Here is a 57,671-nt window from a genome sequence, read left to right as displayed (position 1 = left end):
TCGGCGACAGCGGAAGGAGACGGTCCCGGGCCGGCGGTGCTGCTCGTCGACCAGTTCGAGGAGGTCTTCACGCAGTGCGCCGACCCGGAGGAACGCCATGCCTTCGCGGCTCGGCTCGTCGCTTTGGCCGCCGGCGGCGAGGGGATCCAACGGCCGACCCCGGTGGTGCTGGCGGTGCGCGCGGACTTCCTGCACCGCTGCATCGCCGTACCCGGACTGTCTGGGGCGATGAGCAAGGGCGGTCTCGTGCTCGGGCCGATGACGGAACCGGAACTGCGGCAGGCCATCGTCGGACCGGCTCGCACCGCGGGTCTGGAACTCGAACCCGGCCTCGTCGAGACGCTCCTGCGCGACCTCGGCGTCCAGGGTGGCCGTCATGATGCGGGAGCACTCCCCCTGCTGGCGCACACCTTGCAGGCCACCTGGGCGCAGGGCGACGGACGCCGTATGACGCTGGCGGGCTATCAGGCGTCCGGGGGGATCCGGGACGCGGTGGCCAACACCGCCCAGGGGGTGTACGACGCCCTCGACCCCGAGGAGCGGCAAGCCGCACGCCGGCTGCTGCTGAGACTGGTCACCGTGGACGAGGGCGGTGAGGCCGTCCGCCGCAGGGTGGGTGAGGACGAACTCGCCCACGAGGGCGGTCCCTCGCGAGTGGCGCTCCGGCGTCTGGTGGACCAACGGCTTGTCACCGCCGACGACGGGGTCGTCCAGATCACCCACGAAGCGCTCGTGCGCGCCTGGGACCTGTTACGCGCATGGCTGGTCGAGGACCGTGACTGGCTGCGCCTGCGCCGCGACCTCACGGCCGCCGCGGAGGCTTGGCAGGCACTTGGGCGCGATCCGGGCAGCCTGTACCGGGGACACCGGCTGGCCAGGGCCGTGGACATGGCGCAGGCTCGGCGGAGCGACCTCAACCCGCTGGAGTCCGAGTTCCTGGACCGGAGCGCGGCTGTGGCGGAGTCCGAGATCGAAGCGGCGGCGGCCGAAGCCGAGGCAGCGCGCCGGAGCAACCGTCGGCTGAGGCGTCTTTCGGCGGCTCTCGTCCTGCTGGTCGTCGTGTCCCTGGGCGCCACGCTGCTCGCGGGCCGGCAGTGGCAGACCGCGGAATCGGAACGCAAGGCGGCCGACGACAAGAGCCGCATCGCCATCGCCGACGGCCTCGCCGCTCAGTCGCGCGCACTGCTCGGCACCCGGCCAGGGCTGGCCGGTCTTCTCGCCCTGGCCGGACTGCGGTACGAGGCGAACGGCGCGACCACCGCCGGCGCCCAGGGCGCTCTGGCGGTCCCCATGTACCCGGTACGGCCGTTGGCCGGCAACGCAGGAACGCTCACGGCGGTGGCGTTCAGTCCCGACGGACGGACGCTGGCCACCGGCGGGACGGACACAAAGGTCCGGCTCTGGCGTGCCGACGGCGGCGGCACGCCTGTCGTCCTGTCGGGGCACACCGGTGCGGTCGCCGCCGTGGCGTTCGGCCCCGACGGCCGGACCCTCGCCTCGGGCTCCGCCGATGGTTCCGTCCGCGTCTGGGACGTACGCACCGGCACGGCGGCCGTCCGGCTCCCCGCTCAGGCGGGCGCGGTCACCGCGGTGGCGTTCAGCCCCGACGGCACGAAACTGGCCACCGGTTTGGAGGACGGCACCGCCCGGCTGTGGAACGGGCGGACGGGCCGCGCGCTCGCCACCTTCACCGGCCACACCGGGAGGGTGAGCGGGGTGGCGTTCAGCCCCGACGGCCGCACGCTGCTGACCGGCAGCTGGGACGACACCGCCCGGCTGTGGAACCTGCACACCCACCGTTCGACAGGCGTCCTGCGCGGTCACAGGGGTGAGGTCTACGCGGTGGCGTTCGGCCCCGACGGCACGACAGCCGCCACGGGTTCCGCCGATGGGACGGCGCGCCTGTGGGACGTGCGCACCCGGCGCGGTACGGCAACTCTGCGGGGTCATACGCGCGTCGTGGCCTCGGTAGCGTTCAGCCCCGACGGCCGCACGCTGCTGACCGGCAGCTGGGACGACACCGCCCGGCTGTGGAACCTGCACTCCCACCGTTCGACAGGCGTCCTGGACGGGCATGTGGGCCACGTCAACTCGGTGGCCTTCCGGCCGGACGGGAGGGCTGTGGCGACGGCTTCCTCGGACGGCACCGTACGGCTGTGGGGCACCACCGCTCAGAACGCTACCGAAGTATTGAGCGGTCATCGCGACTACGTCGACACCGTGGCCTTCGGATCCGACGGCCGCACGCTCGCCACTGGCAGCCGGGACGGCACCACCCGGCTGTGGGATCCCGGCACCGGCCGTACGACCGCCGTCCTCGACAACCGGGCGGTACCCGTGCTGGCCGTGGCCCTCGACTCCGGCGCGCACCTGCTCGCGGCAGGTGACCAGGAGGGGCAGACCCGTCTGTGGGACACCCGGACGCACCGTGCCCTCGTCACGCTGCGCGGACACGGCGGCGCGGTGGACGCGGTGGCGTTCAGCCCTGACGGCAGCAGGCTGGCCACCGCCTCCACCGACGGCACCGCACGCCTCTGGGACACCCGCACCCACCGCTGCGTCGGCACGCTCCGGGGGCACAGCGGCTGGGTGGACGCCGTCGCGTTCAGCCCCGACGGCAGAACACTGGCGACCGCCTCCACCGACGGCACCGCACGCCTGTGGGACACCCGCACCCTCAGCGGCACCGCACGGTTCAACAACGCAGACCTGCTGAACGCGGCGGCGTTCAGTCCCGACGGGAAGACGCTGGCGCTCGGCTCCAGCGACGGCACCGCACGCCTGTGGGACATCAAGGCCAAGACTGTCGTCCGCACCGTCACCGGCCACACCAAGGAGGTGACCGCCATCGCCTTCAGCCCCGACGGAAGGATCCTCGCGACGGCGAGCCGGGACCGTACGACAGTCCTCTTCGACCTCCGCGCAGGCCGCACCCTCGCGACGCTGGGCGACGCGGCAGGCTGGGTCACGTCGGTGGCGTTCAGTCCGGACGGCAAGACCCTGGCCACCGGCTCCTGGGACCGTTCTGCCCGGATCACCCCCGTCCCCCGGCAGTGGCCGCACGCCCTGTGCCAGCGAGCAGGCCGCAATCTGACCCACGAGGAGTGGACCACCTACGTCGGTGACACCCCGTATCGCCGCCTGTGCCCCGAGTTCCCGACGGCCCAGACCCGCCGCCCCGACCCCGACGAGCAATGAGGCGGGGTTGCACCGACCGGCGTCCGTGAGACACGACCGACCGGTGCGCGCGGCCCTCCTGCTGCGTCCCGGCGTGGTACCGGGTCAGTGCGACCACCGTCGCTCGAAGTCCGCGGACCGATCGGTGATGTAGGCAGGTGCGACGGGCCTGTTGTGCTGGCCGGTGGTGCCCGGGCGGCGCAGTCTGCCCGCGACCTCACCATCTGGTTGGCCTCCCGCGGGTTCCCCTGGACGGCCAACCAAGCAGGTCAACGAGTCCTAATACAGGATTTAGCCGCGACGCCGCTTCTGCTTCCTCGTGGTTGCCGGCTTCCTCATGCATCCTGACGAGCCGGCGCGCTGCGTCCGGGTCGCCTTCGGCGGCCGCCTCCTCGAACAGTTTCTCGGCCCCCACCATCGGTGCCCAGAGCGCAGACCTCATCAAAGACCTCACGTCTACGCCGGTATCGACGTCACCACCCCCCTGTTCACCGGAGTCCGCGGCGCCCAACTCGCCGGACGCGCCAGACTCATCGGCTGCGCCGCCTTCCCCGCCCGCCTCGGCGACCAAGAGCCCTTCCCCAACCTCGTCACGATGTCGTCCGCCTGCTGATCCTCGCCCCCGTCCAGGCCGGAGAAGTCGGGCTCATCTGATGTACCGGACACGGCAACCTCTTGAATGTTGATCACCTAGGGAAGGGGCCATTGTCCTTTGGGCCCACCGTCGCCCTCCGGCACCTGGGCCCCAGGCGCCACTGTTCGACAGGCCCGCGGCGCGTGCGACGCACCCCCTTCTACCCGCCAGAAGCGTCACCCATTGGGGCGAATCAGGGTGGCTGCAAGGAGTCGGGAGTGAGGGACTGAAGAGCACCCTTCCGTCTTCCCCGTCCTTTCCCCTGCCATGAAAGACCGAGGTGATTCCGGGTGACCTCCACACCCAGCACTCCCGTCAACGGCGACTACTACGACCCGAAGGACCTCACGGCCGCCACGACGTACCGGACCGACGGCTCCGAGATCCTCCACGGCATCTCCCTGCGATGGACCACCGGAGGCAACTCCGGCGGTGACACCATCCCGCCCGACTGGGACGACGGCCGGGCCGCGTACCCGCACGAGTACGAGGTGTGGCTCGACGGCCGCCTGACCCAGACCCTCCATCTGGACTGGCCCACATGGTGGGGCGGCTGGAAGCTCGCCGCCAACCACTGGGTCACTCTGGGAACCGACCCGGGCGACACCTACCAGGTCAAGATCCGGGCCCGGCGCGGCGACGGAAGCTGGAGCCCGTTCTCCGAGGAATGCACCGTGCCCGGCCGGGCCGATGACCCGTATCAGCCGATCCCCGTCGCGGTGCCCGACGACCGCACTGCGGACGTCGCCCAGCCCAGGCACGGCAACATGGCCGACCCGCCGGGCCGGTCCGTGCTCACCCTCAAGTCCGCGGTGGGCGGCGGAGGCCACGCCTGCACGAGCGCCTTCTGCGACCAGGTCCGTGCGGCCTGCGCCCCGGACGTCTGGTGGTCGGAGGTCGTCCCGGGCAAGGAACGGATGTGCGCCGACTACCCGTGGAACCGGCACGGCCACTACCTGGAGTACCGCAAGTTCAGCACCGGCGACGACGACGGCAAGGTGGCCTCCGCGGGCAACCCCCGATTCGCCGGCCTGGACCTCGTGGGCGACTGGCCCACCACAGCTCTCGACGCCGGCGCCAAGGAGCTCACCTTCTCCTACGAGCACACCGCCAACCACACCGGACCGACGTGGACGTACCAGTTCTTCGTCACCAGGGACGGCTGGAACGCGTCGGCCCCGTTGGCGTGGGCCGACCTGGAGCCGACCCCGTTCATGGTGGTCGTCCACGGCCGCAGCCCCGAACAGGCGTGGACCACGGCAGCGCTGGCGGGACGCAAGACGGGCCGCCACGCGATCGTGAATATCTGGGGCGGGCACGGCGGCGTCTGCACCACCGGCGCCACCGAGGAGTGCTGCAACCACATTGACCAGGAACAGGAGATGACGGGAGAGTTCTTCGTGTCCGTCTCGGACGTCGTCTTCGACTGACCAAGCAGGGACTCGACATAGTCGTGCCGGACGCCAGGGGCGATCTTGCGGAGGCGGGTGGTGAGGTAGCGCCTGCGGCCGCCCGTGCGGCGCCGGTGCTGTCCTCAGGCGGGGCCGGGCTATCTCTGGCGGCCGCGTGCCACGATCCGCCGTGCAGTGGATGGAACGACGACAGGATGGCGTGTCAGTACATGCCCTTACCGTTGAAGCATGGTCGAAGTGCCCTGGGAAGAGTTGGCGAAGAAGCCAAAGGCCTGTGAGTCCCTGGTGACTATGTTGCTCCTTCGCCTGTATCCACGTGCTCAGGCGGTCGACGGAACGGGTGGTGACGGTGGACGTGATCTGTTCGAGTACACCGCGGACAACCGTCTGATCAACTACGAGGTGAAGTCCTTCACCGGCCACATGACCAAGAGCCGCCGAGACCAGGTACAGCGATCGCTGGTGTCGACGGCTCGGTCGCAACCAGACCACTGGGATCTTGTGGTGCCCATCGACCCGAATCCCACGGAGCAGGTCTGGTTCGATGGCCTACGAGCTGAGTTCCCCTTTGTACGACAGTGGCGCGGCCGCTGCTGGCTGGATGCTCACTTCGCTGCTCACGGCGACCTCGTCCGGTACGCCTTGCACAACAGCGACACTCACATCCTGGATAGGATCGTGGAAGCCCGTGCCGAGCGTGACTGCATGCTACGGGGGATCCCTGACCTGATCGAGCGCTACGAGACGCTCTCCCGTCGTGCCCAGGACCTCTCACCGCACTACGGCGTTCGAGTCTCCGCCGGCGACCGGGGGGAGACAGCCATCGAACTGGTACGCAAGCCCGTTCCGGACAGTGCCGAGTCAGCAATCCAGTTCACCGGGCAGGTGACGTTCCTGCTTGACGATGCCGAGGACCAGGCGCGGCAGCAGCAGTTCGAGGAAGCCATGCGGTTCGGCGGCGAGGTCACGCTATCTGCGCCCAACCTGGGGTCTATGACAGTCAGCGCTCCGGCCGAGCTAGGTATCAACGGCACGTTCACGCCGCATTCAATACGCCTCGCCTCGCACCGGGAAGACATCGCGCCGCCGGTTCCGGGACAGCTGGTCGTTCTACATCCCGACTCCGGGCTACCGCTGATGTCACTCCCGGTACGGTTCGACAAGCGTGTGTACGGGACCGACGGAGGCACGCTCTTCGGTCAGGACATCCTCGGTTGCATCCAGGCGCACGTGCGATACGACATGCGTCAGCAGCTCTGGGGCATGCAGCTCACGATCAGACCGCCAGAGAACTTCCTCCCGCAGACGGTCGTACCCGCACTGCGCCTGATCGCAGCGGCCGCACCGGGGCGGATACTGGAGCTTGTGCTGTCCGGTTCGCAACAGCACCGGATGCATGCTGCCATCAGCACCGAGCTCGTGCCCGAGGGCTGGAGTGAAGGTGAGGCCGAAGCTTGGACGAACGCCTTTGCAGACCTCGCCACGCTTCAGCAGCGCACAGGCCAGTTCTTCCCAGTCCCCGACGACTTCAGCCTGCGCGACGCGCGGGACGTCAAAGAGGTACTGGCCCTGCTGCGCGGTGAGGAAGTCATCCTGCGCGGCACTACGGTCTCCGTGATCGCCATCCACCGTGACGTCCTCGACCGTGCAACGAGGGAGAGCCACTTCCGGCTGGCAGCCGCACATGAGTCGATGACCTTCACCATAGGCGATCACGCTTTTCCGCTCGGCCCCTGCATCGAGGTTGTGACGGTCGACAAGATCCTGAACCTCACCGAAGCCAGGCAACAGATGGAGCAAGAGGGCCAAGCCGAGATCCGTATGCGTATCGACCGCAACCACCCGCCGCGCCGCTACCTCGGCACCCAGCTCCCCGCCTGAACGACCTGACACGTAATGCCCATTACAGATGGGGACGGTCCCCCGCGACGGGACCTGCGCGGGGCTCCGTCGCCGCCGCGCTTCAGGACTCACCCATGTCGGCTGGAGTGCAGACGGGAGTGCAGACGACGGCAGTTCAGGGATGTGCAGTGCGACGCCCGGCACAGCGCACCCAAGCGTAACTACGCCCCCACCCGGACCGTGTCGGCTTGATCCTCTTCTCAACCAGCCTGCTCCGGCTCACCATGGAGATCGGGCTCGCCGGTGGCGAGGGACGTCTACAGGTCGAACTCGACGTGCTCGATGTCGGTCAAGCGCACCTCTTCCAGGCTGCCGGCGCGGCGGCCGCCGTCCTGGAAGTACACCTCCTTGAGTGCTTCGGCGGCGATCTGCTGGAGCTCCTGGTCGGTGGCACCCTGTTCCTGGGCATCGAAGAGACGGGCGGCGTAGCGGGGCGGCAGGGCGACCGTCAGGTGCCGGAGCCGGTCCTCGTCCGTCGTCCCGATCGGCGCCGTGTAGCCGATGCGGGCACGGGTATCGATGACGATGCCGTCGGTGGTCGCCGCCTTGTGCCGGGCCTTGGCCCGGATCTGCGGCTGCCAGCGGGCCTTCACCTCGCGCTCCAGGCGCGCGGCGAGGTCCGGGCGGGGCTTTTTGATCTGGTCCTTGACGTACCGCTCGACGGTGCGCTGGGAGATGCGCAGCATCTGGGCGACCGCTTTGGTGCCCTTGAGCTGCTTGACCAGGTAGCGCATCTGCGCTGGCGCGCTCTTGGGCACCGCGCGGGTGAACGCCTTCTGCACCGCGGTATTCAGGCCGTCGCCGAACAGGCTCATCGCCTACTCCTACTCTCCGTTGTCGGCGTCGGTGACGGTGCCGTCCTTGATGTACCGGGCAAGGTTGAGCTCCGGAGCGTTGAACTGCTCACGGACGCCTTCGCCCCACAGCACGCTCTGGGTGCCCTCCCACTTCACCAGGCCCGGGTTGATGCCGAGCTTGAAGCCGCCCGGCAGCGGCTTGCCGTCCCGGTAGGGCAGGAAGTCCAGCGGCGACGGCCCGTCGGACGCGTAGACGGCGCAGTCCGAGAGGACGGCCACCGGGTACTGCCCGGTGAACGCCGCGTGCTTGACGATCTTGCGGTGCATGTTGATCCGGGTGCGGGAGATGACCGCGGCGCGGATGTCCGGGCGCCACGTCGGTCGGGCAAGGGCCCGCCAGGGCTGCCCGGGCTTCCAGCCCTCCCCGCGCGGGCGCTCGCGCAGCTTGCCGATGCCGCCCTTCACGGTCGCCTTGATTGCGGACACCACGATCGCCAGCTGAGGGTCACGCCGGCGGTAGCCGTCCATCGCCGCGAGGAAGTCGGCCGGCGGCATGTCGGCGTGCACGCCGAGGTCGGCCATCGTGGCGAGGTAGGCGTCGCGCAGCCGGTTGTACCAGGCGTCCAGGTAACGGCCGTTGTCGTGGCGGACGTACGCCTCGATCGGCGTGACGTCGTAGCCGAGCTCCACCGCGTACGCCACGGTCGGCGTCGCGTACCAGGCCGGCCCCTCCGGGCGCTCGCCCTTCGGCGTGAACGGACCGGGCAGCAGGCTCGCGTCCAGGTCCGCCCACTTGTCCTTGCCGACCTTCACGCGGGACAGGTCGACGTGGGAGAGGTCGACGAGCCAGGAACCGGGCAGTTTCGCGTCGAAGACGGGGTTCTTGACGTGCGTCGGCGCGCCCAGGCCGACCGTGAGACCGTTCGCGCCGGCCGCGAAGGCCATGTTCACATCGATGCCCACCAGATGAGGGCGCAGGCATTCGGCGTCGGTGAGCGGGCGCGCCCAGTCATACGCCTCCTCCACCAGGACCTCAGCCGGGGTGCGGGGATGGAAACGCGGCAGATCGGCGAGGAGCGGGTGCCCGTCGGGGGCCTCGCACGGCGCGCAGTCCACCGGATCCTTGCCCAGCGAGCCGGGGTTGTGCTCGGAATGCCGCCTGCCGTCCGCGTCCGGTTCGGAGGCGCGGGTCGGCGGGTGCAGGGCGGTCATCAGCTCCAGACCCGTGACAGCGGTGGAGCCGCGCGGCGTCATCACCCGGGCCGCATAGGTGCCCAGGAGCCGCGCGAGTTCGGCCGGCGGAAGCTGGGCAGCGTCGGCCCAGTGCCGGGCATCGAGCGCATCCCACGACGGGATGCACAACTGCACACAGGATCGCTCCGATCCCTGCGCGGGGCGGTAGATCCTCGCCCACGGCCCGAACCCGCGCTTGGTCAGCTGCCAGTTGGCGCGCGTCAGCTGCTTGATGACCTTGTGGCCCTCCGGGATCCGGCCGGCCAGGCGCTCCTCTTTGGTGAGCGTGATGGGCAGGCCGTAACGCTCGCACGCGGCCCCGGTCAGCACGATCAGCGGGTCGGCATCCTTGCCCGGCCCCGACAACTTCGGCTGACCGAGCCGCCCTTCGCGCAATGTCCACTCCACCAGCGCGGGAAGCGACTTCGCGGTTACGTCCAGGACCAGGCCGCCGACGCAGTACGCCCGCACCTGACCATCTGCGTCGACATCGACGACCGCAAGCGGGCCGTTCTCGAAACGCGGATCGGTGCCGGCCTCCGTCATACCTGCGGGGGCAGCCTTCCGCACGGCCGGACGGCGCGACGTCGGCCGGGTCGTGGCCGCCGGACGCGATACAGCGGCAGGGGCAGCGGGGCAAAGTGCAGTATTCGCGGGCTCCGCAGCCGGGCCTGTGGGTGCGGAGCGGGCTTGGGCCGGTTCAACTGCCGATGGCGCAGGAGCGGCCGCAACGGCAGGCGTCTCAGGGATCGCCGTGTCCTCAGGGGGCACCGGAGCGCCTGCGGGGTAGAGCTGGGCGAGCTGCTTGAGCATGCGGGCGTAGGCGTCGCGCTCCGGCGGCCGCGGCTCGGTCTTACCGGCCTCCCAGCCGCTGACCGTCGCCCGCCGCACCTGCAAAGCGGCGGCCACCTCGTCCAGCGTCAGGCCGTGCGCCTGACGCAGCCGCTTGCGTTCCGCCGGGGGCGGCAACGGGGAGCGGGACGCGATGAGCGCGTCGACCGCGTCGAACAGCTCGGACATGCAGCACCTCCAGTCCCGCAACCCTAGCGTGAAGCGCACATTTCGCGTACCAAGAACGTACGGATAGCGTTCACTTCTTGATCTCGTGTAACCGGGCGGCGGCTAGAACTGGCAACAGCCGGCAAGAGCCCGGCGGTCGTTGTTGCTTGGTAAGCCCCTGGCTCGGCAGCGGCGTAGAAAACGGAGTGGGCGAGGCTCACGACGCCGGCCAGCACGCTTCGATGCTGGTGGATGTACGTCGTACCGCGTCCGCAGTAGCACCTCCCCCAGCTGACGTCGCACCAACCGCGGACTGGGTTGGTGTCCCGTATGCAGGGGCGAGTGCTCGATCCAGTCATGACTGGCGGAAGGACTCCGTGAATCGGCTACGGAGCTTTGGGGTAACGCAGTGGCGGCCGACCCCCACGCGGGTGGGGATCGGCCGCCACTTCAACGAGTCGTCCGGCCTTCTCACGTGAAGGCTTCATGGAGGCTGGTCTACAAAGACTCTCCCATCTGTGGGCGCGCGGCGCGCTGTCGTGTCAGCACCGCGGCCCGCCGGTGGTGTGGTCCAAGTGCGCCAGGAAGTCCTCAATCTCACGCACGAGAGCTTGCGTTGCTTCAGACAGCCCGACTCCGGCTTCCCCCAAAGCCCAATCGACCCTGTCTGCGGCTACGCGAATACCGGCCGACCGGCATGCAAAGCCACTCACGAATGATCTGAAAGCTTCCTCAGCGTGTTCTTTCCCGCGCCCACAGCATGCGGATAGTTCTTCTTCGCTCTCAACATCGAGGATACGAAGATAGTCCCGCGCATCCTCGTCACCCTTGAGAGCCGCCCTTTCCCACCAGCTTCGCGCCAAATTATCCCTGTCTAGGAACTCAAGGATTTCTGCTACGCGCCGTGTTTCCTGTGGCGTCGCGGAATCATCGATTTCCCTTTTCAGGAGAGTGCGTAGTTCACGGACCGCGCCGATTCGATGATTTCCGTTTCCCTGGTCTTCCAGGCAGGGGGCGGGGGCCGGGGGCCAGCCCGAAGGCTGGCCCCCCTCCGCCTGGACAGGGTCCTCGCTGATCCGAGAACCCTTGGAAAATGCCTGCTCAGATCCTTCGAGCAGGAGCCAGAGGGCGAGGAGCCGGACGGTTCCCCGCTCCTCGGGCTGGTGCGTCCAAGCGGACAGGTATGTCATGCGGTGGCCTCCTCGCTGTGCTCGTTGATGGACTTCTTCAGGTTGTTGGCGGCGGCTTTGATGTAGCGCTTCACCGACTCCTCCTTTATCTGGAGGCGCTGCGCAACCACTGCAGGGCTGAGGTCCTGCAGAACACACAGAGTGATGACCTCGCACTGCCGTTCAGGAAGACTGGCGACGAGTTCGCCGATTCCTTCCTTAATCATTTCGTAGGCGGCCTCGGGGATGCCGATGCCGGATTCAGTCTCGGGCAGTTCATGAACCGGCACCGTGACCATCCGCTTGTTCCGACGGAACTGGTCGATGACCGCCCGTTTCACTGCGGTGCGGCCGTAGGCGGTGAGCGACCCCTCCTGTGCAGAGATCGTCGCCCACCGCCGGTACATGTTCAGGTAGACGTCCTGCACAGCGTCTTCCGCGCTGTGCAGGTCGCCCGCCTCGACCCGGGCCAGTCGGGAGAACGCCTCGATGGTCTCGAGAACGAAGGACTCGAAGTCCGCTCCCGGTGCGGCCTCACTCACGCAGCCTCCCGCGTGGCGATGGCCCGGTGCCCGGCCGGGTCGGCCAGGTCCTTGCGGAACAGCCAGGCCGGCCGGCCCTGCTCGAAACGGGCGGCGGCGCCGCCGTCGGGCAGGGCCTGCGCCATCGCGACCATGGTGGCGCGCTGCTCGCGCTCCGTCCGGGTCTCGATATGCGCCTTTACAAGCATCTCCGTGACGCCCCGGGTGCGGCGCATCACGGAGAACAGCAGAAGCAGCAGGGGAACCCCGCCCGCTCCTGCCCAGTACGACCAAGTCGTCGACCAGGCCTCCCAGTAGAGACGAACTCGTTGGTGAAGGCCGAGGCCCTCACCCCTTACACGCCACTGGGGCCCGGATCCGGATGCCGGAGGCGAAGTTTTTTCTCAACTCCCCCTCCTCGCAGCCCTGCCACATCGTTTCCGCAGTTCACAGCGGTACGGCGGGCGAAATCGGTTCCGCATCGGCTGCGTGCCGTACCGGCCCGCGCCCTGGGGAGAGACGCTCGTCTTCGGGCGCAGATACGTCCGGCATACGCGAAACGGCCGAAAAGTGCGGCGTCAGTTCACAGATGGACGGAAAGGGATGTCCCGGTCATCGCGAAGGGAGAGCGCGTGGCACGACGGGACATCGAGAAGATCATCGGTGAGCTCGGCGAGATCCGCCGGATGCTCGCCGATCCTCATACCGGGATCACGGCGCTGCACCAGGTGCAGGAGAGCCGGCACAGCAAGGTCCTGGAGCACGTCACCTACAGCACGACCGGGGTGCGGGAGGAGAACCGCGAACTGCGCCGCCGGCAGGAACGCATGCTCAGCGACCTCGGCCAGGTCCGCACCGCTGTCGACGACCTGCGCCGCGAGATCGCCCAGGCCTGGGCCCACACCCTGGGCCTACCCCACATTCCCAGCCCGCCGGGAGGGGCCGAGGAGGTTCTCCCCATCCGGCAGGCGCCCGCCTTGGAGGCCGGGGCCGACCTCGACGACGAGCGGAAGGACGACACACCCGTGCCCGACCAGCACGCACCGGATGCCGCCGACACCCCGCCCACCGATACCGATACCGATACCGACGAGCGCATCTTCCGCGATCCGCCCGAGCCCATCGACCAGGCCTCACGAGTGGACGGGCCTAGCGCGCAGCGCGCACCGAGCGGCCTCGACGGCATATCGTCCGCTCCCGCCGCTGCTACCGAAGTAACGGGCGAAGCAGAGGGCTTGGCATCCGTGCCTGCTAACCGAGGAGAGGAGCCGGAGCCTGCGGTGCTGGGCCCCGACCCGGCCACGGTGCCGCCCTCAGCAGCTGCCGGACCTGTCGGCACGCCGAGCAGCGACACCTCGGGCCCCGGTGAGCAGCAGGCGGAGTACCGGCGGGGGCTGCTGGCGGCGGCCGCCGTCTCCTCCGCCCGGCTGATATGCCACAAGGACACCTGGGCGTTCCTGGTGGAAAAGTCCCTCACCCACGCCCACTTCCGGCTGCCGGACCGGATCGGCGACACCGACGACGGACAGATCGACACCCACCTCTCCGGCCGCTCCCTGCTCGCCGTGCTGGTCACCACCCAGCACATCCTCGACCAGCCCCCCGACGACGACCTCGCCAGCTGGGCCCTCGCCCACGCCATCCACACCCGCACCCACCAGGCCGTCACCACCGCCCGCACCGAGCGCTCCCCCAACGGCGACGTGACGACCATCGTCCTCGACGACCGACCCCCAACCACCGACTGACCGCCTCACCTTCCCGCCGGCGCCTCACCGGCGGGAACCATCCCCGCGGGGGCGGGGAGCAGTCGTTGCCAGCGGTGAGCCATGCGCCGTACACCGGACCATCCCTGTGGGTGCGGGAAGCAGCCCAGGGAGCTGCTGATCTGCGACTTGGCCTTGGGACCATCCCGCGGGTGCGAGGGCGTTCGGCCAGGGCGGTCTTGAGCAGGCGGTCGAACTCTCTGGGGTGACGCGGGGGCTGGCCGGGCAGGCCCAGCGCGGTGAAAAGCTCGTAGCGCACTGCGCGACCGGCCGGCCGGGCCCGGACGGCTGCTGCGAAACCGCTCGCCCGGATCGGCGAACGCGAGACTGTGGTGGCGTGACACATCATCCCGGCCTCCTGCGGACAGTTCCCCTGCAGGGGGAGACGACCTCGTCGCTGATCTGCCGTATCGCGAGCCGTTACGGGATGGAGGCGAAGGTGTTGCGGTCGTGCTGGCAGTGGCGCAACTATCCGCCGGGGCACGATGGCGGGGCGCGCGGGCCGACGCCGAGGTGCTGCTGAACGCAGCCGGACGGCAGCTCCTGACAGGCCTGTGCGGCGTCGAAGAAGACGTGCTGGCGCGGGCGTTGCCGTCCTGGGGACAGGAGGACGCCAAGCTGTCGGCCGGACAGAACGGGGTGCCAGCGGCGGCGTGGCGGACCGGAGGCACGGTCGCCTTCGGCTGCCGCCTGTGCACGGCCCGCCGCACCGGGCAGGAGCTGCGGACAGTGCGGTACGCGCCACGGTGGGAGCGGGCGTGTGTCCGGCACGGGCGGTGGCTCCTGGACGCGGACGCCCACCAGCCGCTGGAGCACCTCAACCTGCGTGGGCTGCCGGAGGTAGTGGCGGCGCAGCGACGATGGGCCAAGGTGGCGCGGCGGGCGGTGCGGGCCGGAGTAAAGCCGGAGCGGGTGTTCGCGCTGGCGTGAGCGGTGGTGGTCCGGTGGTGGGAGCAGGCCCTGCAGTGGGAGCGGGAGACGATCTGGCCGCGGCGTCTGCACCAGGTGGCGGGCGGGGATGCAGGTGGTGATCTGGAGCGGTGGCGGATCGTGGGGCGGGACGCGGCCGTCTTCCCGGAGGTGGTGGCGGTGGCCGAGGCGCTGCTGGACCCGGCCATGGCCGAGCTGGTGTGGGCCGACAGTGGTGCTGGGCGGCCGCGGGCGCTGCCCGCCGACGGGTGGTTCTGCCGCAGGCTCGGTGAGCGGCTGGGTCGGGAATGGCTGGGGCCCCTGGCCGCGACCGACCACGGGGGGCCGCTGATCTCCTGGATGGGCAGCGTCATCCGCCTTCGCCGCGGCGCTGGCGGGCCTCCTGGGTACGACAACGACCCGTGGCGGCTGCGCCAGGAACACCAGGCCACCACCATGGCCGGCCAGCTGCGGGTGCTGGGCAAGGAGAAGAAGGCGCCCGGCTCGGGGACGATGTGGCGGGCTGCGGTGCCCGCCGAGCAGCGCAGGCTGATCACCAGCGCTATCGACAGCGCCGAGGAGCAGCTGCTGCAGCTGCGCGGGGTGCAGACCGGGCCGACCGCCGAGGTCGCCCGGCGGCTGCTGCGCGGGCTCGGTCACAGTGCCGGTCTGATCGAGAACGCCTGGAAACGGACCGCGGTGGCGGCGGTGAACGGCGGGGTGCCGCTTGAGGAGGTGGCCCGGTGGGTGGACATGCCCGTTGAGATGCTCAGCCAGATGCTGACGGCGGGCAGGCAGGACGGCGGCTGACAGCCGATGCGCCGACGGACGGGTCGGCTGTTAGCTGATACGGCACTCGTTCGTGGCAGAAACAATGAAAACGAAGGCCTGGACCGACGGGAGCAACTTGGCTGGCGCGGGTGACCAGCACAGAAGCGGCCCGGCCCAGGAGCCGGGCAAGGCGAGCGGCCGTGGACCAGGGCGGCGGGTTCGAGGCGGTGTTCCTCGACCCGGTGGGGCAGGTTGTGCAGCAGCGGTGGGCGGATGCCGCCATGACCGTGGCGTTCGAGGAACTGCCACCGGTGTCGGCGTTCCCGGTCGTCCCGGGGCGCCGCTGGGGGCCAGGCCTGTGGTGGTCGGCGACCACCGGGCGGCACGTGACCGCGGGGTCGAACGCGATGCGCGCCCAACTGATGGTCCTGGACCGCGACCCGGACGTGACAGGCCTGGCGGGGCGGCCCGTGCCGCTGCTGTGGCGTAACCCCCGCGGGCAGGTGCGTTCCTGGGTGCCGCAGCTCTTCGCCCGCCGTGCCGACGGCACCGCCCTGCTTGCCGACTGCCTCAGCCACCCGGACTCGGGCGGGGAAACTCGCGAGGAAGGCCGCCGAGGCGGTGGCGCAGGCGTGCGCGCACATCGGCTGGACCTACCGGCGCCTGACACCGCTCGACGACGTCCTGGCCGCCAACCTGAAATGGCTGGCCGGCTCCCGCCACCCCCGCAACGCCGGCCGCCTGGGCCTGATGGCGGCGGTCGTCGAGGCGTTCACGCGGACGCGGCCGCTGATCGAGGGCGCAGAAGCAATCGGCGACCCGATCGAGGTCCTCCCCTGTGTCTTCCACGCCCTGTGGCACGGACAGCTGACGGCCGGCCTCGACACGCCCCTGCACGAACGCGTCCCCGTCGGCCCGCAGGGCTGGAGCGGCCCCGAGACGGGAGATGCCAGGTGACCGCGCGGCGCAATGCCCGGCCGGCCGTGAAGGTCGGTGCTCACGTCCGCTTCCGTGGCGTGAAGTGGCAAGTGGTCGCCCTTTCCGGGCAGGACATCCACCTCGTCGGCCCGGACGGCGGCGGTGAAGCCGTGCTCGCCGGGCACCTGTTCGCCGACCCCGGCTTCACCGTCATCGGGGCCGACGTACCCCAGGCCGCCCCGCAGTGGGGCCTGTTCGAGACCGCCCCCGCCGCGGCGCGTGAGAAAGCGCTGGCCTGGCAGCGGAATGTAAGGGAAGTCGAATGCGGCCTGCCCGGCGGGCCAGGCAGCGACGAGGCGGTACGGCCGCAGTACGACCCCGAACAGCACACGCTGGCCCAGCGGGACCAGGCCAAGGCTAAGGAGCTGACCGCGCTCGGGTTCGGCCGCGTCTCGCGCACCACGGTGCAGCGCATGCGCCTGGCCTACCGCAAGCAAGGCCTGTGGGGGCTCCTCGACCACCGCACCACCCGCGCCTCCAGCCCCACCGGCCGGGCCGACGAACGCGTCGTCGCCGCTGTCCGCGAAGCGCTGCGCCGCCGGCGCGGCCGCTCCAAGGGCACCATCAACGGCCTGTTCCCGCTGATCAACCAGATCCTCGAGGACCGACACGGCCCGGGCACGGTGCCCGCGCCGTCCCAGGCCACGCTGTACCGGCTCGTCACCAATCTCGCCCGGCCCGGCGAACTGCCCTCCGGGCCCGTGAGGCAGGTGCCCGCGAGCGTGGACGGGCGGGCCTTCACCCCCGCCACGGCGCTGCGGCCCGGCGAGCAGGTCCAGGTCGACACCACCCGCCTGGACGTCCTGGCCCTCTTCGACGACGGGCGTCTGGCCCGGCCCGAACTCACCATCGCCGTCGACGTCGCCACCCGCGCCATCCTCGCCGCCGTGCTGTGCCCGAGCGCGACCAAGGCCGTCGACGCGGCCCTGCTGCTGGCGGAGATGGCCGTCCCCCACCCCGCCCGGCCGACCTGGCCGGACATCCTGCGCATGGACCACGCCCCCGCACTCCCCCACCAGCGTCTGGCCGCACTCGACGAGCGGCTGGCCGGCGCGGCGGCCAGGCCCGTCGCCCTGCCCGAGACGATCGTCGTCGACCGCGGCAAAGTCTTCGTCTCCGCCGCGTTCACCGCCGCCTGCGAACACCTCGGCATCAGCGTCCAGCCCGCCCCTCCCCGCGCCCCCACCGCCAAAGGCATCGTGGAGCGGACCTTCGGCACCATCAACGCGCTGTTCTGCCAGCACCTGCCCGGCTACACCGGATCCGACGTCACCCGCCGCGGCCCCGACACCGAGAAAGACGCCTGCTACAGCGTCGCCCAGCTCCAGGACCTCCTCGATGAGTGGCTGGTGCACTACCACCACCGGCCCCACGAAGGCCTGCGCCACCCGATGATGCCGAGAAAGGCCCTCACGCCGAACCAGATGTGGGCCGCGCTCGTCGCCGTCGCCGGGTACGTGCCCGTCCCGCTGACCTGCAGCGACTACCTCGAACTGCTGCCCGTGCGCTGGCAGGCCATCACCCCCGCCGGCATCACAATCCACCACCGCACCTACGACCACGATCTCCTCGCCCCGTACCGCTGCCAGGCCTCCCCCGTCGCCGGCCGCGGCGGGAAATGGGAAATCCACTACAACCCCCACGACGTCCGCCAGATCTGGATCCGCCTGCCCGACGGCGACCTCACCGAAATCCCCTGGATCCACCGCGACCACGTCCACCAGCCGTTCAACGACCACACCTGGCAGCACATCCGCACCCACGCCCACCACAACAACCACGACGACAGCCAGCAGCATGAGGCCGGCCTGGCCGACGCCCTCGACCAGCTCATGCGCCGTGTCCACAGCGGCCACGCCACCACCGCCGAACAAGCCCTCCTCGCCCGCGCCACCACGCTGCCGGTTCCCGCCGCACGGCACCCCCGGTACGGCACCGGCCCCATCACCGGCGAGTCGGCGCAGCACGGCGAGGACGACAGCATCGACGACCTCGACGACCTCCCCGACGACGACACCTGCCCCGCCGCGGCCGCCGGATTCGGGCTCTACGACGCACACGAGGAAGCCGACACATGGTGAACCCGAACCCGCAGAGTGCGGGCAGCACACCAGTCGGCGCCGGCGACAGTGAGGCGGCCGAGCCGTCCTGGCCCCTGACCACCTGGCAAGGCTGGCAGCGCTTCGCCACCACCGACCCGCCCGCCCCGCCCCAGCCCGACGACCCGCCCCGCACCACCGAGGAACGCCTCGCCTACCACTCCGCGTTCGTCACCATCCGCACCCCCGCCATCAGCCAACTCGCCACCCAGGTCCGCACCCTGATGATCCTCGGCCGCCACCAGCAGACCACCGCACGGCCCTCCCTCATCGTCACCGGACCCGCCGCAGCCGGGAAAACCACCGCCCTGCTGAACGTCGGCCGTACCTGCCACCTCGCCCACCTGCGCAAAAACCCAGCAGCGCCCGGATCAGCCCACACCGCGGCCCCTGTCGCTTACGTCCTCGTCCCGCCCGGGGCCACCGCGAAAACCCTCATCACCGAATTCGCCCGCTACCTCGGCATCCCCGTAACCGCCCGCATGACCCAGACCCAGATCACCGACGCCGTCTGCCACACCTACACCACCGCCGGCGTCCAACTCGTCCTCATCGACGAAATCCACCGCCTCAACCCCCGCACCACCACCGGCGCCCAGACCGCCGACCTACTCAAAGACCTCACCGAACGCCTGCCCGCCACCTTCGTCTACGCCGGCATCAACGTCACCGACACACCCCTGTTCAGCGGCACCCGCGGCGCCCAACTCGCCGGACGCGCCACCCTCATCACCTGCGGCCCCCTCCCCGCCCGACACGGCACCCGCGAACCCTTCCGCGACGTCATCACCGACATCGAAAACGCCCTCGACCTCCACCAGCACAAGCCCGGAACCCTCCCCCGCCACGCCCCCTACCTCCACCAACGCACCGCCGGCCGCATCGGATCCCTCACACGCCTCATCCGCCAAGCCGCCATCACCGCCATCCACGACGGCACCGAACGCATCACCAAAACCGCTCTCGACGCCGTACAGCTCGACCACCTCGCCGAACAACACAGACGCCCCACCCACAACCGCTAACCCCCACCCACCGATCAGGCGAAACAGCCCTGACCAGCACAAACACCAACCAGGCCCTTACACGCCAGAACTACCTACAACGAGCGCGGCCCCACTCAGAACAGAAGACACAACCCCAGCTCACCCACCCCGACCTCCCCGCCCAACCACCCACCCGGCCTCTCAACCAACCCACAACACACCAGGCCAGCAACCCCGCGATACACCAACAAGCCCCCCTCTGAGCGTCAGCGGGTCATTGAACCGGGCGGACATTCCAGAGCACAGAGAGACCCCGGGCCGCAGATGCCCGGGGTCTCGTGCTGTCTCACCGCGCAGGCGAGCGCCGCTCTCGCGGTGCGGTCAGCGCCGTTCGATGGTCTGTCCCGGGGTGGCCGCTCTGTTGCGGGCGGGTTTGCCTTCGTTCCTCTTCTCCGTGCCCACAAGAGCCGGATTGGCGGGGGAGTCAGTGAGGCTGGCAGGCCGTCATGAGTCGTGTGGCGGTCGTCCAGGAGCCGGTGGCCCTTGCAGTACTGCAGGAGTTGGTAGGTCTGGTTCTCGCTGAGGCCGTGCGACTGTCCGAATTCGGTGATCAGCACCGCGCCAAGCTCGTGCGGTCGTAGACCCATTCCACGAGCGGTTCGTGCAGGGCGGAGAAGTCGGCGGACACAGGGTGCTCCCTTGCTGGGTACCGCGGGCTTGCTGGTGCTCATGGCTTCTCGATGAAGGGCAGTCCGACGGCGGCGAGTTTGGTCTGGAGGTTGATGTCCCTGGTGGCCACGTAGACGGCGGAGCCGGGGTGCTGGGACTGCAGCAGCAGGGTGGAGGCCACGAAGCGGTCGTCGGGCACGTCCAGGTCGAGCCAGTTCGGCAGGCCGTCGCCCTTGGGTTCGATGTGCTCGAAGACGGCATGCACATCACCGGCCACCCGCACACCGCGCAGCACGTCGCCGTTGGTCCGAAGCCCTTTCAGGCGGCGGTCGGCTTTCTTCGCCGCGTCCCTGATGTCGGGGTTGCGGCCAGCGAGCTTGTGGTCGTCCAGTTCCCGCAGAACGACGGGCAGCAGGTGGACCATGTACCGGTTCCCGAGCAGCGGCGTATAGATCGCGACATCGGGGTCATCGAGCAGCATGTTCGTGTCGACCACTACCCGCACCGTCCAGGTGTCATCCGGCAGGAGCTCGCCCAGCTTCCGGAGCGTGGCCGTGGCCGCCTTGACCTTGTCGATGGCCTTGTCGATGGAGGCCGGCACGGTGATGTCCCGGGGGCGTACAAGCCAGCGCTGCAGCAGGCCGAGGGTCCTGTCGAGGCGCTTGGTGACCTCCGGCGTCGGGTGCGGAAACAGCAGCCGGAACAACGGTTCCCATTCCCGTACGCGCCCCAGCAGTTCCATCCTTCGCGTCTCAAGTGCGGGGCCGCTGGGCACCCAGCCCCACTTCGGGGCAGCGTAGATAACGATGCCGTTGGACCGGCGGTTCGAGTCGACGTTCCGGATCTGCGAGTCCGCGAGGATCTTCAGGAAATCAGCTTCGATCACATCCAGGTCTGAACGGAGGCGTTCCAGGTACGTCGGCGGGGCTTGTGTGGCGGCCATCTGCCGATGATGCCGCACGCCACTGACAGCCCTCCGTGCCGGGCGGAGACGAGAGATGATGGCCGGCGGCGCCGGGACGCGCCGATCGAGGGGGCGAGGAGCTGATGGACAGATTCGACGAGGGGCTGCGCTGCCAGGACGTGCACGCAGGATTGCGGAACGTTGATCCGAATTCCGGAACTCTGGAACCGCTGATGGACACCCAGATGATCGGAATGGCCGCGAGCCTGGCCGCGCTCATACGGGGCCAGGAAGTCATCGACAACGCAGCCGCACTGCGCGCAGTAGCCGCGGAACAGCTGGATGTAAACCAGTTCGCCTTCGACCCGGTGGTCCTGGCCCTGGAAGATCTCGGGTTCGTGGAGGGCGTGCAGCGCTCCGGCGGCAAGATCACACGGTTCACCGAGAGCGTGCCCTACTACGACGATCTGTACGCCAGGCTTGGTGAGGCGTGGCGGAACCGGCGGCCCTCGGAAACCGAGGAGCAGATGGTGCGCTTGGTGGACTACCTAGCCGACGGGCCCGTGCCGCAGGAAGAGGTGGCCTCCAAGGTGGGTCTGGACTCCGCCGCGCTTCCCTTGCTGCTTGAGATCGGTGAGCGGGCGGAACTGCTCAAACGCATCCAGGTGCCGGACGGTGACGTCCTGTACTCGCCGTTCTTCGGATTCGAAAACCCCCAGGTGATCACCGAGTTGGTCCGTGATCACGGGAGCGACCAGCTGGCCGAGGCTTTCGCAGCCGTCCGCGGCGAACAAGGCTTGCCCGTTGTCGATACGCAGCCCTTGCTCCAGGACGCGATCGCGCGGGGCCTGCTGCTGGCGCCCGCCGTGCAGCGCCCGGACGGGACTCTTCAGCCGTTTGCCGCGTTGCCCTACATTCTCGATCGCGATCTGCTGCGCGGCCGCAAGCCGGTGCTGGACAAGGCCTTGGCAGTGCTGGCCTGCCTGCGCTGCGGTCAGCATTTCGGCGGTTATACCAGCCTGCCGGGGCATGCACTGGTCGACGTGATCGACAAGCTGCTCGACCCGAACCGAGGTTTCCTGCGTCCTCACGAGGCTCATGAGCGGCAGTACCGGCTGATCCACGCAGCGGGACTAGTGGCTTTCGATCCCGACCCCAAGCCCGGCGGCAATTGGGTAATGCCCCGCTTCATCGACACGCCAGACAACCGCGAGGCGCTGCGAATCGCCCGCGACCTGATCTCTTTCGGGGAGCAGATCGGCGGACGTGTGGGTGACGAGCAGGCACGTCAGACGCTGGCGCTGGGCCAGTCATTCACCGCACCAATGCAGACGATGTACCGCACGAGGGCCAAAGCGAAGAGCAGCCCGCGGCAATGGCAGGGCGTGGTAGACGCCGCCTTGGGAAGGGGACGCGCGCGATGACCGAACTCGACCTGGGGCTGAAGGTCGCATCAAGGCGGCTGCTATGGAGGATGGGGTACACCACCCGCTTGGACGTGCCGCTGCGCGGCGTCTCCAAGGCGGGTGCCTCATCTGCCACGCCTCGCGGTCAGCGTTCCAGCGGACCGGAGGCGTACACCGATCTGGACGTGCTCGGATACACGGTGGCCGGTGGCTTCCGCATGCAGAGCGCGATCGTGGACTGCAAGACTTCGAGCAAGGGGTCGACGAACCGCATGTTCTGGGTGCGGGGCGTGGCCGACTTCTTCGGTGCGGACGCCGCATACATGGTCCGAGAGCGGGACCTAACCGACGCTGCACGACAGCTGACGTCTCGTCTGAGGATTTCCGCACTGAACAGCGGCGAGGTCACACGTCTGGAGGAACTGCACCCGTGCGAACTCGGCTTGGGCACGGAGCCGCTGGCCTGGCTGTTCGATCCGGACAAGGCCACCACCGTGCTGCGTGCCTTCGGCGACCTGGACAAGCGGCTCAAGCCACTGGCGGACTACCGGGAGTTCACCTACTGGGTCACCGAGCCGTACCGCAATCCGATGCTATTGGTCGACGAGGTCACCGCAGCCGCCCCGCTCCTGGACGCACGCGTCCCCCAGCACCTGGCCCTCGTCTTGGACTGCGCCTGGCTGTACCTGCTCTCCCTCAGCCAAGCTGTGGAAGCCATCCGCGCCACCCATATCGCCGACCCCGACCGCGGACTGCAGGAATACCTCTTCGGAGGACCCGCCGGCCTGCGCGAAAAAGAGGGCCTGGCCCGCCTGCTGAAGACCGTCAAGGACAGCGGCGCGCTGCCCAGCGACGTCCACGTCGACCTGCTGCCCGTCTACTACCCCCGGCTACGCGAGCTGACCGTAAGGATCTTGGCCCGTCCCGACACAGTGCTGCCAGCCCTACGCATGCTGGAACTGGTCACCTCGGTAACCGCCCTGGGCGGGCGCATCGGGAAGCCCGAGGATATGGGCGGCCTGTTTGAGGAGGTTGCCGCCAAGCGCGCTGCAGACGTCGTGGGATTCCTCGTCGGCACCGCCGGCCTGGACAACGGTTTCCGGGCCCGCGCCCGCTCCCTACTCCTGGGAGAACCTATTTCCTGACGCTCACACAGGGGGGTTCCCCAACGGGCGGCGGCACCACCGCGTTGATCGGTGGTGCCGCCTTGTTCTTGCTGGAGGGGCAGCGCCCTACGGACAGGCGTCCGGCGGCTTCGTGCAGGACAACTTCGGTGGCATGCGCGGACGGGTTCCCGTCGACCGGCGGGTCGTCGGCCGTCCCGGTAGGTGGCCACAACGTGACCGCTGACGATCGTTGATGCGCCGCAGCGCAGGCCGTACCCGTGGTCGGCCTCATGGTCGGGGGGGCCGGCGCGTCGCGTAGTGCTCCGGTCAGCGGTCCACGGCGGGCAGGTGGGCCAGGCCGGTGTCGAGCATGATGCGGTCGACGGTCTCGTGCAGGGCGCTGTCCGGGCCGATGACGGTCTCGAGACCGCCGGGCAGCAGATCGCGCGGCCGGTACCAGTCGCGCAGCTGCGTCTCACTGACGTCGTCGGCGATCGGCTTGGTGGCGTGCCGAGCAAGGGTTTCGCCGAACGGCACATCCAGGTAGTAGCCGTGGGTCGGGCCACGGTGGTCGGCGCGCAGCTGGTCAAGCATGTCGCCGTAGCGATCGGCGTAGAGGATGCCTTCGACGACGACGTGGTATCCGGCGTCCAGGGCGTAGCGGGCGGTCAGCCCGATCAGGCCGATGTTCGCGGCGCCGGGCCGGTCCCGTTCGCGGAGCACGATGCGGCGGAGGTTGTCCTGGCCGACCACGGCCAGGCCGCGGCCGAACCTCTCGCGCAGGCCGGCCGCGACGGACGACTTCCCCGAGGCGCTGTTGCCGCGCAGCACGACCAGCCGGGTTTCTTCGGTGCCCACCATCACGGCGGTCACGCTATCGACGGCCAGTGACGGCGCCGCGGCGTTCCGGGGCACGTCGGCCCACGGTGATCAGACGGCAGGGTTGTGAGCTGCCCCAGAGCGAGGTGTGGGAACGGCTGTCGGGTAGCGCAGTTGGTCAGGGATGAGGTCACCGTGGCGCTGCCGGAGGTAGTCGAGGGCCTGTTCCAGGGAGGGGTTGTGGTCGATGCCGTTCTTGACGAACTCCAGGCGCTGCTTGGCTTCTCGCAGGATTTCGGACCATGTGCGCACCCAGACCCGGACGCTGGCGTGCTCGTATTGCGTGGGTTCGCTGTACAGGCCCTCGGGCTTGTTGGCCTGACGGACGGACGGCTTCAGCCTGTCCTTGATCGAACGGACGACGAGGTAGAAGTCCCAGGTGGTTTCGACATTGGCGAAGCGGGGCTCGTTGAGGACGGCCTGCATGTAGTCGTCGACTTGGTTGGCCTGTTCGCGGTCTGCGTCGACTTTGGGCGCCTTGAGCTCGATGACGAGGTGTCGCACGCGGTCGTGCTCGTGGCTTTCGGCGGAGAGCATGAGATCGACTCGCCGGGTGCTGCCGTCGACCGCGTGGACGGGCCCGTCCGGGGTGGGGTCCCAGCCGACGGCGCGCCGGTGGTGATCCAGCACTCGGGTCAGGCCGATCTCACTGCTGCGCATCATGTTGAACTCTTCGCCGAACACCCACAGCTCGCGTTCGAGGATCTTGTGGAGATGATCACGTTCCTTGACCGCTCCGTAGGTCTCCACGTCGAAGACCAGGTGCTCGAGGGCGGTCAGGAACTGAAGCCGTGAGGTGACGATCGATGATGCGCGGATGATGTTGGACAGGCTCGTCTGCTGGAGGAGACCGTGCAGGTGGCTGACGTCGTCACCACTCAGGCTCAGGACCTTCTCCAGGATCTCCACCATCTCGTCCGGGTTGTGGCGGAGGGAGTTCTGCAGCAAGGACAGCGTGAGCCGCTTCTTGGTCCTGTCGCCCGTGATGTGGCGGTTGATGGAGGTCGCGACCAGGTCGAATGTCGCCTGTTCGGCACGGGCCTGGTCACCTTCGGCGTGGCGCGGATAGGGGTAGACGCCTTCCTCGATCCACCTGTCCACGAGCTGGCGGCGCTGGCGCCGACGCCGTTCTTCGAGACGGCCGCCGATCCAGTCCCGAGCGACACGAAACAAGGGTGCCAGGGGCGTGTCACCACCCAGCATGATCAAGGGGATCTCGTTGCGGTGCTGGGGCATGGGTTCCCACAGCACGTAGGCGGTGTAGGAGAAGTCGGTGTGCTCAACGGAAGCGTCGATGCTCTCTACAGGGGAACTGGCGGCGTCGCACAGGGCGATGGTGCGTTCCGTGCCGGTGCGCCAGTGGATTAGGCGGACAGCGATCGAGTGTGTCTGCCCGTCGTACTCGAATGTCAGGTCCTCGGAGTGTTCTTCCTCCTGGATCTGGGTGCGTGGGTCGATCCGCTGGCCGTCGTAAGTGACCCGGACATCGGTCCAGGTCAGGAGATAGGGCGCGAGAGCTGCCGTGATCTGGGCGACGGCTTTGGGCTCCAGCAGCCGAAGGAGGTGGCTGGACTGCTTCCCCCACAGTTCAACCTTCGTGCCGGGCCGGTCGGTCTCAGGTGCTGGCTGTGAGTCGATGCTCCACGTCGTCCGTCTGCTGATCTCGGACTCGATCGTGGTGCGCATCAGGCGGCCATCGACTGCACGGGCCGTGCTTGTCCACCGTGTTGAATTGCCCAGAGCGAAGGCCCGCAGCCGCCCGCGGCCGGCCTTTCCGTGCAGCGGCCGCTTCAGCCGTTCTGTCGTGCCACCCATGCGCTTGTCGGAGTTTCCGACCTGCTTGAACGCGGTTCGTGCCTTCTCCGGTGAGATGCCGTCGCCAGTGTCGGTGACTACCACCTTGTCCACGCCCTCGGTGGCGGATCGCTCGATGGTCACGTCGACTTCGTTGGCGTCGGCGTCAAGAGAGTTCCACACCAGCTCAAGCACGGCCTTGACCGCCTCCCGCTCATGCGAGAGCTGCCGAACCAGGTCGTCCCCGGCTTCCAGAAGTACGTGATCCGCCATAACAGCGCATCTTTCAGCAGACCGGAACGCATTGTCCATCCCGCATCAACGCCCCGTAACCTTGCGCGCTGTGCTGCCCGGCATCGCCGCGTCACGGGCCTACGGAGACGTGCTGCGGCGCTGCAGGTCCCCGGCCCACTCCCGGAGTTGGTCTTCGATGGTGAGATTGTCGCCGCGGGCTAGGGTCTGGAGCAGCTGGGCGTACACGGTCGCTTCGGCGGCGAGACCGGCTGGACTGCCCAGGGTGGGGAAGGCGTCGTGGACGCGAGCGGCGGTGTCCGGCTGGAGCAGCGAATAGCCGTAGAGAGTGGCGGAGTCGAACCCCTCCGGAGCTTGTCCCCATCCCTCCCAGTCCAGCAGCCGCAGGGGCGCCGTGACGTTAGCCCAGTGCACATCCGCATGGGCACATGTCCAGCAGGTCACGGCCGCGGCCGGAATCCTGAGGAACTCGGGGATCGCCCGGTCCATGTACTGCTGCCGTACGGCCACGCGCCGGGTGTCGACGGCCGACACCTTCTCCAGCGTCCCGGTGGGGTCGGCCCACCAGGAGTTCGGCACCTGGAGGTTGTGCTGAAGGATCGGGTCGTCGGGCAGGACCGGCGGATCGACGCGCACCGACAGCTCCGCCCGGTAGGCGGTGGTGTCGTCGAAGGCGTCGTGCACGCCCAGGAGCGCGGGCTGGTGCCCGTCGAGGTCGCCGAAGGGGGTGGCACGGCTCCCTGATCGACCGCAGCGCCCGCTGATCGTGCCAGAGACGCGCCGGGCCCGGTCCTCCGATGGAAGTGCCGGGCCATGGCGGGCACGAACCGAGTCAGCGGGCCTGGGTGACGGTGATGGGAGCGTCGGGGCAGTCGTCAAGGACAGCCGCCAGGGCGGCCCGCTCCGCGGGATCGACGCTCAGGCCCCAGCGGATCTTGTCCGCGACCCAGTCGGTGACGTACTGGCAGCGGTAGCCGGCGGCCGGGGGAAGCCACGTGCTTGGGTCCTGGTCCGCCTTCGACCGGTTCGAAGCAGCCGACACCGCGATCAGCGCCCGGGCATCCCCGAGGTCGTTGGCGTAGGCCTCCCGCTCCTTCGCGCTCCAGGCGTAGGCGCCTGAGTCCCAGGCCTCGGCGAGCGGGACCAGGTGGTCGATGTCCAGGCCGCTGGGACCCTGGATGTAGCGGTCGTCGTAGGGGGAGTACCACTCCCCTCCCGTCAGCACGCACCTGGCGCCCTGCGCCGGGGCGATGACCGCTTCGGCCTTGAGGACTTCGGCGCGGGTGTTGCAGCCGTCCTTGTCGGCGTCGATCCAGTGCTTGAACTTGGTGCGCTCGTATCCGGTGCGGTCCTCGGCCTGGACGGGCAGGCCAGCGAGGGCGTCCCGGACGGGCAGGGTGACGGTCTCACCGGGCGCGGCAGCAGCCGGACTTGGCGCGGCGTTGGCGGTCGTCGGGATGAGGAGAGCAGCGAACACGGCCACCGCGGCGCCGGTACGGGCGAAACGCACGAGCAGGAGTCCTCTCGAAGATCACAGCAAGTTGTGATCTTCGTAGCGGCCTCTGCCCTCGCCCCGCACATAGAACGATTGCGGCTCTACCCGATCGGGCGGTAAGTCAGATGGTCGCCACGCACGGTTTGCCGCTGTGCGCGGGTGGCACCCACGAGCAGGAGTACGGAATGCAGCGAGTGCCGTCGTCGCTGTCATCAGCAGGGCCGACACTTCACTGCGCGCACGTGGGCCGGGCGCGCCCGTGCCTGCAGTGCGCTATGGCGCTACTGCTCCGCTCGTCGCGATGGGTGAGCGGGAGGCGATGGAGGCCGAGCTGTACGCGCGGGCCCGCGACCTGCAGCGGCTGAACGAGGAACTGCGCCAGGCCCACGCCCGGGATCGCCAGGTCGCCGTCACCCTCCAGGAGGCCATGCTCCAGTCCCCGGACCTGGCCCGGCACCAGGATGTCGCGGTGCGCTACCTGCCCGCCGCCGGATCACTGAACGTGTGTGGCGACTGGTACGACGTGGTTGACCTGCCCGACGACGGTTTGTTCGCCGTCGCGGTCGGCGACGTCGTCGGCCACGGCCTGGACGCCGCCGCCGTCATGGGCATGCTCCGCAGCGCGCTGTCCGCCGCCATCCGGGCGCTTCGCGAGCCCGCCCCGGCGATGGAAGTGCTGGGCCTGTACGCGCGCTCGGTGGAAGGAGCGCTGGCCACCACCGCGGTCAAAGCCGTCATCAACACCCACGGCCGTCACATCATCTACAGCATCGCCGGCCATCCCCCACCGGTCCTAGCCCACCCCGACGGCACCTTTGACCTGCTCGACCAGGCCACCGATCCACCGCTGGGGGCCCGCCCCACCCACGTTCCCCGTCCCCAGGCCGCTGTGCCCTACACCCCCGGCGACACCCTCGTGCTCTACACCGACGGACTCATCGAACGCCGCGGCGAGGACATCGACGTAGGCCTTGACCGGCTCACCAACGTCCTCACCCGCTATGCCCGCCTTAGCCCCGAACGCCTGGCCGACGCTCTGCTCGCCCGCCTCGGCGTGGCCGGCGGCGGGCGCGACGACATTGCCCTGGTGGTGATCCGCCTCTAGATCGTTCCCTGCTGCCACCGGCCGTTCCGTTGTTCGAGGCCGGCAACATTCGAGGCCGGTAACAGCTGTCAGGTTCCGGTCGAGGCGTGCGGCTGCGGGAGCGCTCCGGAGCGTTCCAGGGTGGTGAGCCACTGGGTGACGACGGCGTCGATAAAGGTGTCGGTGACCTGGCCGCGGTCGAGGAAGAGCCGGGCGAGGACGGGCCCGTAGAGCATCGTGTACTCGTCGTCGCTGATCTGGACGCCGGACGGTTCGAGCAGTTTGTTCAGCGCCGCGTGCCGGTCCTGGCCGATGCGGACGAGGGCCTGGGCGCTGTCGGGGTCGTGGTCGGCCTGGGCGGTGACGGCGAGGACGGCGGTACGGATGGCGGGGTCGCTGATGCCGTTGCGCAGGCTTGTCAGCCAGGCGGTGGCCACCGCGCGCACGTCGCTGCCCGGTTCGGGGTAATCGCCGAGGTCGGGGCCGTCGAGGATGAGGTCGAAGAGCAGGGCTGCGCGGTTGGCCCAGTGCCGGTAGAGGGTCTGGCGGGTGACGTCGGCCCGCTCGGCGAGCAGGGCGTAGGTGAGTCCGGTCGGTCCGACCTCGGGCAGCAGCTCACGCGCGACGGTGAGGATGCGGGCGCGGGTGCGCTGGACGCGCGGGTTGCTCAGGGCCGGCTGGCGGCGGTGAACGGGCGTGAAGGACATGAGGCCATCCTACCTAAGAATCATACATTACGTGTGATGAGGGCCACGGTCGCCGAACTTCGCCAATCACACGTTGTGTGTGATACACAGGAAGAGCAATCACACGCACTGAATGATTCAGGGTGTGTGCAGTTTCCCTTCCCTGTGGGAGTTCCTGATGTCCACTGCGATCACTTTCTCCGAGTACGGCGCGCCCGGCGTGCTGACGCTGTCGGAGGTCCCGACGCCGGAGCCGGGACCGGGCCAGGTCCGCGTCCGGGTCCGGGCCGCCGCCGTGAACCCGATCGACGTGCGGATCCGCGCGGGGATGATGCAGGGCGTCTTCCCCGTCGAGTTCCCGATGGTCCCGGGCTGGGACGTCGCCGGTGTCGTCGACAAGGTCGGTGAGGGCGCGAGCTTCGCTGTCGGCGATGAGGTCTTCGGTGTCGCGGCGGTCGGCGGTTACAGCGAGTACGCGCTGCTGGACCGGCCGTTCGCCAAGCCGGAGGAGCTGTCGTTCGAGACCGCGGCCGGCCTGATCACCGTCGGCGAGGCCGCCTACCGAGCCCTGGAGCATCTGGGAGTCGGGGCGGGCCAGACCCTGCTGATCCACGGTGCGGGCGGCAGCGTCGGCACCATCGCGGTGCAGCTGGCCGCCGCCCGCGGTATCGCCGTGGTCGGCACCGTCGCCGAACAGGACATCGAGCGCGTCAGCGGCCTCGGCGCCACCGCCGTCCCCTACGGCGAGGGCTGGGTGGAGCGGGTAAAGGCCGCGACTCCGGGCGGGGTGGACTTCGTGTTCGACGCCTCCGGCGCGGGCGTACTCGCCGAGTCCGTCACCCTGGCCGGCGACGCCGGCCAGGTCATCACCATCGCCGACCCCTCCTTCGCCCAGCACGGGGTGCGCTTCACCGGCATGGACCCGGCCGACCGCTTCCCCGAGGCCCTGCCGCAGCTGGCCAGCCTGATCGCCGCCGGCAAGCTCGACGTCCCGGTGTGGCGCGCCTACCCCCTGGCAGAGGCCGCGCAGGCCCACGCCGACGTCGAGGCCCGCCGCAACGAGGGCAAGGTCGTCCTCCTTCCCTGACCCCGCAGCCGCCGCCCCGCCGTACCCCCTGCGGCGGGTGAGGCGGCCATGGGCCGCGGCCGGGGCACGCCCGGACCGGCTGCGGCCCCGTCCGAAGCGTCCGCGACACCACCTGTCAGCCACGAGACGAGAGCGGAAAGCTGATGGCAGCCTGCACCACCCTCCCGCCACTGACGGCGGACGCGGACCTGGCCGCCGCGTTCGAGGTCCTCGGCCAGAAGTGGAACGGCATCATCCTCCACACCCTGGCCACCCGGCCCGCCCGCTACGGCGAACTGCACACCGCCATCCGCCACATCAGCACCAAGATGCTCGCCGCGAGGCTGCGTGAACTCGTCGACGCCGGGCTGGTCACCCACGCCCAACTGCCCCCCGGCCCTGCCACCTACACCCTCACCGACCACGGCCGGGCCCTGCTGCCCGCTCTGGAACACATCCGCACGTGGTGGCAGCAGCGCATCCCCACCACCCCACCCCTGTCTTGACCCTCAAGGAGCGATCCGCCATGTCAGCTCGCCATCTGCCCGAGCCCACCTTCGCCCGCACTCGCCTCGGCTCCGGCCCCGGCCTGCTCCTCGCCCACGGCGCCGGCAGCAGCCTGATCAACACCTACGGGCCCATCCTGGACCAACTGGCCGCCCGCCACACCGTCGTCGGCATCGACTACCCCGGCAGCGGCGACACCCCCCGTTCCACCACGCCGCTATCGGTGGACGACCTGGCCGACCAGCTCGTCGCTGCGGCCGACGCCGAAGGACTCGACCGCTTCGCCCTGTCCGGTTTCTCCCTCGGCGGCCCGGTCGCGATCCGCGCCGCCACCCGGCACCCCGAGCGCGTCACCGCGCTCGTGCTGACCGCCACCTTCCCCCACCGCAGCAACCGCCTCGCTCTCGCCTCCTCCGTGTGGCGGAAGATCGCTACCTCGGGCGACCAGCAGATGCTGGCCGAGTTCCTCGTCATGATGTCGCTGGGCACGCAGGCGCTGGAGTCGATGCCTGCCGAGCAGCTGCAGCAGACCCTGGGCTTCGCCGCCGCCACCGCCGCCGACGGCACCCCCGAGCACGCCGACCTCGTCGGCCGGGCCGACGTCCGCGAGGACCTGGCCGGCATCACCGTGCCCACCCTGGTGATATCGACCACCGACGACTGGTTCACCTCGACCGCGCTGCACCGGCAGATCGCCGAGACCATACCCGGCGCCGAACTCGCCGAACTCGCCACCGGCCACCTGCCCATGGTCGAACGCCCCGAGGGATGGCTGCGCCTGATCACCGACTTCCTCGCCAAGCACCACCCGTCGGTCTGAGGAGACCCTCCACCGCCGCACGGCGCTGACAGCGGCATAGCGTCCGATACCCGCAGACGCCGATGCACCGTCAGTTCCGTCCTGGGTGCCTGCTCGGCCTCGGTCCGGGCCCGGGCAGGCACCCAGGTCCCATCCCCGACACACCAGACCGAGCCACCTGTCCCGACGCTGCCGCCGGCACCGTGGAGTGGTCTCCGGAGCTCAAAGTGAAATCCGACATGCGACACCCCGCCACCGAGCGTTCCGACGCAGCCCGAAACCGGGCCCGTCTGGTGGAAGCAGCCGCTCGACTGGTCGCTGAACGAGGAGCCGAACATGTGACCATGCAGGCGGTCGCGGAGGAAGCCGGGGTCGGGAAGGCCACGCTCTTCAGACGGTTCGGCGACCGCAACGGCTTGCTCCTCGTCCTGCTGGGCGAAGCGGAGACACAGTTCCGGACTGCCTACACCGCAGGCCCACCTCCCCTGGGACCTGGAGCACCCGCCGCAGCCAGGCTGACCGCCTTCGGCAACGCGCTGATCGACCGCACAGCAGCAGACTCCGACCTCGGCATCGCCCTCGGCCGCCAGCTTCCCCTCGAAATGCGCTGCGCATCCGACACGGGGAAGGACTTCCACCGTCATGTCTCGTCACTTCTACGGGAGTCAGGCGCGGACGGCGATTGCGACATGCTCGCTTACGCACTGCTCGGCTTTATGAGCATCGAAGTGTTGGACTTCTTGCGGCAGGAAGGCGCGGTACCTGCAGCCCGCCTGCAGGCCGCCTGGGAAGACCTCGTCCAACGCCTGGCGCGGCCGTAGTGAGCCACCTGCCAGATCTCACCGAGCGTGACGCCCGGAGACGCCGCACCCGCGCCGATTGCGCATCAACCGCCGACAGCTCCACGCCGCCGCACTGCGCACATTGGCAATACCGCAAGTCGAAGGCCCGCCTTTGCTAACAAACTTGCGGATCCTAGATACGGGCAAACCGCGCCAGCAACTGCCCCACACCCAGCTGTCGGTGACGGCGAGGCTCACTGCGCGGTCCGCCCAGGAGCTTGATCTGCGGCAGTGGGAGCCCTGCCGGGGCGTGCGTCACACTCAGGCAGCGTGACCAGTCCCGCGGGCACGCGGCCCTGGCTTACCCAGACTGTCGTGTGAGGGCTCAGGACATAGTTGACGTGATGTTCTCAGGACACTCTTGACATTTTCTGATGGCACTTCAGATGCTTCGGGTGTGACTCAGGAGGCGGAGAGCCCGCAGCAGGGCGACTGGTTGGTCGAGCAGAGGTACCGGGCGGTGCTGGAGGTACTCGACGGTTCGCCGATCACCGAGGTCGCCCAGCGGTACGGGGTCTCCCGGCAGTCGGTCTACACGTGGAAGGCGAAGTACGCCGCGGGTGGCTTCGAAGGTCTGAGGGAGGCATCCCGTCGGCCGCGGACGCCGTCAGCGTCGAGCGCAAGGTCCCTACCGACGGCGTCGTGATGGTGGCCCGCCAACGCCTGCGCGTCGGTCGCACCTACGCAGGCCGGATCGTCACCATCTATGTCGAGGACACGCACTTCCGCGTCACCTGCGAAGGCGCTGAGATCTCACTCCACGCCCGCAAGGACCAGCACCCGGTGACCCGCTGGAAGGCCAAGATCCACGCGCCGAAACTCTGAGCATGCCAATACGACGTGTCCTACGTTGATCGGCATGAGCACGTCCAGACGGGCCTACCGCTATGTCGGGCCTCACCATGTGATCGCAGCCGTCCAGTCAGCGGACAGCGGTGCCGCGATCCGCACAGCTGCCGACTTCGCGGACTGGGCAACGGCCCAGACCGCCGAGGAACTGGGCGAGCCGTTCACCTTCGTCATCGGAACGGACGGTGTCCTGCGGCTGGCCCCACGCCGCAGCGAACACGTCGCCTGCGCGAGCGGCGGCCGAGTGCTGAGCGCCGGCGAAATCAGCTTCTCCACCGAGGCCGGACGCTGGGCGGTGAACGAGGTCAGCAACCAGTCGACCGGCTATTGCCCGGACGTCACCTCGTGGCCGGCTGTGGCACGGGCGCTGGATCAAGCTGACCTCGACCACCCGGACTACTTCACCCACGCAGTGGTCTTCCGACGGTGTCCCACCTGCCAGGAACACAACATCGTGCGAGAGGGCCACTTCGTCTGCGTCTTCTGCAACGCAGATCTGCCCCAGCGATGGAACGTCGATCCGAACCTCGGAAACTCAGACGGGCCCTGACCAGTACAGACTGCCACCGGCTCGGCCGACGAGCTTCGGGCCTCGGCTGCCCGGTCATGTCCAGTAAGTCTTGAGCCTGTCAAGGATCTGATGAGGCAAAAGTGTCAACTCAGTCCTGAGACCTCACACCACACCCAGACCAGGTACGGCGGCGGAACAGGCCCCGGCGGGACTTGCCCGGCTCCTGATCGTGGTTGTCCTCCGGTTCCGGCGGCGCGGCGGCCTGGAGGCGGGCGGCTTCGGCGGCGGCTTCCTTCCGGGCGACGTCGTCGGCGTGGCAGCTGGCGCACGCAGACGGGTCACCGGCCTTCCAGGCACCGCCGCGCGCGATGGTCTGCTCCCATCGTTCGTCGGTGAACTTCGCCCCGCACCGCTTGCACACCGGCCGCCGTGCCTCCCGTTCAGCGGCCTGGCGCTGCTTCTCTTCCGCTTCGGCGCGGGCGGCCTGGCGGCGGTAGAGGACGTCGCCGTCGGGATTGTCGAGCGCGGCCGACAGTGTCTGCTCGCCCTCGCGGCCCAGCCGCCGCCACACCGCTGCGCCCGCGCCGTGCTCCTGAAGCTGCTCCAGGGTGGTGACGAGGACGGGCACGGCCTGACCGTAGTCCCGGGCGGTGATGCCCCGGTGGTAGGTGTCATACCGGCGCGGCGCCCAGTAGCGGCGGCCCGCGCTCTCGAGCACGGCGACCGTGTTGGCGACCTTCGCGGCCGTGGTGTCCGCGAACACGAACGCCACCGGCGCCAGGCCCTCCCGGCCGGTCGGCGGGTAGACCCGGCGCCACAGCCGCTTCTCGTGGTCGACGTGCTCGATCGCGTCCGGCCGGGAGCGGGCCAGGTACGCCGTGTGCTTCTCCGCGTCCGGCGGCAGCAGCCGGCCCCACTGCCAGTACCGGCGCAGCTTGTGCACGAGCTCGTGGGCGTCCTCGGTGCGGCGGTCGATCTCCAGCAGCATCACCGGCACCCCGGCGGCCGGCGCCCGCACCACCAGGTCCGCCCGCTGCACGTACCCGTTGCCGAGCTGGTGCCCGACTTCGGTCTGGAAGCCGAGCCGGTGGCCGATCCCGGCGCGGTGGAGTTCGGCGGCCGTCGAGGTAACCGCCGCGGCGTGGTCGTCGTAGCCGGTGCCGAGCAGCTCCCCGGTGTCCGGGTCGTACTCCTCCTTGCGCAGCACCGAGATCCGTATGCCCTTCGACTCCAGGAGCTTCTTCGCCTCGCGGTGCCCTCGGGCGGTGAGTACCCATACCTGTCGCTGGTCGTCCTGGACCGATTCGATCCTCACCAGGTGGTGGTCCTGAAGATCCAGGAGGTTGTCCCGCGTGAGCTTGTCGTGCTGGTTGTCCGGGCGGGTCAGCTTCCATAGCTGATCGGGCGTTGCCCTCTGAAAGATCCCCAGCGCTTGCAGCAGCTCCCTGCGTCGAGGCTCGGTCGAAGTCCTCCTGTGCTTAGGGCGCCTTTGGATATGAGGGTTGTCGGACCTGCGTCGACCCCCTGATCGCCGGGCCTGACCTGGGGAAACGCCCGGAGCCTGACGATGGGGCGCGGAGGGGGTGATGGAGGGGTCTACGGAGGGGGCCTTCCGGGCCCGGACAGGGGTCTGCTCAGGCTCGCCGACGGTACTTGCCACAGGGTGCTCCTGGAGGGTGGGCGGGCCGATCCCGCCGTGCACCTTGTACAGGTTCGGTTTTCGGCTCCCGTGTGACGCCGATCTTGAAATACCTGTCGGCCGTAACCGCATCGTGATCAACGTTGTCTGGTGACAGCGAACCTGGACTGATTGCCACCGAAGTCGGACCTGGGGTCGATCGTGACAGCGAAGTTGGACCGTCGCAGGTCAGCCCTGGAACGGTGATCCACCAGCCGCAGCGCCCAGCTGCGCCTGGTGGCATCAGACGCGCCGCTCCTGCGGGGGTCCGGCCCACAGGAGTGGCGGCGGTCAGCCGGCGGTCAGCCGGCGGTCAGCCGGATCGCGTGGAAAGCCCGGCTGAGGCGCTCCGCCTCCTCGAGCATCTCCCTCTGTTCGGCGGTGGGCAGTTCCGCCCGGCAGTAGTTCTTCACCTCGGCCCGTAGCTCCTCGGGCATGTCAAGGGCATCGCTGAGATAGAACAGTTCGGTCCGCGCTTCGTCGAGGTCCGGAGCCGCTGGCCACGCCATCGCCGCGAAGAGGGCGATGCCCTGCAGGAGCTTGCCGAACTCGAACCAGCGGAACTCGGCGCGTGTGGTCCGCTCCTCCACCAGACCAACCACTCCCTCCACTACGCGCCCACACGCGATCAGGATGTCCCGGCCGGGAGGGTCGATCTGCTCCAGCAGGGTCCTGATCTCACGCAACTGTGCAGTTTCGGCCTCGCTCAGGCCGACCCGGCGAAGTGAGCCGAGGAAGTCCTCGAACCGACCGGACGCGGTCAGTTGGAGCGTGAGAGCACTGCCGACGGCGGACCCAGTCTGGAAGAGGGCCAGCAGACGGTCCTCGGCGGGCGCCGGGGCCGGCACGGCGGGCCGCCCGACAACTGCGTTCCTGAGGGGGCGCTCCGCTCTCGCGGCACCTTCGCCTTCCCCAGCCGCGATCCGCCGCAATTCATGTAAGGCGTTCACGTCCATACCCAACGCTCTGCCCAGTGCCTCGACCGTGCTTTCCCTCGGTACAGCCCCGTTGGAGAAGTTGTAGAGGGTGGTGCGACTCACCCCCGCCAGGCCGGCTAGTTGGGCTGCTGTCAACCGCCTGTTGATCCGTCTCTCGTGCACTCGCCTGCGTAGCTCGACGAGAGCCTCCTCGGGCCCAGGATTCCCCGTGCTCATTCGCCCCCCAGCGTCGGGTGTCCAGCAGCAGTGTCCAGGTGTACAGCTTTGTCCATGTGAACCTCGTTCCACACCGGTTCCAGGAAGGTCGGTCACGTCAACGCCCCGACCTCTGCTTGGAGATCGCCGTGAACCGCATCGTCGTCGTCCTGCTCACCATCGCTCTAGTCGTCGTGCTCGCCCTCTTGGTCGGCGCTGCCGCGGGCGTGCTCGCCCGCCTCGACGGCGTCACCTACCCCGCCGCCGTAGCCCGCGCTTGCGCAGCCTTCGCCGCAGTCCTCGCCCTTGCCGCCGCCACCGCTGGCGTGCTCGCCCAGGTCCTGATCTGATGCTGCGGCAGTCCAGCTCCCGGCTTGGTCCCGGACCGACACCCTCGTCGGTTCGGAAATGATGCGCACCCCGAGCCGGTCCGTGCGCACCCGGTGCGCCTGTCCATCGTGTCGTGCGCACCGGGAACGGTGGTGGTGCGCACGGCGCGCATCGGGTGCGCGCCACCGCCGGGAGGTGCACCGCGTCGCGCGCATCGTGCACCGCACCAGACATCGCGGTGCGCGCCACCGCACCGCATCAGGTGCGCGTTACGCGGCGGCGGGCCCTCTATCACACACCCCCTTGACCGCGACCTGATCGGTGGCCGGGACGTGTTGTGCCAAGGGGAAACGTATTAGGTGGCGAACCTGGATCAGGGGAAACGCGCGCCCGGCCGGACCTGGTCAAGGGATGGCTGGGCGGTGCGCGCACCGGTGCGGTGCGAGACATCGCGTGCGGTGCACCGAGTGCGCGCGCGAGTGCCGGGCATCGTCGGGTGGTGCGCGCCGGGTTCGGTGGCGGACATCGCGGTGTGCACCAGAGTGGAGTCCATCGTCATCCGGTGCGCACCAGAGTGGACTCCACCCGATGTCATGCATCACCACCGGATGCAGAACACTGTGCGGTCCACTCGGTGGACCATGCCCGGCATCGTCACCACAGCCAGGCGTTGGAGTGCCGTACCCGGGACAGGGCGCGCGCATCGCGGCGCGCGGCGGCGTTGCCGATCCGGTTCTGCCGGGAGCGGGGCCGGCGCGATTGCCCGGCGATGAAGCGGCGGCGTCCGGCGTCCTGGAGCCGCCGTCGTTGCTTGCGCAGCTCCGCTTTCTTCTCCCGGTCGCTCTTCGGCTTCCGGGGCCTCTTCCAGACCGGCTCCCACGCCAAGGGCTCATCGAGTTCCTGGGTCTCAGCGAGCGCGGCGGCCATCTTCTTGGAGGCGGCACGGGCGCGGGCGAGAGCGGCCTCAAGGCTGTTGGGTTGTTCTTCCGGGGTGCTCACGCGACTCCTCCTGTGGTCCGGCCCGGTGCGTGCAGGGTGCCGGGCTGCTGGGTGTGCGGCGGCGGGGTCGTCGCTGGGGCGGGCTGAGGTCGAAGGTCGTGGACGGCACGCTCCCGGGCGCCTTCCTGGACCATGGCGAGGGCGGCCTCGGCGAGCGTCCGGCGGGTCTGCTCCACCGTGGCGACGTCGGTCGGCTGTTCCGGAACGCGGCCGCCCTTACGGTCCGAGTGGAACGGCCGCGGGCGCGACCTCGGGGCGGAGGGCACGGCGACGGTGCGCGGCCGGGTCCGGGAGCCCAGGCGGTCCGCGCGACGCTCCGCCTGGACCCGGACCCTCAGCGCGTCGGCGGCGAGGCGAGCCCGCTCGTACGGCAAGGCGGACCGGTTGCGGGTCAACGGGCGCAGCACGGCCTGGTCCTCGAGGTCGCGCGGGTACAGCGCGCGCAGGTCGGCGGTCATCATCCGTCGGCCAACCGGGCGGGTGTAGTCATCGATCGCCGTCTGCACGATCAGTTCGTCCAGGCCGGGCTGGTGGTGTCGACCGCGCAGGGTGTAGGAGAGGTGGCGACGGGCTTCGGCGAGCAGATGGTGGCGCTTGAAGGCGCCGCGCATCACGTACACCACGGCGACGGTGTCGACGGCGGCCAGCGCTATGTCGACCACCGGCCGCACCCGCGCCCACACCGCCGCAGCCGCCGCTCGCGCCCGCTCCGCGAGCCGGTAGACGGTGCAGGCGCCGAACGCCCGGATCGCTGAGGCCCGCCATCGCTCGCGCAGCTCGGACAGCGACTGCGGCACCTTCCGCTTCGGCGGGCGCGTCCGGTCGGCGGCCTGCCGGTCCAGCGCGTAGGCGGCCCGCTCCCCCGGCGGGTGCCCCTGCCTCTCCTCGTAGTCGGCCACGAGAAGAGGCAGCGCGTCCTCGACCTGCTGGCGGCGGGTCGACTGCCAGCCGATCAGCCGTTGGTCGATACCCGCGATCTCCATGACCGGCCGTCGGCCGGGCGTCACCTCGCGCGGCTCCCACGCCCACCCGAGCCGGGCGGACACCTCCTCCATGAAGTACAGGGAGTAGAGGGTGCCGGCCGCGACGATGTGCTCCAGCATCGAATCTGCCGACAGGTTGCCCCACGTCCCCTTGGCGTCCGGCCGCCGAGCGCGGATTGACACCACCGCGTGATCGTGGAGCAGCGGCTTTCCGGCTCTGGACTCGTAGTGCCACCGCGACGATCAGCCCGTCCCGGATGGGCTTGCGGTGCTTGCCACCGCTCCCCCAGCGGATCTGTGCGACCGAGTCCAGCCGCGCCAGCGTCTTGTCCCGGGCGAGGTCCTGGCACAGCTCCAGCACCAGGCGGTGCTCCTCACTGAGCAGCGCCCACGCGATCTGTGCCGTCGACGGCGCCCGGAACACCAGGTCCATGGCCAGCCAGGGCGACCGCGCCTTGGCCTTCTCAGTCTCCTCCGACTGGTTGTGCTCGATGGGCCTGCCCAGAACAGTCGCCCGTCGAGCCTTCGCCGGACCGTCGCCCGCCTCCAGGCGCCCGCGCCGGACTCGACATCCGGCCCACCGGGCACAGCCCCCGCCGCGGCCTGGTCACCGAGTCCTCCCGCGCCGGCAACCCCGACGCCGTGGCCGAGCGACAGGGCGGATGGGCCCCGGGCTCCAAGGTCATGCGCCGCTACCGCGAGGAAGACGACGGGTTCAAGGAGAACGCCCTGCACGGGGTGCTGTAGCACGCGGTGGACCGGATCGCGACTTCCACCAGGCGCGTATGCCGGAGACCGAGCGGCACGCAGCGGCAAGTGCGCGCAGTACCCGGCTCGCTTGGCACCCGCTTGCTCCGCGTCCGTGCCGCCGCGCGTAGTTGAGCAGTGCCGCCGTGACTTGCCGGCGCCCGAATGCGTACAGCGCGGGCTCGATGAACCAACGGCAGAAGCAGGGGTCAAGGTCGTAGACGGCTGCGGCCATCAACGATTTCGTGCCCCCGCAAGCACGGCTTCGTGGCGGACGATTCCCTACCCTTCAAGGCTGACACCCTCGGATGACGTCCGCACTGGAGGCTCGCTCTGCGAGACGTGCTCTTACGGGGCGGAACGAAGTCGACCGGTGGGCGAGCCGCTGCCGCGGGTGGCTGCGGCGAATACGCGGTGACGGCGCAGCCCTTCTTCAAGATGCGCGTCGCGTACTCCAAGTGGATAGGCTTCGCAAGGAGGTTTAGCATGATTGTGTGCGCCTTGCACGGTTGGGCTCTTCCCGGGCCCCGCTCCGAAGGTGAACTCAGGATCTTCTCTGCAGCACGTCAGCGATCTCTCGAAGCGGGTGCGTAGATGCACGTCGAGTCGCGTCAGAGTGTGCTCGCGGATTGAGGAGGGCAAGATGGGACGCCTTTTCCCCGTGCCAGATTCGGAAGTGTGCTTCGGCACAGCAGAGTTCACGATCGACCCAACAGGGCCAACACCAAGGTTGGAGCTATGGGAGCGTCAGGTCCCCTTCGATCTCGTCCCCCCGCTCCAACCGCTCCCGCCGTTTAAGAAGACCGGGATTTTCTCATCCACAACCACGCTCACAAGAAGCGTGCCGAAAGGAACACTCTTCCAAGCACGTCTCTTCCGCGAGCTTGATGGGCCCAACGGCCCCTTGATCGGAAAAGTGGATATCCCGTCCCTTCTCGAAAGTAATCGCGCCAACTTCCTCACAAGTTGCGCCGAAGGGCACGTTCCGCAGCTGCAAATCACGCCCGGAGGAACGTTCGTTTCGACTGCGATCGCCTCCAGCGTCCCCACGAAAGCCCGCGTGCAGCTCAGCACCAATATCCCCAACCTCGACGGTGGGATACCCTTTTTCGATCCGGAGGAAAAGGTCGCCAGCACGGTCTCGGACACTGCGCAGATCCAGCACAATTTGACACTGCTGGATGAACTGACCGAGCCGGAGATCATTGGCCATACCCCGCTGCTAAGTGGTCAGGGGCTGTTCTTCGTGATCTTGGCATGGGACTCTCTTGGGCACTTCGACTACGTCTGGAGTTCAAAGGGGCCTGCTCCCGCAACCCAACCCGAGAGCATCAGCACCAAGCAGCGCGTTGTCAGCGCTCGGCTCTCACAATTGTTCTGCTTCGACGACAGTGATGATGCGTCCGACGGTGAGGCGTCCTTCAGATTCATCGTCGCCGGCGACACGGGTGCGGCTTTCAAAACCATCAAATGGGAACCGATGGAATCTGGGAGTCGCAGGGCCGTAAGCGGAGGCGAGAGCGACGTCACACTCAATCCACCGGATACGGCAGGAAAGGTAACCGTCCGTGTTGAGGGCGTGGAGGACGACAGTGGCAGCTTGTTTCCCGACAGCAACGACACGGCCACCGCCGGCGAGGACAGCGGAACGCCCCTCCCGTTGCCTGTCGGACCAGCTGACGAGCAGTTCACGGACCGACTGCTGACGCTCGACAGTCATCCGACGTCGAATGGTGAGTTGCTCAGTTTCTCGGCCGACGTCGTATTCTCGGTCACGTACATCTGACGAGGTCGTCTTCAGCTTGTCGATCAGGCTCTCGACGTGCTCCGTTCCTTGTAGAGATCGGTGTCGTGGCGTGTGTTGTGTGCGACATCCCGTGAGTTCTTCTGAGCCTCGCTGAGTCCCTGGCCTCGTGGTCAGGGGGTTCTTCCTCCTTCGGGTGCTCTGTGACCTTGTGACGTAACTTCGGGATTCTTGAAGCGTTCTCACCTCGTCCGACCGATCCGCAGTCGGGCCGAAGGCGAGGAGGCTCGGGTTGGCGGCGCTGGCAGTTGTACGGGACCTGCGTGAGCACTGGGCACCCGCGTCGGCGGAGGAGCTGGAGCGGTTCGAGACCGACGTACTGTCCGGGTTCGTCCTTGCGCGGGCCTCAGCTGGCCTGGCGGACGGCACGATCCGTGGGGACGTCGGGCACCTGGACCAGATCAGGTCCTGGTTCGGCCGGCCCTTGTGGGACATGGAGCCCGCTGACGCTGACGCGTACTTCGGGAAGGTGCTGCGGAACTCTCCCAGCGGCACCCGGCTGGCACGGTCGCAGGCGCTGACGACGTACTTCATGTTCCTGGAGCTGCGGCACAAGGTCGAGCTCCACCGGATGACCGGCCGGGTCGTTGAGTGCCCGATCGACGAGATGAACCGGCCGCGTGGGGCCAAGGACGCCCACCTACGGATCCCGCCGAGCGAGCCGGAGGTCGGGACACTGTTCACGGGCTGGGGCGGCGAGCTGGCGACGTGCCGCAAGTTCGCCCCTACCGCCAGGAACTACACCGCCTCGAAGCTGATGTCCCAGGTCGGCCTGCGGGTGAGCGAGGCATGCAAGCTCGACCTAGCCGACATCAAGTGGGACCTGGGCCGCTTCGGCAAGCTCCACGTTCGCCACGGCAAGGGCGCCCGTGGATCGGGGCCGCGTGAGCGGATGGTGCCGCTGATCAACGGCGCCGACCGGACGCTTCGGTGGTTCATCGAGGACGTCTGGGGCCAGTTCGACGACGATCACACACGCCCTGGTGCCCCGCTGTTTCCCTCCGAGCGCAAGAGCACCGATGGCTCCTCCCGCCGGGTGGGCGACGACGCCCTGCGAAGCGGGCTCAAGGACGCGGCCAAAGCGCACCTGCCGGGGTGGGGCGAGACGCTGACTCCGCACGTCCTGCGGCACTTCTGCGCGTCCCAACTCTACGGAAACGGGCTTGATTTGCTCGCAATCCAGGAGGTTTTGGGGCACTCCTGGATCGCCACGACCATGCGATACATCCACGTCCAGCAGACCCGGGTTGAAGACGCCTGGGTCGCCGGGACGGAACGGGCCGCGAAGCGGCTGGAAGGACTGGTCCGATGAGGTGGAACCTACGGCTGACCGCCGCGAACAAGGGCGTTTGGAAAGCCTCCGAGCTCCAGCGGAGCCTGGCAGAGCACGGCCTGGTGATCTCGGCAGGGAAGATGTCCGGACTGTGGTCCGGCCAGCCCGTCTCACTCAAGCTGGAGGACCTGGACGTCATTTGCGTCGCCCTCGGCTGCGAGATCAGCGATCTACTGATCCCCGAGCCGGAGAAAGTCCGGCGCCCCGGCGAGGAGACCGGCCAGCAGGCCGCCGTTGCGGCTGGCCTGGCTCCGGTGGTGGTTCCGCGTCGCCGTGACGGCCGGTCTCTGCCGCCGATGTGATGGCCTACGTTCTGCCGGCGGGCAAGTGCAAACCGCCAGCCAGTTGCCCGACCTGCTTCGGCTGGGGCGTGCTGCCCGGCCGTGCCTGCGGCGCATGCGAGAGTTTCCGCCGCAACGAGGAGCCAGCCGAGTGCAGCGGCTGTCGGCGAACAGTGCGGTTGAAGAAGGGGTACTGCCGTCTGTGCTGGCATCAGGCAAGCCAGGAAGCCAAGGGACAAGTCACCGTGCTGGAGCCCTACTTGGAGAAGGTTCAGCATCATCAACTGTTTTTTACCAACCTCCACCGTCCGCGTCAGCCCGGCCCTCCCAGAGGTAAGCAGGGACGACGTCGGGGGCGCCCGCGCCACCCCGACCCGGCCCCTGCCCACCGGCCGCTCTCCGGCTGGCTCCAGCCACCGCTGTTCGAGGCCCGCCGAGATTTCACCCGGTTCAATCGCCAGGAACATGCCCGGCTCGACAACCCGTGGCTGGCCTGGGCCCGGCATACCGCACATCGTCTCGGCGAAGCGCACGGCTGGCCTCGCGGTGTCCGCCTCGACGTCGGCCGAGCCCTGGTCATCGTGCTGTCCGGCCATGTCAGCGGCGAAGTCGTGCGGCACTCCGAGATCTTCCCGGCCCTGCGATCCCGCGGGCTCAGCGTCAAACGCACAGTGGAAGTACTCGCCAACATCGGCGTCTTCCAAGACGACCGGACGCCGTCCTTCGAACAGTGGCTGGAGCGCAAGCTCGACGGCATCGCACCCGGAATCCGCCGCGACGTGGAGCACTGGGCCCGCCTCCTGCACGACGGTGGCCCCAGGTCCCAGCCCCGCGACGAGGCCACGGTCTGGGGCTACCTCAACCGGATCCGTCCCATCCTGCTGGAGTGGTCTGCCCCCTACGGCCATCTGCGCGACGTGACACGCGACGACGTCCTCACCCAGCTCGATGCCCTCCACGGCAGCCAGCGACGGCACACGCTCATCGTGCTGCGGTCACTGTTCGGCCGAGCGAAGAAGAGCGGCACCATCTTCAAGAATCCGACCAGCCGCATCCGCGTCGGCCAGCACGAGTACGGCATCCTCCAACCCCTGGAGCCCGAGCACGTCAACAACTCCGTTGCCGCGGTCGCCAAGCCGGCGGACCGGCTGGTCCTCGCGCTCGCCGCAGTGCACGCCGCGCGATCCGGTGCGATCCGGCGCCTCCAACTCGACGACCTCGACATCGGCAATCGCAAGCTCGTGATCGACGGCCGGGTCCGGCCTCTGGACGCGCTGACACTGCACGTCGCCCGCGAGTGGCTGGACCACCGACGCTGCCGCTGGCCCGACACCGCTAACCCGCACCTGCTGATCAACAAGTTCACCGCCTTGGGCACCGGCCCGGTCAGCGCGGTTTCCCTGACCACACCGCTTCGCGGCCAGGCCGCCACCCTGGAACAGCTCCGTGTCGACCGGCAGCTCGAAGAAGCCCTCTCCCATGGCCCCGACCCCCTCCACCTCGCCGAGGTCTTCGGGCTCGATGAGAAGACCGCGATGCGCTACGCGGACTCCGCACGAGCCTTGCTGGTACAGGCCTCTGAACAGCAACTTCGACGAAATCAGCTCGACCAGGACGCCCCGTGAACGGAATCATGGGCGGGTGACGTCGACCGAAGCAGCAGCAAGTGCCCTTCAGGACCATGCCGCCCTCTGGAGCACGGGAGAAGTACGGGCACGCGACGTCGTCAGCGCAGCCTGTGATGCGCTCGTCGCCGGGCTCGACAGCCCCGGGCTTCGAATCCTGGCCGCCTGCACACGTGCTGAGGCGGACTACGACGTGCACGAATTGCTCCCCGAGGCTCTCGAAGAGCTCGGCCTCACCTTCTTTCCCGTCGCCAGCGATGCCGGCAAGGAAGCCGCCGTGCGCGCGCTCGCACGCCGCATGCTTGCCGGCGAGCTGTCACCTCGGGAGTTCACCTTCCGGATTCATCAGCACCACGGACACGAACTCGCACTGACGGAACAACTGGCCGAACTCGACGACGAGTACGACACCCTCGAATACGGCGACAAGACAGCGGCACAGATCGATGCCGAGGTCACGGCCGAAGCCCGCCGCCTCGCAGCCCACCCCCACGTTCCCGCCGAACCCAGGGACACGCCGAGCTGATGCACACAGATCGACCCGCGAGTTCCCGCTGAACAGGCTTCAGCTTGGCTGAACCCACTGGACTCGGCGGGTGTGACCCAGATACGCGTCAAAGGGGCAATGAGTTGATCTTGAAACCCTGAGCGTCCGGCCCGTCACCCATTCGGCTCAGTGTCGTTGGTGGTGATGTTGACCGTCGTCTGGGGCATGGGGCGGGTTGTGACCTCGATCGAGCGGACCGCGTATCCGCGGTTCAAGCGGCTGATCACCGCGCACGAGCTGTATCTGTTCTTCTCGCCGACTCGCGATGAGCTGGAGTGGGCGGCCGATGCGACGGACGGGGATGAGCATCTACTGGCCCTGCTGCTGATGCTGAAGTCGTACCAGCGCATGGGGTGTTTCCCGGCGCTGGAGGACGTGCCGGAGCAGGTGGTGGAGTTCGTCCGGCGCCAGGTGGAGCTGCCGGAGGGCGGCCTCACCGGCCGGGAGATCGCTCACCTGCTGGCCCAGTCAGGCGTTGCGGACGCCGACGGCTCGAGCAAGCGCGAGCGGCTGGCCCGCGCGCTGCTGATACGGCAGGCGCGTGACCAGGCGTCGAACTGCGTGATCAGGTTCATCAGTGAGGCGATGGCTCCCGTGCGCTACGTGCGGCAGCCCGAGGTGTTCTCCCGGCGCCGCGACGACCTCAACGAGGTCCTGGTCCACATCGGCCTGCGGGTCAACGAGGAAGGCAAGGTGGCCAGCGGACCGGCCGCGAGCACCCTGGATGAGGCGGCCCGGCACGCCAACTCCCTGCGGGCAGAGCTGCGCCGCCGGGGAACGCACCCACAGGTCCTGGCCTACTGCACCCGGGAGATCCTGGCGAAGAACGCCTTCCACGCCGGCCTGGAGGCCGCCAAGTCCGTCTTCGACCGGCTCAGGCAGCTCACCGGCGAGCAGCTCGACGGCTCCCAGCTCATCGACGCCGTCCTCATGCCCGGTGCCACCGGCACCCCGCGGGTGGCCATCAACACCGGTACGACGCCGACCGAGACCGGGGAGCAGAAGGGCTTCGCGATGCTGCTCAAGGGGCTGGGCAGCATGTACCGCAATCCCACAGCACACGATCCCCGGCTGAAGCGGCACGTGACCGACGAGGAGCTGCTGGAACTGCTGACCACCCTGTCCATGGTCCACCGCCGTCTCGACCACGCCCGCGTGCAGCCCTGACCGACGACCGGCCAATGATCACGGGCGGTCGAGGACCGCGGCCCGCGTCAGGTCAGGATCGGCGCTGCTCGCACCGAGAGCGGCACAGCGCGCTGAACTCCTTCAGCGCGGCATGCATCATGCACCCGGGCCCGGTGGATGCAATGGAGGGTTCGGATCTGATGGCGCGGCCCGGTACGGCGCAAAGGCCGCGTCTGCAGCATCCCGGTAGGGTCGCCGGGACATGCGGGTAACGAGTTGCCACATGGCGCGTTCCTCGGACAGTTGCTGCGGCAGTACGAGTCCGAGCGCGTCGGCCAGCGGTTTGCGGCCCAGGTTCACCATGGCTCTCACCGCGGCGGCCCACTCGTCGGTGGCGTACACCGCCGAGCGGTACCACAGCGGGATGAGCGCACACAGCGCGATGGCGGTGACGATCAGCAGGAGTTGCTCGGCTCCGGCTGACGGCAGAGCCAGAAGAGCAAGCGCCGCCACCACCGCGTGCCCGTATAGCAATGCCACGAAGAAATCCACGCTGGTACGTGCCGTTTCCGCCTGACGGCGTGCCTGCTCGGGCCCGGCGGCGCTCAGCTCGTTCCACAGCACCTGGGTGTCGAGGCGGAAGCGGTTGTGGCCGTACTCCTCGAAGCGACGGATGGCATTGCCGAGCCGGGTCGGGGCGAGCTGATCGTCGTCCGTGGGGTAGCGGGCCAGCTGCTCGTTGAGGAGCGCCCGCTGTACCGGAGTGCGACCTTCCGGGTGGGCAATCAGCTCAGCGATCCGTTCTTTGCGGGCCCGCTGGCGTCGACACCCACGGTCGTACGCCCTGCGCGGCCACAGCAGATACCCCTCAAGGAACCGGTAGAGCGGCGTCTGGAGCGCGTTGAGGACGATGCCGAAGAGAACGGCGGTAGCGAGGAGCAGCAGGGCCGCCTGGCTGGCACTGTCGGGCCAGACACGCTCGATGACTGCGATCCGCCGCAGATTAGGGGCGACAACGAGGAAGAAGAGCGCGAGATTGAGCGAGGCGGGCAGCACCCAACCGACGACCAACGCCCATCCGCCCGCGAGGACGCCCTTGGCGATGTCTCCCACGGATCAGGACTCCTGCGGCCAGTCGTCGTCCGGATCATTCTCCGGCCCCGGAGAGGTGTGCCCGTCGCGGCCGAGGGTCACGCCATATACGGCGCCGCCGCCTGTGATCCTGCCGATGTCAAAGCTGATCCTCACGTCGCCGCCGACGGCGTAGCCGCCCGGACGGCCCGAGGCATGTTGGGCCAGCAGTTCACGAAGACCTTCGACAGCCCGCTCCAGCTCGGCGTCGTCCATGTCCTCAAGTGCGGCTTGGATACGGGCCCGCCACATGGCCTCCTCGCGGATCCCTGCCTGCTCGACCTCGGCCGCCTCTGCGGTTTCCAGTACGGCAGCGGTCTGGTCCAGACTTTCCAGCGCTGCCCGCTCACGCTGCTCATCCCCGCGGCCAAACCATCGTGCCACTGCCGGCCGCAGTTCGGGCCACGCGTCTGTCCCTGCGTTCTGCACCACCGCAGCTCCGCCTGCTGCGGCCAGCGCCGCTAACGTCTCATTCAGCATCCCCGTTGTTCCCTCCTGGACCAGCTGGCCTTGCCAGACGGGTAGAGCCGGATCCCGTCCCTCTTGAACGTCGGCAGAGGTACGGAGTGGTGTCTGGAAACCCTATTGGGTGGCTCACCCGGCAGACACAACAGATCGCAGGCTCGATGGTTCATCGGCGTCCCTGGGTCCCCGTGCAGGGCCAGACTTGCCTGATCAGCGCAGGTCTGCGACGTTCAGGCACGTCTGGCAAGGAGTTGAGTACGGCCGGGGGGAAGTGGCCTGCCGTCGCATGACAGTCAGGTCAGGAGCGCGGCGAAGGCACCGGCCACGCTGGCGGCGAGGGTGATGACCGCGGCGAAGGTGACGGCGGCGCGGGTGAGAGCGGCCGGGTAGGTGGCGCCGTCCATGCGGGCGAGCTTGCCCGCGCCGGCGGCGGCCAGCAGCGCGACGACGATCACGAGTGCGGTGGCGAGGAGGACGACGGCGACGATCACAGCAGACTCCCGTAGACACGAAGGGGCGTTGACGTGGTCGAACGTTGTGGAAGGGGTGTGCGCCGGGGTTCGCCGGGACGAAGATGAACTCCGGCGAACACATCACGGCCCGGGGGCAAGCACGTGCACGACGAGCAGAGCGGCGACAGTCCGGCACTCACCGACCTGCGCAGGCGGCTGGAGGCCGGGCGGACCCGCATGCGGCTGAACAAGACGGACCTGGCCGCCCGGGCGGGGCTGGGCCGTACGACCGTGTGGGAGGCCTTCCGGAGCGGTGGGCCGGTGCCGTCGGCGGGGACAGTGGCAGCGCTGGCCCGCGCGCTGAGGCTGCCGGTCGACGAGTTACTGGAGCTGCAGCGGAAGGCGGCCGAGGGCGGGGCTGGGGGCGGAGGCGGTGAGCGGCCGGGGCCCGGCAGGTCGATCGGCGAGTGGGAACCGCACGATCTGGAGGTCCATCCAGCCGGGCACAGCAGCATCGTTGACGGCTCGGATGCGCCCGGGACGCGGGTGCTGCCCGGGTACGTGCGGCGCGAGCATGACCGGCTGCTGGACGAGGCGGTGACGGATGCGGCGGCCGGCCGCAGCCGGATCGTGGTCCTGGTGGGCACCTCGTCGACCGGGAAGACCCGGGCATGCTGGGAGGCCGTCCAGCCACTCGCGCAGAAAGGCTGGCGGCTGTGGCATCCGTCCGACCCGAGTCGGGCCGAGGCCGCTCTGGAGGACCTGCACCGTGTTCAGCCGCGCACCGTGTTGTGGCTGAACGAGGCCCAGCACTACCTCGGGCACCGGGCGGCCGGTGAGCGGATCGCGGCGGCCGTGCACCATCTGCTGGTCACCCCGGAGCGCGGGCCGGTCCTCGTGCTGGGCACGCTCTGGCCCGAATTCGCCCTCCAGTACACGGCCCTGCCCGCTCCGGGCGGGGACGATCCGCACAGCCGGGTACGGGAACTCCTCTCCGGTCGCACTGTGATCGTCCCGGATTTCTTCGACGCGCCGGCCCTGGCGGCGGCGGCTGCCCTGGCCGAGGGCGGTGACGGTCTGCTGGCCGATGCCCTCACGCGCGCCGGCGTCGATGGGCGGGTCACCCAGGATCTGGCCGGTGCCCCCGAACTCCTCAAGCGCTACCAGTACGCAAGCCCCGCCGCCAAAGCGCTGCTGGAAGCGGCGATGGACGTCCGCCGCCTCGGCGTCGGGCTCCATCTCCCCCAGGCCTTCCTCACCGACGCAGCGGTCGACTACCTCAGCCAGAGCGATTACGACCAGCTCACCGACGACTGGGCCGAAGCCGCCTTCGCCGAACTCGCCGAACCGGTCCACGGCAAACAAGCCCCCCTGCGCCGCACCACCCCCCGCCCCCCACGACGCCCACCCACCCCCACCACAGCTGCGGCCCCGCCCTCCGCGCAACCGACGGGGCCGGTATTCCGGCTCGCCGACTACCTCGAACAACACGGCCGCACCACCCGCGCCCACTTGTGCCCGCCCTCGTCCTTCTGGCACGCCGCCCATGCCTACCTCACCCACCCCGACGACTTGGACAGCCTCATCGAGGCCGCAGACGCCCGGCACCGCCTTCAGTGGGCCCACCACCTCCAACAGCGCGCCGCCGACCGCGGCAGCACCAGCGCCCTGGTCAGCGTGGCCATGCTGCGGGTGGAGGCTGGGGACCAGCGGGGCGCCGAAACTCTGGCCCGGCAGGCCGCCGACCAAGGCAACACCTACGCCCTGTACCGCCTGGCCGTGATCCGGGAGATGGCCGGGGACCGGGAAGACGCGGAAGCCCTCTACCGGCGGGCTGCCGACCACGGCGAAACCCGCGCCCTGTACCGCCTGGCCGCGCTTCTTGAGAAGGCCGGGGACCAGCAGGGCACCGAAACTCTGGCCCGGCAGGCCGCCGACCAAGGCAACACCTACGCCCTGTACCGCCTAGCCGAGATCCGGGAGGAGGCCGGGGACCCGGAAGGCGCCGAAAGCCTCTACCGGCGGGCCGCAGACCACGGCGACACCGGCACCCTGCACTGCCTGGCCGTGCTGCGCAAGCAGGCCGGGGACCGGGAAGTCGCTGAAATCTTCTATCGGCAGGCCGCTGACCAGGGCAGCACCTACGCCCTGTATCTCCTGGCCGAGATCCGGGAGGAGGCCGGGGACCAGGAAACCGCCGAAACCCTCTACCGGCGGGCCGCCGACCACGGCCACACCGACGCCCTGTATCGCTTGGCCATGCTGCGCGAGCAGGCCGGGGACCGGGAAGGCGCGGAGAACGTGGCCCGGGAGGCTGTCGAGCACGGCAACACCGGCGTTCTGTACCTCCTGGCCGTGCGACGGGAGGAGGTCGGGGACCGGGAAGGCGCGGAGAACGTGGCCCGGGAGGCTGTCGAGCGCGGCAACACCGGTGCCCTGTATGGCCTGGCCGAGATCCGTGAGAAGGCCGGGGACCCGGAAGGCGCCGAAAGCCTCTACCGGCAGGCCGCCGACCACGGCAACACCAGCGACCTGTACCTCCTGGCCTTGCGGCGGGAGAAGGCCGGGGACCGGGAAGACGCGGAAAACCTGTACCGGCGGGCTGCCGACCAGGGCAGCACCTGGGCCCTGTGCCGCCTGGCCGTGATCCGTGAGATGGCCGGGGACCGGGAAGACGCGGAAAACCTGGCCCGGCAGGCCATCGACCAGGGCAGCACCTGGGCCCTGTGCCGCCTGGCCGAGATCCGGGAGGAGGCCGGGGACCGGGAAGACGCGGAAAACCTGGCCCGGCAGGCCGCCGACCACGGCAACCCCAGCGCCCTGGTCCACCTGGCCATGCGGCGAGAAGAGGCCGGGGACCGGGAAGATGCGGAAAACCTGGCCCGGCAGGCCGCCGACCACGGCAACACCAACACCCTGTACCACCTGGCCATGCGGCGAGAAGAGGCCGGGGACCGGGAAGATGCGGAAAACCTGGCCCGGCAGGCCGGCGACCACGGCGACGCCTACGCCCTGTACTGCCTGGCCGAGATCCGGGAGGAGGCCGGGGACCAGCAGGGCGCGGAAGCCCTCTACCGGCAGGCTGCCGACCACGGCGAAACCCGCGCCCTGGTCAACCTGATCGAGATCCGGGAGAAGGCCGGGGACCAGCACGGCGCCGAGGCCATGGCCCGGCAGGTCGCCGACCGCGGCAGCCCTCAAGCCCATTTCCGCCAGGTGGAGGTAGAGCTGATGTTGCAAAGGCTGTGGCCGTATGGCCTGGACCCGGAAGGTACGCCGACCCCTCGATGGCAACCTACGGCGGACGCACCGGTGGGGGGACACAGAAACCCGTGAGGGTCTCCGAGAAGCGGTGCCAGTCGACGCCAGGGGGGCGGACCGCGCGCCGGGAGGCGGGTTCAGGCGCTGCCGGGTGCGCAGCCGATCGCCCGCAGCAGGTCGAGCTGGTCCGCGCCGAGGCTGTCTCCGGGGTTGCGCAGCCACTGCCGGTAGGTGCGGGTGTCGCCGGGCTGGGCGAGGTGCTCGCCGCGCTCGTGGCGTGCTTTGGCCTGCTGGTAGTGGCGTTGCCAGGGCAGCGGCCACGGCGGGTTCCACCAGGGGTCGATCTCGAAGAGGGCGTCGAGGAGTTCGGCGAAGCCCTTCTGGTCGTCGCTGTCGGCGGCTGTTTGCTGTTCCAGCCGGGCGGCGCGCTGGCGGAGGTTGGCCAGGTCGCGGCCGAACGTGCGGCCGTCGGGGGTGGTGTAGCCGGAGGAGACCGCGAGTCCGCCGTGCTGCTGGGCGCACTGGCGGGCGTAGGTGATCAGCATCTGCCGGTTCTCGCTGCGGGGCTCCCACACCATGCCGGCTTCGTCGAGGCGTTCGATCTGCCAGTCCTTGAGTTCGCCGTTGCGGCGGGCGGCCCGCTGGGCGTCGAGCCAGGCGGGCAGTTCCAGGAAGCGCGGGTCGGTGCCCTGGCCGGGCAGGGTGCGCGGCGGGGACAGGTGGCCGTGTTCGTTGAAGAAGTCGGCGGCGGCGGCTGCGCCGATCGCCCAGTCGGCGGTGACGCCGGAGGGCCGGGTGACGTGGAGGCGGATGACCTGGGCGACTTCGCGGGGGGTGAGGGCGATGCCGTCGGGGCCGATGATCTCCGGGGTGCCGGGGCCGTCGCCGAAGGGCGGGGTCGGGGACTGCTGCTGCGGCAGCTCCACGACCGGCCCGGTGTGCTCCTCCTCGCCCGCGCCGGCGCCGACGGGAGTGTTGGTGGCCGGTGGGGTGGGCCGCGGTTCGGCGAGCTGGGTGGTGGGCAGCCGGTCGCTGATGCGGCGGTCGTGGGCGCGCAGGGCGAGCAGGATGTCGTAGAGGGGTTTGTAGTAGCGGTAGTTGAGCAGGTCGCCGGGGTCCTCGCCGGGGGCGAGGTAGAGGGGGACCAGGAGGGTGGCTTTGGAGCCGTCGGGGCGGGGGCGCAGGGCGCGGCCGAGGGCTTGGACGATGCCGACGACGTCCGTACGGGGGGCGGCGAAGCAGACGTCGACGGAGGTGGAGTCCCATCCTTCGCCGAGGATGCGGACGTTGGAGACGAGAGTGAGGGCGCTGGGCCGGCCGTCGTCGGTGAGGGGCTGGGTGTGGTTGAGGTTGTCGAGGATCGCCACGCGGTCGGGGTGGTCCATGTGGACGGTGTCGGCGCGCAGCGTGGCGGGGACGAGGGGGACGTCCGTCTCGTCGTGCGGGCCGGGGGTCGTCTCGCCGCGCAGGGCGGCGGCGGTCTCCAGGAAGGTGTCGGTGAGGGCCTGGGCGTCTTTGACGCGCTGGTGGAAGCTGATCCACTTGCCGGCGCTCGCGCCGGGGTAGCGGGCGGCGGTCTTCAGTAGTGCGGTGGAGAGGCTGACCAGGGCGGGGGTGTCCTGGAAGGTGGCGTTGCGGGTGCGGCGCAGTTCGTGCTGCAGGCCGGGGTGTTCGACGACCATCATGACGATGCGGTAGTCGCACACGAGGCCGGCGGTGATGGCCTCGCTCAGTTCCATCCGGTAGACGGTGGGGCCGTAGATGTCGGGGTCGTCCATGGATACGGCCAGGCTCACGCCGTCGGTGCCGGGGTGGAGGGTTTCGGTGTAGGCGGGGTCGCTCTCCCAGATGCGGGGGGTGGCGGTGTAGTAGAGGCGGCGGCGGGCGGGGATCTTGTCGTCGTCGTGGACGGCGGCCCAGGCCTTGTTGATGCTGCCTGAGGTGCGGTGGGCTTCGTCGGCGATCAGCAGGTCCCAGGAGGGCAGGGTGCGGGCGGCGTGTGCGGCGAGCAGGGCGCCTTGGTTGTCGTCGCCGTCGGCGAGGGAGGCGTAGGTGGCGAAGACGGTGTAGTGGTCCAGGCCGCTCAGGAGGGCGGCGAGTTCGGCCGGGTCGGTGGTCTGGGGGATGCCCGCCGCGTCGAGGTCGGCGCGGGGGCTGCACACGGCGAGCAGGTGCCCGTGGTGGTCGTTCTGTTCCTTCCAGACCTGGGCGGTCTGGGCGAGCAGGTCGAGGGTGGGGACCATGACGACGGTGCGGCGGACGTGGCCGCTGTGGGTGAGGTGCTCGGCGGTGCGGGCGGAGACCAGGCCCTTGCCACAGCCGCAGGGCATCACGATCGTGGCGCGGCCGCCTGCGGCGACGGCGGTGACGCTCGCGTTGAGGGCGGTGCGCTGGTCACGGCGCAGGGTGTGGCGGGCGGGGCGGTGCATCATCGGGCGGTCCTTCGTCCAGCGGGCCGAAGCGGCGGGTCAGAGTTCGAACTTGATGTGGACCAGGTCGCGGACGGTGACGTCCATGCCGGTGCCGCGCAGGCCGAAATAGGCCTCTGCGACGGCCTGCCCGGCGATTTCCAGGGCGCGTGCCTCATTGCCTGCGTCGCGGGCCGCGAGGAGCCGTTCGGTCTCCGAGGGGGTCAGGTCCTCGTTCAGGCGGCGTTCGCGGCCGTCGTCGCTGCTGCCCGCGGAAGGGCTGTAGAAGGTGAAGGTGGCGGTGATGTAGGCGCGCAGGCCGCGGCGGCGCATCGCGTCGTCGGCCTTGCGGCCGAGGCGGGAGCGGAAGCGGGCGGCGACCGCGTCGTGCAGGCGGGCGGCGAAGGCGGCGGGCGGGTTGCGGCGCTGGCCGCGCAGGTAGCGGCGCACCGTCTCCGGGTGCACGCCGAGCAGTTCGGCCACGCGGGCTGTCTTGCGGCCCATGCGGCGGTGGAGGAAGGCGACCTGGGCGTGGGGGCTTTGCGGCATGCCTCGCTGCGGGGCAGCGGCAAGGCGGTCGCGTTCCAGGTGGTGGATGTCCCACAGGGCGTCGAGCACGGGGGTGGTGGCCATCACTTGCCTTCCCAGGCGGCGTCGGTGCGGCCGTCCTTGATACGGCTCGCCGGGTTCTTGTTGAGTTCGGCAACCTGCAGGTACCAGTCCATGGACTGCACGCCTTCCAGCTTCACCCGGCCGGGGTTGGGGCCGACGGTGAAGCCGGACTTGTGGCCGGTCAGCCACAGGATGTCCGGGACGGGGGAGGCGAAGACGATGCAGTCGGTGTTGACGGCCAGCGGGCGGGCGCCGATGGCCTTGGCGGTGGCGATGAGCTTGCGGTTCATGACCGCGCGGTAGCGGGCGAGGATCGCGGCCCGGTGATCGGGCCGCCAGTCCGGCCGGTCCAGGGCCTTCCAGCGGGCGTTGGTGCCCTCGGCGCGGCGGCCGTAGTCCTGCGGGCCCTGCCGGTACTTGCCGATCGCGCCCTTGATGGTCTGCTTGATCGCCTTGAGGACCAGGAGGTCGGTGGGGTGCTCGGCCCTGAACGTCGGCTCCTGCATCCGTGCCATGGCCTGAAGGAACTCAGGTGGCGTCAGCGGGGTGCCGTCGGGGTGGGTGACCGCTCCCAGGCAGGTCATGGTCTCCATGTAGGCGGCGTTGAGGTGCTCGTACCAGGGCTTGAGGTAGGGGACCTGGCCGAACGGCGGCACGGGTCCGGCATCCGGGCGTCGATCGTCGTAGCGGTCGGGATGCGGGGCGATGCCCATCGCCCGGGCCTGCTTCTCGCTGGGTCGCAGGTATCCCCGCATGGGCCGGGGGGTGTGGCCGAGTTCGGCGGCCAGGGCGATCGTGTGGGTCTCGTACCAGGCCCATCCGGTGGGGCGCGAGCCGTCCGGGGTGAACGGGCTGGGCAGCAGCGGGTCGGTGGGCACGCCGGAGAGGTCTTCCAGCCAGGATCCGGGGACCTTCTTGTCGAAGGCGGGCTGCTGCACCTCGTAGGGGGCGCAGGTGCCCATGGGGGTGGCGTTGCAGGCCGCGAAGAAGGCCAGCATCGTGTCGAGGCCGACGACGAAGGGCAGCTGGCGTTCTTCCTCGGTGGGCATGCGCCACCACTTCAGGGCTTCTTCCTGCAGGACCTGGGCAGGGTCCTTCTCGTCGCGGCCAGCGGCCAGCGGGTGGTCCCGGGTCGCCTCCGCAGGCGCCGGGTCCACGGGCAAGTGGAGGGCTCCCTCAAGCCACTTCGAGCGGACCTTCCCGGAGCCCTCGTCGCGCCAGGCGCGGGTGGCCGGACGCAGGGCGCTCATCAGTTCCTGTCCGGTCACCGCCGTCGAGCTGACCGGGGTCATGACGCGGTCGCTGTAGATGCTCAGGAAGCGGACCACGTCGGGCACCGTGGAGGCGGGCCGCCTGGTGTCGGGGTCGACGGGCAGCGGCCAGCCGCCGGTGGTGAGGGCTCCCCAGGGCAGGATGGCCAGCTGCACCGACCGGCGGCCTCGCTGGACGCGCTGGAAGATACGGACCCAGGCGGAGAACCAGGGCTTGTTGCCGCGTTGCGGCATCTCCCAGCCGTGTGCGGCAAGGTCGGCGATGACCGGGTGATCGACGGGCAGGGCCCGCTCCTCGCCGTCCTCGCGGTCGGGTAGCCCCAGAGCCCTCACGGCATCGGCGGTGAGCACGATCAGCGGGTCGCCGTCCTTGCCGCTGGGATGCAGCCGGGGCGTGCCGAAGGGCCGGTCGGCGGCCCAGGTCACCAACTCCCTCACCGATGTCGCCGGACACGGAATCACTTTGCCGCTTGCCAGATGGGCGCGGCGGCGGCCGTCGATGACCGCGAACGGCCCGTAGTCAAAGCCCTTGCCGCTTCGTTCCTCGTCCGGGACCGGCTCTTCGTCCGCCACCGGCCCGCCGTCGTGGGCGGGAGTGTCGTCCTGTCCCGCGGCGGGGTCGTCTTGGGCAGGGCTGCCTGCGGCGCCCGTAGCCTCCTGGCAGGCGAGGGCGGTGGCTGCGGCGGCCTCGGTGACGGCCACCGGCCAACTGCCCGGCCGCCGCTGTGCACCCTCGGCGCGGGTCTCATCCAGCACGGTGTCCGGCTGCTGCGTCTCCGACTCCTCAGAAGCGACTCCGTCCCCGCCTGATGCGACGGGCGTGGCCGGGGCGGCTTCGGCCATGCCGGTGGCGGGCTTAGTACTGCAACGGTGCTTGTTCTGATTGCTGGGCAGTTTTCAGGGACTGTGGCCCCGTCGTTTGTAGTGACTGAGGCGGGCTTGGTGTTGGCGCCTGCGGCGCCATGTCGACCAATGCAGGATGTGCTCGACCGGGGTGGGACAGCGGTCGGTGAGCCGGGTGATCAGTCGTCGGATCTCGGCGAGGCTCAGGCGGATGAGCTGGGAGGATCCGTTTCTGCTTTGTCCGTGTCCAGTTCTCGGGCCCGCAGCACTGTCAGGCAGGCATGGGCGGCCATGGCGAGAGTCATGTGACGGTGCCAGCCGGGATAGCGGCGGACTTGGTAGTCGTCCAGGCCGCACTCCTGCTTCGCGCTCTGGAAGCACTCCTCGACCGCCCACCGGCTGCCCGCGATACGGATCAACTCGTCCAGCGTGGTGTCG

At 69.3% G+C, this 57,671-nt stretch carries 47 protein-coding genes and 4 pseudogenes (1 of these 51 running past the window's edge); 29 read left to right on the top strand and 22 right to left on the bottom strand.

Annotated elements, in window-relative coordinates; all coding sequences use genetic code 11:
• From FB157_RS43700 to FB157_RS43685, 4 genes are all read left to right on the top strand, one after another.
• Positions 1-3,198, top strand: partial view of a helix-turn-helix domain-containing protein gene (locus FB157_RS43700; protein ID WP_145886865.1) — the 3' portion only. The gene continues 636 nt to the left of window position 1, outside the view; the window shows 3,198 of its 3,834 coding nt (coding positions 637-3,834); its start codon lies off the left edge, out of view; it ends in the stop codon at positions 3,196-3,198.
• Positions 3,199-3,514: 316 nt separating this feature from the next.
• Positions 3,515-3,790: a hypothetical protein gene (locus FB157_RS43695; protein ID WP_398948060.1), complete on the top strand. Its 276-nt coding sequence runs from the start codon at positions 3,515-3,517 to the stop codon at positions 3,788-3,790.
• 311 nt (positions 3,791-4,101) lie between these two features.
• Positions 4,102-5,241 (top strand): lytic polysaccharide monooxygenase auxiliary activity family 9 protein, encoded by a 1,140-nt coding sequence (locus FB157_RS43690; RefSeq protein WP_145886863.1) that lies wholly within the window; start codon positions 4,102-4,104, stop codon positions 5,239-5,241.
• Between the two features lie 210 nt (positions 5,242-5,451).
• Positions 5,452-7,104: a hypothetical protein gene (locus FB157_RS43685; RefSeq protein ID WP_145886862.1), complete on the top strand. Its 1,653-nt coding sequence runs from the start codon at positions 5,452-5,454 to the stop codon at positions 7,102-7,104.
• Positions 7,105-7,382: 278 nt separating this feature from the next.
• Here FB157_RS43685 and tpg (FB157_RS43680) read toward each other — a convergent pair whose 3' ends face one another.
• The 5 genes from tpg (FB157_RS43680) to FB157_RS43660 all read right to left on the bottom strand — a co-directional run bounded on the left by tpg (FB157_RS43680) (position 7,383) and on the right by FB157_RS43660 (position 12,083).
• Positions 7,383-7,940 (bottom strand): telomere-protecting terminal protein Tpg, encoded by a 558-nt coding sequence (tpg, locus tag FB157_RS43680; protein ID WP_145886860.1) that lies wholly within the window; start codon positions 7,938-7,940, stop codon positions 7,383-7,385.
• A gap of 9 nt (positions 7,941-7,949) precedes the next feature.
• Positions 7,950-10,175 (bottom strand): telomere-associated protein Tap, encoded by a 2,226-nt coding sequence (gene tap / locus FB157_RS43675; RefSeq protein ID WP_145886858.1) that lies wholly within the window; start codon positions 10,173-10,175, stop codon positions 7,950-7,952.
• A 521-nt stretch (positions 10,176-10,696) separates the two neighbouring features.
• Complete coding sequence (locus FB157_RS43670) at positions 10,697-11,344, bottom strand: hypothetical protein (protein WP_145886856.1); 648 nt, start codon at positions 11,342-11,344, stop codon at positions 10,697-10,699.
• Positions 11,341-11,865 (bottom strand): RNA polymerase sigma factor, encoded by a 525-nt coding sequence (locus FB157_RS43665; RefSeq protein WP_145886854.1) that lies wholly within the window; start codon positions 11,863-11,865, stop codon positions 11,341-11,343. The genes FB157_RS43670 and FB157_RS43665 overlap by 4 nt, the downstream gene beginning before the upstream one ends.
• Positions 11,862-12,083 carry a hypothetical protein gene (locus FB157_RS43660; protein ID WP_398948059.1) on the bottom strand — a complete coding sequence of 74 codons (222 nt, stop codon included), beginning with the start codon at positions 12,081-12,083 and terminating at the stop codon, positions 11,862-11,864. The genes FB157_RS43665 and FB157_RS43660 overlap by 4 nt, the downstream gene beginning before the upstream one ends.
• Positions 12,084-12,476: 393 nt before the next feature.
• On the opposite strand from FB157_RS43660, the gene FB157_RS43655 reads away from it, so the two are divergent.
• From FB157_RS43655 to FB157_RS43630, 7 genes and pseudogenes are all read left to right on the top strand, one after another.
• On the top strand, positions 12,477-13,592 hold the full coding sequence (locus FB157_RS43655; protein WP_145886850.1) for a hypothetical protein: 1,116 nt from the start codon (positions 12,477-12,479) through the stop codon (positions 13,590-13,592).
• Positions 13,593-14,060: 468 nt separating this feature from the next.
• Positions 14,061-14,540: a hypothetical protein gene (locus tag FB157_RS49125; RefSeq protein ID WP_261386938.1), complete on the top strand. Its 480-nt coding sequence runs from the start codon at positions 14,061-14,063 to the stop codon at positions 14,538-14,540.
• A 3-nt stretch (positions 14,541-14,543) separates the two neighbouring features.
• Positions 14,544-15,329, top strand: a complete 786-nt coding sequence (locus FB157_RS49120; protein ID WP_261386937.1) for a hypothetical protein — start codon at positions 14,544-14,546, stop codon at positions 15,327-15,329.
• Between the two features lie 242 nt (positions 15,330-15,571).
• Positions 15,572-15,820: pseudogene (locus tag FB157_RS49545) on the top strand (TnsA-like heteromeric transposase endonuclease subunit); the annotation flags it as partial.
• 91 nt (positions 15,821-15,911) lie between these two features.
• Positions 15,912-16,247 carry a TnsA-like heteromeric transposase endonuclease subunit gene (locus FB157_RS49540; protein WP_315903873.1) on the top strand — a complete coding sequence of 112 codons (336 nt, stop codon included), beginning with the start codon at positions 15,912-15,914 and terminating at the stop codon, positions 16,245-16,247.
• Complete coding sequence (locus FB157_RS43635; RefSeq protein ID WP_145886848.1) at positions 16,244-18,349, top strand: DDE-type integrase/transposase/recombinase; 2,106 nt, start codon at positions 16,244-16,246, stop codon at positions 18,347-18,349. The genes FB157_RS49540 and FB157_RS43635 overlap by 4 nt, the downstream gene beginning before the upstream one ends.
• A gap of 74 nt (positions 18,350-18,423) precedes the next feature.
• Positions 18,424-19,392 (top strand): ATP-binding protein, encoded by a 969-nt coding sequence (locus FB157_RS43630; protein ID WP_145886889.1) that lies wholly within the window; start codon positions 18,424-18,426, stop codon positions 19,390-19,392.
• A gap of 688 nt (positions 19,393-20,080) precedes the next feature.
• On the opposite strand, the gene FB157_RS43625 is transcribed toward FB157_RS43630, so the two are convergent.
• Positions 20,081-20,965 (bottom strand): PIN domain-containing protein, encoded by an 885-nt coding sequence (locus tag FB157_RS43625; RefSeq protein ID WP_145886846.1) that lies wholly within the window; start codon positions 20,963-20,965, stop codon positions 20,081-20,083.
• A 104-nt stretch (positions 20,966-21,069) separates the two neighbouring features.
• Here FB157_RS43625 and FB157_RS43620 point away from each other — a divergent pair, with 104 nt between their 5' ends.
• Positions 21,070-22,350 carry a hypothetical protein gene (locus FB157_RS43620; protein ID WP_145886844.1) on the top strand — a complete coding sequence of 427 codons (1,281 nt, stop codon included), beginning with the start codon at positions 21,070-21,072 and terminating at the stop codon, positions 22,348-22,350.
• A complete protein-coding gene (locus FB157_RS43615; RefSeq protein ID WP_145886842.1) occupies positions 22,347-23,477 on the top strand; it encodes a hypothetical protein in 1,131 nt (376 codons plus the stop codon). The genes FB157_RS43620 and FB157_RS43615 overlap by 4 nt, the downstream gene beginning before the upstream one ends.
• A 288-nt stretch (positions 23,478-23,765) precedes the next feature.
• On the opposite strand, the gene FB157_RS43610 is transcribed toward FB157_RS43615, so the two are convergent.
• The 4 genes from FB157_RS43610 to FB157_RS43595 all read right to left on the bottom strand — a co-directional run bounded on the left by FB157_RS43610 (position 23,766) and on the right by FB157_RS43595 (position 27,873).
• The gene (locus FB157_RS43610) at positions 23,766-24,299 is read right to left on the bottom strand and encodes a kinase (RefSeq protein WP_186581947.1); all 534 of its coding nucleotides are present in this window, start codon (positions 24,297-24,299) and stop codon (positions 23,766-23,768) included.
• A 69-nt stretch (positions 24,300-24,368) separates the two neighbouring features.
• Complete coding sequence (locus FB157_RS43605; protein ID WP_186581944.1) at positions 24,369-26,384, bottom strand: ATP-binding protein; 2,016 nt, start codon at positions 26,382-26,384, stop codon at positions 24,369-24,371.
• Positions 26,385-26,483: 99 nt separating this feature from the next.
• Entirely contained in the window at positions 26,484-27,047 is a 564-nt protein-coding gene (locus FB157_RS43600) for a hypothetical protein (protein ID WP_261386935.1), read from the bottom strand.
• Between the two features lie 148 nt (positions 27,048-27,195).
• Positions 27,196-27,873 carry an HNH endonuclease family protein gene (locus FB157_RS43595; protein ID WP_145886838.1) on the bottom strand — a complete coding sequence of 226 codons (678 nt, stop codon included), beginning with the start codon at positions 27,871-27,873 and terminating at the stop codon, positions 27,196-27,198.
• Positions 27,874-28,156: 283 nt separating this feature from the next.
• Here FB157_RS43595 and FB157_RS43590 point away from each other — a divergent pair.
• Positions 28,157-28,963: pseudogene (locus tag FB157_RS43590) on the top strand (PP2C family protein-serine/threonine phosphatase); the annotation flags it as partial.
• 68 nt (positions 28,964-29,031) lie between these two features.
• On the opposite strand, the gene FB157_RS43585 reads toward FB157_RS43590, so the two are convergent.
• Positions 29,032-29,649 (bottom strand): TetR/AcrR family transcriptional regulator, encoded by a 618-nt coding sequence (locus tag FB157_RS43585; protein ID WP_145886836.1) that lies wholly within the window; start codon positions 29,647-29,649, stop codon positions 29,032-29,034.
• Positions 29,650-29,806: 157 nt separating this feature from the next.
• Here FB157_RS43585 and FB157_RS43580 point away from each other — a divergent pair, with 157 nt between their 5' ends.
• From FB157_RS43580 to FB157_RS43550, 7 genes are all read left to right on the top strand, one after another.
• Entirely contained in the window at positions 29,807-30,715 is a 909-nt protein-coding gene (locus FB157_RS43580; protein ID WP_145886834.1) for an NADP-dependent oxidoreductase, read from the top strand.
• A 143-nt stretch (positions 30,716-30,858) separates the two neighbouring features.
• Entirely contained in the window at positions 30,859-31,200 is a 342-nt protein-coding gene (locus FB157_RS43575) for a helix-turn-helix domain-containing protein (RefSeq protein WP_145886832.1), read from the top strand.
• Positions 31,201-31,220: 20 nt separating this feature from the next.
• Positions 31,221-32,021 (top strand): alpha/beta fold hydrolase, encoded by an 801-nt coding sequence (locus tag FB157_RS43570; protein ID WP_145886830.1) that lies wholly within the window; start codon positions 31,221-31,223, stop codon positions 32,019-32,021.
• Positions 32,022-32,239: 218 nt separating this feature from the next.
• A complete protein-coding gene (locus tag FB157_RS43565) occupies positions 32,240-32,821 on the top strand; it encodes a TetR/AcrR family transcriptional regulator (RefSeq protein ID WP_145886885.1) in 582 nt (193 codons plus the stop codon).
• A 418-nt stretch (positions 32,822-33,239) separates the two neighbouring features.
• Complete coding sequence (locus FB157_RS43560) at positions 33,240-33,488, top strand: helix-turn-helix domain-containing protein (RefSeq protein ID WP_186581943.1); 249 nt, start codon at positions 33,240-33,242, stop codon at positions 33,486-33,488.
• A complete protein-coding gene (locus tag FB157_RS43555) occupies positions 33,485-33,667 on the top strand; it encodes a hypothetical protein (protein WP_222441023.1) in 183 nt (60 codons plus the stop codon). Before FB157_RS43560 ends, FB157_RS43555 begins: the two co-directional genes overlap by 4 nt.
• 34 nt (positions 33,668-33,701) lie before the next feature.
• The gene (locus FB157_RS43550; RefSeq protein ID WP_145886826.1) at positions 33,702-34,241 is read left to right on the top strand and encodes a hypothetical protein; all 540 of its coding nucleotides are present in this window, start codon (positions 33,702-33,704) and stop codon (positions 34,239-34,241) included.
• 109 nt (positions 34,242-34,350) lie between these two features.
• On the opposite strand, the gene FB157_RS43545 is transcribed toward FB157_RS43550, so the two are convergent.
• Complete coding sequence (locus FB157_RS43545; protein ID WP_261386940.1) at positions 34,351-35,589, bottom strand: replication-relaxation family protein; 1,239 nt, start codon at positions 35,587-35,589, stop codon at positions 34,351-34,353.
• Between the two features lie 593 nt (positions 35,590-36,182).
• Positions 36,183-37,034: a helix-turn-helix transcriptional regulator gene (locus FB157_RS43540; RefSeq protein ID WP_145886823.1), complete on the bottom strand. Its 852-nt coding sequence runs from the start codon at positions 37,032-37,034 to the stop codon at positions 36,183-36,185.
• A 128-nt stretch (positions 37,035-37,162) separates the two neighbouring features.
• Here FB157_RS43540 and FB157_RS43535 point away from each other — a divergent pair, with 128 nt between their 5' ends.
• Positions 37,163-37,363, top strand: a complete 201-nt coding sequence (locus FB157_RS43535) for a hypothetical protein (protein WP_261386932.1) — start codon at positions 37,163-37,165, stop codon at positions 37,361-37,363.
• Positions 37,364-37,997: 634 nt separating this feature from the next.
• On the opposite strand, the gene FB157_RS43530 is transcribed toward FB157_RS43535, so the two are convergent.
• Together FB157_RS43530 and mobF are read right to left on the bottom strand one after the other, a co-directional pair.
• A complete protein-coding gene (locus tag FB157_RS43530) occupies positions 37,998-38,342 on the bottom strand; it encodes a hypothetical protein (RefSeq protein ID WP_145886820.1) in 345 nt (114 codons plus the stop codon).
• Positions 38,339-39,893 (bottom strand): annotated as a pseudogene (gene mobF / locus FB157_RS43525) (MobF family relaxase); the annotation flags it as partial. The pseudogene mobF and the gene FB157_RS43530, both read right to left, overlap by 4 nt.
• Before the next feature lie 822 nt (positions 39,894-40,715).
• Between mobF and FB157_RS43510 the strand changes: the two are divergent.
• The 6 genes from FB157_RS43510 to FB157_RS49115 all read left to right on the top strand — a co-directional run bounded on the left by FB157_RS43510 (position 40,716) and on the right by FB157_RS49115 (position 46,829).
• Positions 40,716-41,858 (top strand): hypothetical protein, encoded by a 1,143-nt coding sequence (locus tag FB157_RS43510; RefSeq protein ID WP_145886818.1) that lies wholly within the window; start codon positions 40,716-40,718, stop codon positions 41,856-41,858.
• A gap of 250 nt (positions 41,859-42,108) precedes the next feature.
• A complete protein-coding gene (locus FB157_RS43505; protein WP_145886816.1) occupies positions 42,109-43,188 on the top strand; it encodes a site-specific integrase in 1,080 nt (359 codons plus the stop codon).
• On the top strand, positions 43,185-43,511 hold the full coding sequence (locus FB157_RS43500; RefSeq protein ID WP_145886814.1) for a helix-turn-helix transcriptional regulator: 327 nt from the start codon (positions 43,185-43,187) through the stop codon (positions 43,509-43,511). The genes FB157_RS43505 and FB157_RS43500 overlap by 4 nt, the downstream gene beginning before the upstream one ends.
• The gene (locus tag FB157_RS43495) at positions 43,511-45,115 is read left to right on the top strand and encodes a hypothetical protein (RefSeq protein ID WP_261386931.1); all 1,605 of its coding nucleotides are present in this window, start codon (positions 43,511-43,513) and stop codon (positions 45,113-45,115) included. The genes FB157_RS43500 and FB157_RS43495 overlap by 1 nt, the downstream gene beginning before the upstream one ends.
• 16 nt (positions 45,116-45,131) lie before the next feature.
• Positions 45,132-45,641 carry a hypothetical protein gene (locus FB157_RS43490; protein WP_145886811.1) on the top strand — a complete coding sequence of 170 codons (510 nt, stop codon included), beginning with the start codon at positions 45,132-45,134 and terminating at the stop codon, positions 45,639-45,641.
• A 165-nt stretch (positions 45,642-45,806) separates the two neighbouring features.
• Positions 45,807-46,829 carry a TIGR02391 family protein gene (locus tag FB157_RS49115; RefSeq protein ID WP_261386939.1) on the top strand — a complete coding sequence of 341 codons (1,023 nt, stop codon included), beginning with the start codon at positions 45,807-45,809 and terminating at the stop codon, positions 46,827-46,829.
• A gap of 117 nt (positions 46,830-46,946) precedes the next feature.
• Here the strand turns inward: FB157_RS49115 and FB157_RS43480 are convergent, their stop codons facing one another.
• The 3 genes from FB157_RS43480 to FB157_RS43470 form a co-directional block, all read right to left on the bottom strand.
• Positions 46,947-47,903, bottom strand: a complete 957-nt coding sequence (locus FB157_RS43480; RefSeq protein ID WP_145886809.1) for a hypothetical protein — start codon at positions 47,901-47,903, stop codon at positions 46,947-46,949.
• Positions 47,904-47,906: 3 nt separating this feature from the next.
• The gene (locus tag FB157_RS43475) at positions 47,907-48,401 is read right to left on the bottom strand and encodes a hypothetical protein (protein WP_145886807.1); all 495 of its coding nucleotides are present in this window, start codon (positions 48,399-48,401) and stop codon (positions 47,907-47,909) included.
• A gap of 278 nt (positions 48,402-48,679) precedes the next feature.
• Positions 48,680-48,877, bottom strand: coding sequence for a hypothetical protein (locus FB157_RS43470; RefSeq protein WP_145886806.1), 198 nt, complete (start codon positions 48,875-48,877; stop codon positions 48,680-48,682).
• 123 nt (positions 48,878-49,000) lie between these two features.
• Here FB157_RS43470 and FB157_RS43465 point away from each other — a divergent pair, with 123 nt between their 5' ends.
• Positions 49,001-52,174 (top strand): helix-turn-helix domain-containing protein, encoded by a 3,174-nt coding sequence (locus tag FB157_RS43465; protein WP_145886804.1) that lies wholly within the window; start codon positions 49,001-49,003, stop codon positions 52,172-52,174.
• A 62-nt stretch (positions 52,175-52,236) separates the two neighbouring features.
• Here FB157_RS43465 and FB157_RS43460 read toward each other — a convergent pair whose 3' ends face one another.
• The 4 genes and pseudogenes from FB157_RS43460 to FB157_RS43445 all read right to left on the bottom strand — a co-directional run.
• Positions 52,237-54,531, bottom strand: coding sequence for a DEAD/DEAH box helicase (locus FB157_RS43460; RefSeq protein WP_145886802.1), 2,295 nt, complete (start codon positions 54,529-54,531; stop codon positions 52,237-52,239).
• A 36-nt stretch (positions 54,532-54,567) separates the two neighbouring features.
• Positions 54,568-55,140 (bottom strand): telomere-protecting terminal protein Tpg, encoded by a 573-nt coding sequence (gene tpg, locus FB157_RS43455; protein ID WP_145886801.1) that lies wholly within the window; start codon positions 55,138-55,140, stop codon positions 54,568-54,570.
• Complete coding sequence (locus FB157_RS43450; RefSeq protein WP_145886798.1) at positions 55,140-57,146, bottom strand: transcriptional regulator; 2,007 nt, start codon at positions 57,144-57,146, stop codon at positions 55,140-55,142. The genes tpg (FB157_RS43455) and FB157_RS43450 overlap by 1 nt, the downstream gene beginning before the upstream one ends.
• A 290-nt stretch (positions 57,147-57,436) precedes the next feature.
• A pseudogene (locus tag FB157_RS43445) lies at positions 57,437-57,671 on the bottom strand (IS701 family transposase); the annotation flags it as partial.

This window comes from Streptomyces sp. BK340, assembly GCF_007827595.1.
Taxonomy (GTDB): Bacteria; Actinomycetota; Actinomycetes; order Streptomycetales; family Streptomycetaceae; genus Streptomyces.
The sequence above is the reverse complement of the archived record's forward strand: the minus strand, read 5'-3'. Positions and strand labels throughout refer to the sequence as shown.

Coding starts and splice junctions, on each gene's coding strand:
- FB157_RS43575 (WP_145886832.1), top strand. CDS start 30,859: ATGGCAGCCTGCACCACCCTCCCGCCACTGACGGCGGACGCGGACCTG.
- FB157_RS43475 (WP_145886807.1), bottom strand. CDS start 48,401: ATGCTGAATGAGACGTTAGCGGCGCTGGCCGCAGCAGGCGGAGCTGCG.
- FB157_RS43610 (WP_186581947.1), bottom strand. CDS start 24,299: ATGGTGGGCACCGAAGAAACCCGGCTGGTCGTGCTGCGCGGCAACAGC.
- FB157_RS43500 (WP_145886814.1), top strand. CDS start 43,185: ATGAGGTGGAACCTACGGCTGACCGCCGCGAACAAGGGCGTTTGGAAA.
- FB157_RS43495 (WP_261386931.1), top strand. CDS start 43,511: ATGGCCTACGTTCTGCCGGCGGGCAAGTGCAAACCGCCAGCCAGTTGC.
- FB157_RS43460 (WP_145886802.1), bottom strand. CDS start 54,531: ATGATGCACCGCCCCGCCCGCCACACCCTGCGCCGTGACCAGCGCACC.
- FB157_RS49115 (WP_261386939.1), top strand. CDS start 45,807: ATGTTGACCGTCGTCTGGGGCATGGGGCGGGTTGTGACCTCGATCGAG.
- FB157_RS43670 (WP_145886856.1), bottom strand. CDS start 11,344: ATGACATACCTGTCCGCTTGGACGCACCAGCCCGAGGAGCGGGGAACC.
- FB157_RS43605 (WP_186581944.1), bottom strand. CDS start 26,384: ATGGCGGATCACGTACTTCTGGAAGCCGGGGACGACCTGGTTCGGCAG.
- tpg (WP_145886801.1), bottom strand. CDS start 55,140: ATGGCCACCACCCCCGTGCTCGACGCCCTGTGGGACATCCACCACCTG.
- FB157_RS43620 (WP_145886844.1), top strand. CDS start 21,070: ATGGACAGATTCGACGAGGGGCTGCGCTGCCAGGACGTGCACGCAGGA.
- tpg (WP_145886860.1), bottom strand. CDS start 7,940: ATGAGCCTGTTCGGCGACGGCCTGAATACCGCGGTGCAGAAGGCGTTC.
- FB157_RS43685 (WP_145886862.1), top strand. CDS start 5,452: ATGGTCGAAGTGCCCTGGGAAGAGTTGGCGAAGAAGCCAAAGGCCTGT.
- FB157_RS43625 (WP_145886846.1), bottom strand. CDS start 20,965: ATGGCCGCCACACAAGCCCCGCCGACGTACCTGGAACGCCTCCGTTCA.
- FB157_RS43585 (WP_145886836.1), bottom strand. CDS start 29,649: ATGTCCTTCACGCCCGTTCACCGCCGCCAGCCGGCCCTGAGCAACCCG.
- tap (WP_145886858.1), bottom strand. CDS start 10,175: ATGTCCGAGCTGTTCGACGCGGTCGACGCGCTCATCGCGTCCCGCTCC.
- FB157_RS43510 (WP_145886818.1), top strand. CDS start 40,716: ATGGGACGCCTTTTCCCCGTGCCAGATTCGGAAGTGTGCTTCGGCACA.
- FB157_RS43565 (WP_145886885.1), top strand. CDS start 32,240: ATGCGACACCCCGCCACCGAGCGTTCCGACGCAGCCCGAAACCGGGCC.
- FB157_RS43540 (WP_145886823.1), bottom strand. CDS start 37,034: ATGAGCACGGGGAATCCTGGGCCCGAGGAGGCTCTCGTCGAGCTACGC.
- FB157_RS43550 (WP_145886826.1), top strand. CDS start 33,702: ATGAGCACGTCCAGACGGGCCTACCGCTATGTCGGGCCTCACCATGTG.
- FB157_RS43615 (WP_145886842.1), top strand. CDS start 22,347: ATGACCGAACTCGACCTGGGGCTGAAGGTCGCATCAAGGCGGCTGCTA.
- FB157_RS43570 (WP_145886830.1), top strand. CDS start 31,221: ATGTCAGCTCGCCATCTGCCCGAGCCCACCTTCGCCCGCACTCGCCTC.
- FB157_RS43695 (WP_398948060.1), top strand. CDS start 3,515: ATGCATCCTGACGAGCCGGCGCGCTGCGTCCGGGTCGCCTTCGGCGGC.
- FB157_RS43580 (WP_145886834.1), top strand. CDS start 29,807: ATGTCCACTGCGATCACTTTCTCCGAGTACGGCGCGCCCGGCGTGCTG.